We start from the raw sequence: 54,948 nt of genomic DNA, 5'->3' as shown, positions 1-54,948 counted from the left end.
GCGGGCGATCAGGCTTTGCGCGCGCGCCCGGTCGGCGGGCTCGCCGCGCAGCCGGCTGCCGAGCGTGACGTTGCCCATCACGTCGAGCCAGGGCGCCAGCAGATCGGTCTGCGCCATGAAGGCGACCCGGTTCGACACCGGCGCGCCATCGCTCGCCGTCATCTCCCCGTCGAAGGTGCCGCCCGTCTCAAGCCCCGCGAAGAGCCGCAGGATGGTCGACTTGCCGACGCCCGAAGGACCGAGCAGACACGTCCAGCGCGCGCCGTCGACGGGCAGGTCGAGCCCCGTGAAGAGCCGCCGGCCCGCATGGGCGAAGTCGCCGCAAAGCCGCAGCGACGGCGCCGGGGAGACTCTCACGCGCGTGTCCGTCACACATGCCCCCGCAAGCCCATCGACCAGAAGCCGACCTCCAGCCGCGTCGCGGCGCGGAAGCGCGCGCAGACCTTCGGCCAGCGCGGCGCGGCCTGCGGATCGGGGCCCAGCCGCGCGGCGGCCGCCGTTTCGATCAGCGTCCCCACCTTGGCGCACAGGTCCTGGTAGTCGTCGCCGGCATAGGTGTCGATCCAGGGCCGGTAGCGGGTGTCGGGCGCGGCCGTCCGCGCAAGACGCGCCCCGATCTCGCCGTAGCCGAGCACGCAAGGGGCAAGCGCCGCGATCAGATCGAGGAAATCGCCGGAGAGGCCCGCGTCGGTGACATAGCGGGTGTAGGCCATGTTCTCCGGCGCTTCCTCGGCGGCCAGAAGATCCGCTTCCGCAATGCCGGCCTTGCCGCAGATCTCCACATGCAGCGCCATTTCGGTGTTCATCAGCCCGTCGACGATGGCCGCCGCCAGCCGGGCTTCCTCGATGGTCTCCGATTTCACCACTCCGAGCGCCCAGGCCCGGGCGAAATGGAACAGGAAGATGTAGTCCTGCGTCAGATAATGCAGGAATGCCTTTTCCGGCAGCGTGCCGTCGCGCAATCCTTCGACGAAGGCATGATGCGTGTAGGCCGGCCACGCCTCGCCGGCGGCCGCGCGCCAGGCGGCGAAGACCGGCGAGCCGAAATCCGGGGCGGCGGGGGACGGCGTCGCGGCCGTCATGATATCCGTCACGGCCCCCGTCATGGCGCGGTCACGTCGATCGCGAGGTCGGACACCGGCACGATCTCCTCGATCAGCCCGTATTCCTTGAGGAAGGCCTGGTAGCGCACGTAGCGGCCGTGATCCAGCGCGGCCGGGCGCAACGCGAAGCGCGGGATCGTGTCGCCCCAGGCGCGCTCGTTGAGCTCGTCGCGCAGTTCCGGCGCGGTGTCCGCGTAGATCTCGTAGCTCGTGTCCGGGTGATTGACGATGTACTGCGTCGCCCGCTCCGTCGCCTCCAGGAAGCGGGCGATCTTGTCGGCGTCCATCGTGTCCGGGTTGGCGACATAGATCAGCTCGTCATAGGCCGGCATGCCCTCTTCCTCGATGAAGAAGCAGCGGCCCTTCACGCCCTCGATCTCCATCTGGTTCAGCTCGATGTTGCGATAGGCGCCGATCACCGCGTCGACCTGGCCGGACATGACGGAGGGCGCGAGCGACCAGTTGACGTTGACCATCTCGATGTCGTCGAGGGTCAGGTCGTGCTGGGCGAGCATCGCCTTGAGCAGCGCTTCCTCCACGCCGGCGACCGAATAGCCGACCGTGCGGCCCTTGAGATCGGCGACGCTTTTGATCGGCCCGTCGTCCTTGACCATCAGGCAGTTGAGCGGGGTGGCGATCAGCGTGCCGACGCGCTTCAGCGGCAGACCTTCGGCGACCTGGAGATGCAGCTGCGGCTGGTAGGAAATGGCGAGATCCGCCTTGCCGGCCGCGACGAGCTTCGGCGGCGCGGAAGGGTCGGCCGGCGCGACGATCTCGACGTCGAGCCCGGCCTCGGTGAAATAGCCGCGCTCCTGCGCCACGATGATCGGGCCGTGGTCCGGGTTGACGTACCAGTCGAGCAGCAGCGTCATCTTGTCGGCGGCGATCGCCGGGCGCGCGAGCGCCAGCGCCATCAGCGCGGCAAGGGCCAGAAGCGCGAAACGAAAGGAAGCGAAACGCATGGTCATGCCTTTCCTGTCTGGGAGTGCGGGGCGGCCGTGCGGGCCGGGTCGGTGGCCGCGATCCAGGCGCGGGTGCGCGCCTCAGGATCGGCGTTCAAGGTGATGTCGGTGACGACGGAAACGATGTCGGCGCCGGCTGCGAGCGCGCCGGGCGCGCGCTCCACGCTCATGCCACCGATGGCGACGAGCGGCAGATCGCCGACGCGCGCCTTCCACTCGGCGATCTTTTCAAGCCCCTGCGGCGCCCATTTCATGGCCTTGAGGATCGTCGGATAGACTGGGCCCAGCGCCACATAGTCGGGATCGGCGGCAAGGGCGGTGTCGAGTTCGGCGTCGTCATGGGTCGACAGCCCGAGGCCGAGACCGGCCTTGCGGATCGCCGCCACATCCGCCTCGGCCAGATCCTCCTGGCCGAGATGCACGAAGCGGCACTCCTCCTCGATCGCCAGGCGCCAATAGTCGTTGACGGCCAGCAGGCAGCCGTGCGCCCGCGTGATCGCCTCGGCGCGGGCGATCTCGGCGCGCAGTTCCGCCTCGGGCCGGTCCTTGATGCGCAGTTGGATCAGCTTCACGCCGAGCGGCACGAGGCGGGCGACCCAGTCGGCGCTGTCGACGATGGGGTAGAAGGGATCGAACCTCATTCGAGAAACGCCTTTCCGAGCACGGGAGTCGAGGGGGCCGCCATGTCGCGCGGCTCCAGCGGATCGGCGTCGAACGCCATGCGCCCGGCCTCCACGGCGCGGGCGAAGGCATCGGCCATCCTCGCCGGATCGCCGGCCTTGGCGACGGCGGTGTTGAGCAGCACCGCGTCGTAGCCGAGTTCCATCGCGGCCGCTGCATGCGACGGCACGCCGAGGCCCGCATCGACGATCAGCGGCAGATCGGGGAAATGCGCGCGCAAGGAGCGGAGGCCGTAGACGTTGTTGAGGCCGCGCGCCGAGCCGATGGGCGCGCCCCAAGGCATCAGCACCTCGCAGCCGGCCTCGACCAGCCGGCCGGCGACGCTCAGATCCTCCGTGCAATAGGGGAAGACCCGAAAGCCATCCTCAATAAGAATGCGCGCCGCCTCCACCAGCCCGAAGACATCCGGCTGCAGGGTCTCGGCATCGTTGATGACCTCGAGCTTGACCCAGGGCGTGGCGAAGACCTCGCGCGCCATATGCGCCGTGGTCACCGCCTCCTTCACCGTGTGGCACCCGGCGGTGTTGGGCAGCACGCGTACGCCGAGATCGCGGATCAGCCCCCAGAAATCCTGCCCCGCGCGTCCCGCACCCGATTCCCGGCGCAGCGACACGGTGACGATGTCGCAGCGCGCGGCGCGCACCGCCTCGGCCATCACCGCCGGCGAGGGATAGAGCGCGGTGCCGAGCAGCAGCCGGCTTTCGACCGTTTCGCCGTAGAGCGTCAGCATGGCTCAGCCTCCCTGCATGGGCGCGAGGATTTCGATGCGGTCGCCATCGGCGAGCCGCGTCTCGGCGCGCGCCTCGGCGGGCACGAAGTCGCCATTGACGGCGGTCGCGACGATGGCCTCGGCATAGCCGAGCAGATCGAGCGCCTCGGCGAGCGTGCCGGGCGCAATGTCATGCGGGGCACCGTTCACGATGAGGGACATGCAGAAACTCCGGTCGGGCATCGGGGGTGTCGAGAAGGCTCGCGGCCTGCGCGGCGAGCGCGGGCGCGAGCAGGAAGCCGTGGCGATAGGTGCCGTTGACGCGCAACACGCGGCCCTCGCGCAGCACGCGCGGCAGGTTGTCGGGAAAGGCGGGGCGCACGTCGACGCCGATCTCCAGCACCTCGGCTTCCGCGAAGGCGGGATGCAGCGCATAGGCCGCGCCCAGAAGCTCCAGCATGGCACGCGCGGTGATGCGCGTGCGCTCGTCGCTTTCCACCATGGTCGCGCCGACCATGAAGACGCCCTCCCCGCGCGGCACCACGTAAAGCGGGATGCGCGGATGCAGAAGCCGCACGGGCCGCGACAGCGCCACATCGGGGCTGCGGATCACAAGCATCTCGCCCTTCACGCCGCGCAGTTCCGCGATCTCGCCACGCGCGGCGAAACCGCGACAGTCGAGGACCGCATCGCCCGGCGCCTCGGCCGGATCGATTTCGGTCTCGGGCCGGATCGCGGCCCCCCGCTCGGTGAGCCGCGCGACCAGTCCGGCAAGTGCGGCGCGCGGGTCGACATGCCCTTCGCCGGCAAAGAACAGCCCCTGGCGGAAGCGCCCCGCGAGATCGGGTTCCAGTTCCGCGATGGCGTCCCCGTCGACCGGCGCATGCGCCTGCGTGCGCCTTGCGAAGCGGCGCAGATCCGCGCCGTCGCGCGGCTGCGCCAGCACGAGGCTCCCCTTGCGGGCGACCCCGTCGACCCGCGCCGCCCACCAGGCGAGCGCCTCGGCGCCGAGACGCACGACGGGTTCTTCCGCCGCCTCGCCCTCGCAAAAGGGGGCGAGCATGCCGCCGGCCCACCAGGAACAGGTCTGCGCTCCGCCGGGCGTGCCCCGGTCGAACAGCGTCACCTCGTGGCCGGCCTCCTGCAGCGCGGTGGCGCAGGCAAGCCCCGTGACGCCGCCGCCGATCACCGACACCTTCATGACACGGCCTCCCACAGACGATGGAAGTGGTGCACCGGCCCGTGGCCGGAGCCGACGTTCAGGCAATCCGCGCGGGCAATCGCCGCGTGCAGATAGGCATGGGCGCGCGTCACGGCCTCGGGCAGGTCTTGCCCCTTGGCGAGTTCGGCCGCGATCGCCGCCGACAGGGTGCACCCCGTTCCATGGGTGTTGCGGGTCTCGAGCCGCGCGGCGCTGAGGGCAAGCGGCTCGCCCTCGCCGGTCACCAGCAGATCGACGCAGGTCTCGCCGGCGCCATGGCCGCCCTTCATCAGGACAGCCGGGCCGAGGCGGGCGAGCGCGCGGCCCTGGCGTTCGGCGTCCTCAGCCGTTTCGGCCGGCGCTTCGCCGAGCAGGGCGGCGGCTTCCGGGAGGTTCGGCGTGATCAGCGTCGCGCGCGGCAGAAGCCGGTCGCGCAGCGCCGCGACGGCCGCCTCCTGAAGCAGGACCGCGCCCGATTTTGCGACGATCACCGGATCGACCACGACCGGCCCGCCATAGCCGTCGAGCGCCGCCACCACCGTGTCGACGATCTTCGGCGAGGACAGCATGCCGATCTTGATCGCGCCGACGTCGAGATCGTCGAGCACGGCCGCGATCTGCGCCGCGACGATTTCGTCGGGAATGTCATGGATGTGGGTGACGGCGCGCGTGTTCTGCGCCGTGATCGCGGTGAGCGCGCTGGCTCCATAGACGCCGAGCGCCGAAAACGCCTTGAGGTCGGCCTGAATCCCCGCGCCGCCGCCGCTGTCGGAGCCGGCGATGGTGAGCGCGATGGCCGGCACGGCCTTCGCGCGATCTCCCCCGGCGGTTCCCGCGCCGGTCTCCTGCGTCACACCGTGCATGCGTCCCTCGCTCGGCCGGCGGGAACGGGTTTCCCCGCGCCCGCGATACACTTCGGACGATCCGGGGGGAGCATGGCTTTCAGGAGAGCGACGACGGGAGGAGGCTCCCGCGCTGCGCGATCTGCGCGTCGATTCGTTCCCTACGCCGGCACGACCCGGATCAGGTTCAGTGGGTTGACGCGATTGCGCCTCTCAGCCCCGGGGGCACCCCAACGAATGTCTGTGCGAGGGAAGATAGGGACGCGGGCACGCCCCGTCAATCGGCGCAGATCACGCAAGCCGCGCGATCAACTCGGGAATGTGTTTCCTGAAGGCGAAGAAGCCCTTGGTCGCATGGGGCCAGGCGCGGGCATCGAAGGGCCGCAGATCCTGTGCGAGCGCGACACCCGCCGCTTCCAGCCGGGGCGCGAGCGCGATCAGGAAATCGCCCCCCGGCCCGACCGGCGCATGGCGGGTGACGAGGCGCGTCAGCCCCGACGCCCGCGCCCAGTCGACAACCGCGGCCACCGCGTCGTCGCCGGAAAGCCGGGGCGTCACCGCAGGGCCAGTCCCGGCGAGGCGGTCGAGCGTGTCGTCGACGGCGCCGGCCGCGAAGTCCCTCACCGCGTCGGCCACGGCTCCCGGCGACCTGTGGGCGGCCAGCGAGAGACCGGTGACCGCCTCGGGCCGCAGGCGCGCGGCGAGCTTGTCGGCGGCGACATCGTCGTCCAGCACCAGAAGGCCGGTTCCGGGCGCGGGATCGACCGGGCGCGGCATCGGCGGGGCGAGCGGCGGCGGATGGGGCGGCCCGTCAAGCGGCACGGCCGCCCCCGCCAGACCCGGCGTTCGCGGAAACCGCCCGTCGGTGTATGTCGCGATGTTGTCTTCCCGCGCCAGATAGGTCTTGCCGCGCGTCTGCAAGCCCGCCACCCAGCGCCAGGAGAGCGTGTTGGAGGCCGGGTCGCCGTCGAGCAGCCGACGCAGAAAGAGATCCGCGCCAAGCGCCCAGGGCAGTTCAAGCGTGAAGATCCAGATCGAGGCCGCCCACATGCGCGCATGATTGTGCAGATAGCCGGTGTCGGCGAGTTCGTGCATCCAGGCATCGAAACAGGCAATGCCGGTTTCGCCCGCTTGCGCGCGGGCGAGGTCGTCGGCAAGGGCGGAATCGTCGGCGGCGCGGGCCAGCGCCCGGTCGCGCTCCAGGCAGTAGTCCCGCCAGACGCTCGGGCGCAGTTCCAGCCAGCCCTTCCAGTAGGTGCGCCAGAACACTTCTTGCAGGAATTTCTCGGCCGCCTGGGCACCCTGCGCCCGCACGACCGCGCGCACCACCTCCTCTTCCGTGATCAGCCGGTGCCGCAGATAGGGCGACAGGCCGGAGACGTTTTCGTGTCTCCCGGGCCCCAGATCGACATTGCGGTCCCGGGCATAGGCCCGGCCGGCGCGCGGCAGGAAGGCGTCGAGCCGGGCGCGCGCCGCCTCGCGCGTCGCGGGCGGGAGCACTATGGCGTTGGCGGTCGTTTGCGTCATGAGGCGCGGGTGTCCCGGTTTGCGTGGCGGCGCGGGCGCGGCAGCATGTAGGGCGTCGCGCGGCGATAGCTCTCGAAGCGCGGGCCGAAGAGCCGGTCGAAGCGGCGTTCCTTGAACAGCGGCCCGGCAAGGCAGTAGGCGGTGAGCGTCCCACTCACCGCGAGTTGATCCGGCGTCCAGGTCGGCACGGTCCACAGCGTCAACGCGAAAGCCAGATAGATCGGCTGGCGGATGCGGGCGAAGAGGCCGCGCACCGGCATGTCGGGATAGACCGGCACACGGTTCAGGAGCAGCGACCACCAGCCGAGAACGCCGCTTTGCACCTCGGCGCCGGCATCGAAGGACGCCTTCATCAACAACAGCCAGCTTGCCGCGAAGAGCCCGATCATGACCGCATAGGCGAGCCCGTCCGCGCGCCACCAGACGATACCCGACGGCGTCCACAGCAGAAACAGCAGGGCAAGCTGCACCGAGGCGACAATCGCGAACGTCGTCGTGGAGAGCGTGCGGCCATGGCCCGCCGGCGCGAGGCGCGCGAGCAGGCGCTGCCCGGGGCGCGTGAGCAGGGCCGAATGCGCCAGCGGAAACTGCAGCAGAAGCACCGCGTTCGCGACAATCGCCCAGGCCCCCTCGAGCCGGCCGAAGCTGCCACTCATGCCCTCGTGCAGCGCCCAGATCATCGCCAGCACCGCAAGAGCGAAGATGAGATGGCAAACCACGCCATAGGCGAGCGCCGTCGCGACGCGGATCATGGTGCCGCCCCCCGGCTGCATCAGATGCGGATCAACATATGCGGATCGGTGCGCCGCTCAGCGCGGATCGGCTTCGGCGCGACGATCCGCCAGACGCACGACCGTGGCCGATGCCATGGGAATGGCCGCCGCCTCGTCGCGGATCGGCGCACTGCGCAGGGCCCGCATGGTCGCGGCGAAGCCGTCGAACACCTCGGCGCGGGCGCAGAGCGCTTCCGCCTCGCGGAGCAATCCGGCCTCGCGCAGATAGGCGGCCTGCAGGGTCATCATGCGCGACAGGGTCTGCGGGTCGAGCGTCCGGTCGAGATCGAGCATCGTTTCCTCCCGTATTGGATGCCCGGTTTACGCCGGCCGATGCGAGACGGTTTCGGCCTGCGACATTCTGGCATCCGTCACGGGGACGTGACGCCGCGAACGGCGGAACACCGTCCCGCTCCGCGCCTGTCTCTCGGCAGGATGCGATGTCCCGGGACATCGTCATTCTTTCCATCCCTGTTCAACAGGCTCGCCGCTTGTGCTTCCGCCCGGGGAAATCGAGCTAAAGAGAACAAATGAGTCGAGATCGGCGACGTAGTACGAATATGGCCACCGCAGCGCGGCCCACAGACGTGCTCCATCAAGGCGCACGATAGAGGCATCGTTCGGGGCAACGCCCCGAAGACTATTGGCCTTGACCCAGACTACATGGCGGCTTTCCGGATGAAGAGCGCCATAATTACACTCCGCCAGGCCGGAGCGCTTCAGATCGACATAGAGCCCCTCGGGGGTGTGGACGACCGGGTGGACGGTGTCGAAAAACGCGAACCGTCCGACGTCTTCCCGGTCCCGGTCAGAGACATAACCGATCGGAACAAGGCTCTGTCCGCTGCGTCCATGAACGGCCGGCAAGATCTCGTCAAAGGTCTCGGCAAGATCGAACGACAGTCGATAGGCCGTATCTTCCTCCGGCCTAAGGGACGCAACCCACTGTTCGACCCCCGGTACCTTCTGCCATTCGTCGCGTGAAATAACCCAAGCCGCATAACAAACAGGTCTGATACCCGGCCCCTCATGGCGCCCCTCCCATGGGCCAAAGCGATCGCGGTAGATCTTCGTACTCTCGATAGCCTTGCCGTCTTCGGGAAAGAAAAACGGCGTGAGATCCGGGCTTTCGAGGCGCGCCCGGCGCTCCGAGGCCTCGAACGCCGCCTCGTCCACCTTTTCCGGCGGATGAGCACGGACGAACTCTATCCGTCCGTTCTCGCCCGACAGGGCGCGTTCGCTGATGTGATACTCGATGTTGGCGAAACGCTCGGCATCCTCCACCCACAGGATCGGCAGCCTGGAGCCGGGCTTGAGCGTGCGGTGAGCCTCGGTGAAGGGCGTCGCCGCTTCCCAGGCATCGACCGTCTTGCCCTCCCAGGTGCGCCCCTCATCATCCAGCGCAGCCCAGAAACAGGCGGATATCACAGGGACATAGACAGCCGCTGTGCTGCCCGGCACCTTCGCGCCGATGACCGGCGGACTGATGTATGTTCTGCTGAAAGTCGCACTTGGCGCGACGGTCGAGCCGGTCACGAACTCTCCAGTGCATTTGATCACCCGCTCGATGGTGACCGGCTTGCCGTCGACCTTCACATCCACCGCATAGCGATAATAGGCGGGATAGGCCGGATTCTCCGAAACGCACGCGGCAAGGCCGAGCGCCGGAAGGGCGACGGCCAGCGCCAGACGACGCAGCCCTCGAAACCGACAGGAAAGACGCACCACCACACCACCCGCAAAACGCGAAACCCGGAAACGTCTCGCTTTTACGGCGTCTCGCGCGCGGCGTCGAGCGCGGGTCCGGCTTTGCCTTAAGCCGCCGTTACGACGCCGCTGTCGCGGAGCGCGCGCCGACGTCCCACCAAAGGCCCGTCATCAGCCGCAAGGCATCGCGGCAGGTCGCGGCGACCACATGCTCGTTCGGCGCGTGTTGCGAGCAGCCGCGATAGGAATGCGGCACCCAGACGGTCGGCAGGCCCAGCACCTCGGCGAAGGTGTCGTTGGGCAGCGAGCCGCCGAGATTGGGCAGCACATGCGGCCGCCTGCCGGCGGTATCCGCCACCGAACCCGCCACGAAGCGCACCCAGGGATGATCCGGGTCGAGGCGGGTGGCGCGGAAGAACGCGCGGTCCGCCGGTCGGATCTCCACGCCCGCGAAGCCCCGCGCGTCGAGATGGCGGCGCAGGGCGGGCAGGATGTCGTCCGGGTCCGTGCCGACCACATAGCGCAGCTGGCAGTGGGCGCGTGCGGTGCCGGAAATCGCGTTGACCGGCGCGTCCGGCACGCCGCTCGTCATGGCGAGCACGGCAAAGGAATTCCAGCCGAACACGCGCTCGGCCGGCGTCAGTCCCGGCTCGCCCCAGTCCGGATCGATTTCAGGCGCCCCATCGAGCACCACGGGAAGATCCTTCAGCGCCGCGCGGATCTCGTCGGTGAGGCTCGCCGGCCGCCATTCCGGCACCAGGATCGCCCCGCGCGCGTCGACGATGGAGGCCAGCGCATGGGCGAGGATCGTCGCCGGATCGGCCAGCAGCCCGCCCCAGTTGCCGGAGTGATGCGCGCCCGCGCGCTTCTCCACGATCAGGTCGAAGTTCACCCCGCCGCGCGCGCCCATGAAGAGCGTCGGCGTGTCGGGCTGCAGGCGCGGCCCGTCGGAGGCGATCAGCACGTCGGCGGCGAGCCGGTCGCGCTTGCTCCGGCACAGGGCGGCAAGCCCCGGCGAGCCGGTTTCCTCCGACATTTCCAGCAGGACCTTGACGTTGAAGCCGAGCGATCCGCGCTCCGCCAGAACGGCGGCGAGCGCCTGAAGGTTGATCAGATGCTGGCCCTTGTTGTCGGCCGTGCCGCGCCCGTAAAGCCGGCCGTCCTCCTCCACCAGACGAAAGGGATGCAACCCGTCGCGCCACTGGTCGGTCTGGGCGCGGATGACGTCGCCATGGCCGTAGGTGAGCACGGTCTCGAAGGCCGGATCCTCGATCCGTTCGCCGAAGAGCAGCGGCCCGCCGCGCGGATCGGGATTGTCCCAGACCTCGCAGGAAAAGCCGAGCCCCTCCAGCAACGGGCGCGCCGCCTCGTCCAGATAGCGACCGAGTTCAGCGCGCTGATCGGGCGTCTGGCTCTCGGTCTCGAAGGCAACGAGCCGCGCCAGATCGCGCTTGAAATCGCCCGCGTCGAAATAGCTCTCCGCCCGCGCGATTGCCTGCTCCCGTGTCACCATGCCCGCTCCTCCCCGTTGGATCCTGCTCCTCGGAGTAGGCGCAGACGGCACGACAGACAAGCCTTGCCGGCACCGGGCGGCAGCGCCCGGACGCGTGAGCCTTCAGCGGGGAAGCGTGTCAGGGGAAAAGTGGCGACCCTCGAAGCAGGTTTTGCGCACCTGCCAAACGCACGACCGTGCGTCGGCCGGTCAGGCCGCGCCCTTGCAGGCGTGAGGGAAGCGAACTGCCGAAATGGAAGACGTGGCGCACGGCACCGGGCGACCGTGAGAGCGATGTGGACGCGGCAGCCCTCCAAGGTCCTCCTTTTGCAGCTCGCCGGAGGTTCGCCGCTTCGTCGTCGCATTCCTTGAAATTTCTACAAGATCGAAAGGCCGGAATGCGGCTGGCGCGACGATACGCAGGTCCCTCACGTATGGAGTTCCTCCACGCGATGCGGCTTCATGGCCGGCGCACTGAAAGCGGCGGCGATTGTTTCGATCAGAAGTCTGACGCGCCGGGGCTGGACGGCGCTGTGCGGATAGACGATCTGGAGCGCCGTGGTGCCCGCGGAATAGGTGCCGAGAAGCTCGACCAGCGCGCCGGAGGCGAGATCCTGCTCGACGTCGCGAATCGACTTCAGCGCGATGCCAAGACCGTCTTTGCACCATTGGCGCACCAAGCCGCCGTCATTGGCGACGCGTCGGCCCCGGACCCGCACCCTGTGCGGCTTTCCACCCACGAGGAATGTCCAATCGCGATCGATGTTCTGCCCGAAGCGCATGACGATACAGTCGTGCCGCGACAGGTCGTCGGGATGCGCCGGAGTGCCGGCGGCCGCCAGATACGAAGGCGCGGCACAGACGATACGCCTGTTCTCGCCCAGCGATTTCGCCCGCAGGGTGCTGTCGGCCAGGAGCCCGTGTCTAACGGCGAAATCCATGCCCTGTCCGACCAGATCGACATAGCCGTCCGTCAGATTGAGGTCGATCGTGACAGCGGGATGCTCGGCCAGAAAGGCATCGACGATCGGCAGAATGCAGCGGCGGCCCAGGTCTTCCGGCGCGCTCAAGCGTATGTGGCCCGCAATCGTCTCCGAGCCCAGCCGGACACGGCTTTCAAGTTCCTCGGCCTCGGCCAACAGGCGACGCGCCCCTTCGACCAGCAATCGACCCTCGTCGGTCAGACTTATTGCCCGCGTCGTGCGCGTGAGAAGCGTGACGCCGTAGTACTTCTCGAGGGCGGCCAGACGTTCCGACACCGAAGCCGGCGACAAACCGACCTCCCGTCCGGCAGCGGCCAGCCCTCCCTTCTCGACGATGCGCAGGAACAGGTTGAGGTTGTCGAGGAGCATTATTCGTAGTTTCCGAATACCAATTTCGTTTCATAGCAAATTATCAAGACATGCCGCAAGGTGTATCTCCAGCGCTGAAACGAGGCGCATGCGCCTCGGCCATTCGGGTCTTCGACCGGAGGGGCACGGCGGGTTTCGCGCCAGGCCCGATCGGCCGGGCGTCCGGAATTCGACGACGGACCTCTCTGGCACCCCCCCCCGCGGCGGGCGATCTTCCGCGCCTCCGGAGATCCGCTGCTCGAAGCCGTCATTTCGCGAAACCGTTCCCGAGGAGGACGTCGATGCGCTTTACCGATCAAACCGTTTCCGTGGTCATTGGCGGCACGAGCGGCATCGGCAAGGCGGTCGCCGATGCGTTGTCGCAGCGGCCCGGCCGCGTCGAGATCGCCAGCCGCAAGACCGGGCTCGACATCGCCGATGACGCCATCGTCGAGGCCTGGTTCGAACGGTTCGGCACAATCGACCATGTGATTGTAACCGCCGGGTCTCAAGCGCCGGGCGGCAAGGTGACCGATGTTTCGCTCGAGGCGGCACGGGCTGCCTTCGACGTCAAGTTCTGGGGCGCGATCGCCGCCGTTCGGGCGGCCGCTCCGCATGTCCGCAAGGGTGGAACGATCACCTTGACCTCGGGCTTTCTGGCCCGCCGCGCGGTTCCCGGAGCCTATGTGAAGACCGCCATGAACGCGGCGCTGGAAGCCGTGGCGAAAGTCCTGGCGCGCGAGCTTTCGCCGATCCGGGTCAACGTCATAAGCCCGGGCCTGACCGACACCGAAGCCTATGCCGGCATGGCCGATGACGCACGCAAGGCCATGCTCGCGCGCGCCGCCGCAACCCTGCCGGCCGGCGCCCATGGCCAGCCGCAAGATCTTGCCGCCGCTTATCTTTTCGCCATCGACAACCCCTTCGTCACCGGCAGCGTCATCGACGTCGAGGGTGGCGCGCTCATCACCTGATTCCGGTACGGAGAGAACGACAATGTCCGATAGTCCGCTGTTCACCCCTCTCTCGCTCGGCGATATCGCGCTGCCGCATCGCATTGCCATGGCGCCGATGACACGCTCGCGCTCGGCCCAGCCCGGCAACGTGCCCACTGCCATGATGGCGACCTACTACGCGCAGCGCGCATCGGCGGCGATGATCGTCACCGAGGCCACCCAGGTTTCGCAGCAAGGCCAGGGTTATTCCTTCACACCCGGCATCCACGCGCCAGAGCAGGTCGAGGGCTGGAAGAAGGTCACCGACGCGGTCCACGCGGCAGGCGGCCGCATCGTCTCGCAACTCTGGCATGTCGGCCGGATGAGTCATCCGAGCTTTCATGTCGACGGTCTGCCTGTCGCGCCGTCGGCGCTGGCGCCCGACGCCAGCGTGTGGGTTGTCGATCCGGCGACCGGTCAGGGCGGGATGGTCCCCTGTCCCGTGCCGCGCGCCCTGATGACGTCCGAGATATCCGGCGTGGTCGATCAGTTTGGCAAGGCCGCCGGCAATGCGAAATCAGCCGGCTTCGACGGCGCGGAAATCCACGGCGCCAACGGCTACCTGATCGATGCGTTCCTGCGGCGTTCATCGAACCATCGCGCCGACCGATATGGCGGCAACCGCAATAACCGCATCCGCTTCGCCGTCGAGGTGGCCGAGGCGGTGGCCGGCCAGATCGGCGCACAGCGCACCGGCATCCGCTTCTCGCCCTTCATCACCCAGCGCAACATGAACGACGACGAAGCGCCCGCCACGATCCTCGCCCTGGCCCGCGAACTCGATCGCATGGGTCTCGCCTACATTCACCTGGCCGAAGCCGACTGGGACGACGCGCCGGTGACGCCGGAGAGCTTTCGCCGGGAGCTGCGCAACGCCTTCTCCGGCAAGATCGTCGTCGCCGGCAAATACACCAAGGAACGTGGCGAGAAGATCATCGCCGACGGCTACGCCGATCTCGTCTGCTTTGCACGCCCGTTCATCGCCAACCCGGACCTGCCCCGCCGCTTCCGCGAGAATCTGCCGCTTGCGAGCTTCGATCCGGAAACGTTGTTCGGCGGCACGGAGGACGGCTACACCACCTATCCGGCGCTGGAGCAGGCAACATGAGCGCGCCGCTTGACGCCGGCGAAATCGCCGCGGGCCGCGACAACGACCGCATCGGCACAAGGGTGGTGCTGGCCGAGGCCGGCATGCGCGTCTGGCACCTGATCCTGCGACCAGGCGAGACGATCCCGGCGCACCGGCACGACCGTCCGTATCTCTGGACCGTGCTGACTGATGGCAAAGGCCTTGCACGTTATGGCGACGGCCGGATCGTCGAACACGACTACAAGGCAGGCGAGACGAAATGCTTTCCCGACCTCTCGCCCGATACAGCGTTCGTCCACGATCTCACCAATATCGGCACAACCCAGCTCACTTTTGTCACGGTCGAGTTCGCCCACTGATCCGCGCACAATCGCAAGTGGAGTATTCCGATGAGAGCCGTTGGCCTGACCCGCTATCTGCCCGTCTCCAATCCGAATGCTTTCCTCGATCTCGATCCGGAAAACCGAGACCTCAAGGCCGCGACCTCCTCGTCGCGGTCAAGGCCGTCGCCATCAATCCGGTCGACGTCAAGGTCCGCTCGCCCAAGGACAAGGTCGAACACGAGCCGCGCGTCATCGGCTATGACGCGGCCGGCGTCGTCGAGGCGGTCGGCCCGGATGCGACGCTCTTCAAGGTCGGCGACGAGGTCTACTACGCCGGCGACATCACGCGACCGGGCACGAACCAGGAATTCCATCCGGTCGACGAACGCATCGTCGGCCGGAAGCCGGGATCGCTCGACTTCGCGGAAGCGGCGGCATTGCCGCTGACGACGATTACTGCGTATGACGCGTGCTTCGACCGGCTGAAGATCGATCGCGACGGCGCCGACAAGGGCAGATCGATCCTGATCATCGCAGGCGCCGGCGGTGTCGGCTCCATCGGAATTCAGTTGGCCAAACACGCCGGCCTCACCGTCGTCGTCGCGGCGTCGCGCCCCGAGACGGCCGCCTGGGTCACGGATCTCGGCGCCGATCATGTCGTCAACCACCGCGAGCCGCTTCCCCCCGCAGGTTTACGCTGCCGGGTTCGGGTTTGTCGACCATGTCGCGATCTTCAAGGACATCCGTCACTGGAACGCTGCCGTCGAACTCATCAAGCCGCGGGGCGCCATCGTCTCGATCGAAGACACCGACCAGCCGATGCCGATGGCCGGAATGAAGACGAAGGCGGCAAGCGTCCATTGGGAGTTCATGTTCGCCACGTCCACCCACCAGACGTCGGACATGATCGAGCGGTACAAACTCTTGTCATGGGTGGCCGGTGAGATTGACGCTGGGTGCCTGTGCACAACGATTGCCGACGTCCTTTCGCCGATCAATGCCGCCAACATTCGCGAGGCGCATCGCCGTGTCGAAACCGGCGCCGCAAAGGGCAAGATCGTCGTGGAGCGCTTCTAGACCGCGCGCAATCAGGTCTTTCACGACGCACACCAGATAACCGGCCGCAGCCAGGACAGCGCGGCGGCCCGGGTGGTCTCTGGTGGCTGGTGCAAGCGGTGCAGCCACCCCGCTTCGAAGGCGGAGGGGATCGAAACGGGTCTCGATCGCAGCATCACATCGATGCGGAAATCGGCCGCGTTTCGCGTTCTTCAACCGGATGGATTTCTTCAACCGGGTGGCTTCGGGGGAAATGGCGCACCGGGGAAGATTCGAACTCCCGACCCCCAGATTCGTAGTCTGGTGCTCTATCCAGCTGAGCTACCGGTGCTTGCCAAGACCGCTCGCATCCTTGAAAGGCCCGGTTGGGCTGGACGCTTGCGGCGGTGTGTCCGGCCGGCGGTGACCGCCCCCGAACAGGGCGCTACCTCTACTCCGGTCCCACATGGATTGCAAGCGACCGCGAACGGTTTTTGTCATTTTTCGCACACAGGCCCCATGCCTGTTGATAAGCCGCTGTCGGCAAGGTTCTGTCGACGGGGCGCGGGCGGTCATCCATGCCCGCCTTGCCCCCCGGCCCGCCCGCCGGCGTCCCTGCCGGCCCGGTCGCGCGCCGGTGCGCGCAGAACCTGAAGCCGGGCCGTCGCCGTCTCGTCGGCCGGCGCTGCGGCAGCGGGGGGTGTGCCCTGCCGCGCCCCGCGCGCCAGGAGTCGGATCTCGAAGGTCGCGCCCGGCGTCTCCGCGTCGACGAGCCGGATCGTTCCGCCGTGGCCGCGCACGAGTTCCGCCGCGATGGCGAGACCCAGTCCCGTGCCGCCGCGCTTGGCCGCCGACTGGAAGGGATGGAACAGCCGGTCGCGGATCGCCGCCGGGATCCCCGGCCCCGTGTCGCTCACGAGGATCGTCGCACCTTGCGGGGTGCAGGTTGCCGCGATCCGCAGCCGCCGGACGACGGCCGCGTCGCCCCCGGTCTCCAGAACCTGCACGGCGTTGCGGCCCAGATTCATCAGGATGCGGAAGAGATGTTCGGGATCGGCGTCGATTTCGGTATCGGGGGGCACGTCGATCTCGAAGTCGATGTCGGCGCGCGTCGACAGCGACAGGACGTCGACCACGTCGCGCACGATCACATCGAGGCGGACGAGCCGGCGTTCCAGCGGCGCCTCGCGCGCGCTGCCGTAGTCCAGCACCGACTGGGTGTAGCCCACCGCACGGTCGAGCGTCGCGACGATCTTCGGCGCCAGACGCTGCACCGTGGGGTCGGCGACCTGTTCGAGACGTTCGGAAAAGAGCTGCGCGGAGGCGAGCAGATTGCGCAGGTCGTGGTTGATCTTGGACACGGCGAGCCCGAGATCGGCCAGACGCTTGCGCTGATGCAGCGTGGCCGACAGCGCCGTCTGCATGTCCGCCAGCCGGTTTTCCGCGTCGCCCACCTCGTCGGCCCGGTTCGAGGGGGCGATCACACGGCCGGGATCGTCAGGGCTGTCCTGGAAGCGGGCCATCGCCTCGGTCAGCCGCTGCATGGGGCGCACGAAGAGCCAGCGCAGCGACAGATAGACGAGCGCCGCCGTGATCGCGGAAATCACCGCCGACAGCGCCAGGATGCGCCCGGAAAAGGCCAGCATCGCATCGCGCAGCAAGGCTTCGGGCATGACGATGTCGACGCGTCCGCCGAGCCCCATCTGCGAGGGGCCGGTCACGCGCAGGGTGCCCGTGCCGGGGCCGAGCAGGATCTGGAAGCTCTCCACGATCGACGACAGGGCATCGGCCTCGCCCATGTCGATGGCGCGGGTGATGGCGCCCGGCGCCCCCTCCATGGCGATCAGGCGGCGGCGCTGGCCGTCGTCGAGCGCAATGGCGCTCGCGCCGGTCGCGCGCAGCAGTTCGGCCTGCACCACCGGCGACACCATGTCGCTCTCCACCAGAATGCTCGCCGCGACGCCGGAGATGGTCAGCTTGTCGTTCAGCCAGGTGTTGCGGAAGTTGGCGATCGAGGGCACGAAGATCAGCACTTCGCTGAGCATCACGAAGAGCACGGTCAGCAACAGGAGCTTGCCCGACAGGCCGCCCCAGCGCTTGCGCCGGGCCCGCGTGCCGTGCTCCGCCGGGGCGCCCGCGCCGCCGGCCGCCGCGCGCGACGTCCCTCCAGACGCCTCTGGGGACGTTTGGGGGGACGCCTTGTAAGCCGTCCCGGCGTCGTCCGATGGCGGGTCAGCCCCAGCGCCTCGCGTCACTCGTTCCGCCTCCCGTGGGCGCGCCCCGGTTCGGGCGCGCTGGACCGGGTCAGCCGAAACGCGCCAGCAGCCGCACGAGACGCCGGACCCAGGGATTCTTCGCCCCGTCAGCATAATAGGAAATCGCCGCCCGTCGAACCGCTTCCGACAGCGAGGGATAGGGCGAGACGAATCCGGCGAGATCGCGGGCCGTCAGCTTGCGCGAAACGGCGAGCGACAGCAGGTTGACGATCTCTCCGGCCGACGGCCCGACGACATCCGCGCCGACGATCCGCCCGCGCTTCGCCACCACCAGACGCACCAGCCCCGCGGTCCGGCGCTCGGCCTGCGCCCGGTCGTTGCCGGAAAACGGGGCCTCCAGCACCTTGACGTGATGTTTGCCGAAGCGGGTGCGGGCCTGCGCCTCGGTGAGGCCGACATGGCCGATCTCGGGATCGGTGAAGGTCACCCAGGGCAGGATCGCGCGGTCTTCCTTCGCCGGCAGGCGGAACAGCAGCGCGCGGATCACGATGCCGGCGTGATAGCCCGCGACATGGGTGAACTGCAGGCCGCCGGCGACATCGCCGATGGCATAGACACGGCGGTTGGAGGTGCGCAGGTCCGCGCCGACCTTGATCCCGGCCCTGGTGACGCGAATGCCGGCCGCCTCCAGCCCCAGACCGTCGAGATTGGGTGTGCGCCCGGCCGCCACCAGCAGGTCCGAGCCCGCGATCTCCCGCGTGCCAGCAGCATCCTCCACCGTCACGCAGAGTGCGCCGGCGGTGCCGGACACGCCCGTGACCTTGGTCTCCTGAAGGATCTCGATGCCCTCCCCGCGCAACCGCTCGAGCACGATGGCCGCCAGATCCTCCGGCTCCTTCGCGAGCGCGCGCAGCGCCTCGATCACCGTCACCTTCGCGCCGAGGCGGCGGTGGGCCTGGGCGAGCTCGAGCCCGATCGGCCCGCCGCCGACGACGACGAGGTGCTCCGGGCAGGTCGTGCGCTCGAAGATCGTCTCGTTGGTGAAATACGGCACGGCGTCGAGCCCGGGGATCGGCGGCACGGCCGGCGACGACCCGGTCGCCACGACAAAGCGCCGGGCGCGGATCTCCGTGTCGCCGGCGACCACCGTGTCGGGATCGGTGAACCGCCCCGCGTCCTGGATGACCGTGACGCCCAGCCCCTCGAAGCGCTCGACCGAATCATGCGGCGCGATGGCCGCGATCACCGAATGCACGTGATCGTGCACGGTCTGAAAGTCGACATCGACGCGCGGGACCGACACGCCGAAGGTGGTCGCATGCCCGGCCGTATGCGCGGCCTTGCCGGCGGCAATCAGCGCCTTGGAGGGCACGCAGCCGTAGTTGAGGCAGTCGCCGCCCATCCGGCCCTTCTCCACGAGGACGACCTCGACGCCGAAGGCGGCGGCGGCGGCGGCGACCGAGAGGCCGCCCGAGCCGGCGCCGATCACGCAGATGTCGGGGGTCAGGACACGGGGCATGGACATCTCCTCGAGGCGGGACGCGGACGGGGCGAGAGCGATGGACGGGGCGCGGCCCCGCTGCCTTCAGGCGCGGGGCGTGTGGCGGCGCGCGCGCCACTTGCGCACCAGCACGGGGATCAGCGCGGCGAGGCCGAGAGCGGCAAAGGCCAGCACGAGTTCGGTGGTGACGAGCGCGGAGAGGTCGATCCGGCAGGTGCCGGCGGCGGCGCAGCCCGGATTGGCGATCTCCTGCGCCGCGATCACGCTGTCGAGCCCGGCGCCGATGAAGGCATAGGCGAAGGTGCCGGGCAGGATGCCGACGAAGGTCGCGACCAGATAGGGCCGCAGCGGCATGTGAAAGATCGCCGGCGCGATGTTCACGAGCCAGAAGGGGAAGATCGGCGCCAGCCGCAGGAACAGCAGGTAGTGGAAGGCATCCTCGCGAAAGCCGGCGGACAGGCGCGTCAGGAACGGCCCGGCGCGCACCTTCAGCGTCGTACCGAGCGAGGAACGGGCGGCGAGGAAGATCGCACCGGCGCCGAGCGTCGCCCCGATCGCCGTCAGCCCGCCGCCGAGCGCCCAGCCGAACAGGAAGCCGCCGAGGATGGTGATGAAGGAGGCGCCGGGAAAGGACAGGGCGACGGCGACAATGTAGATCGCCACATAGGCGAATGCCGCGAGGATCAGATTGTCGGCGACGAAGGCGGAGAGCGCCGCGCGCTCGCGGATCAGGTTCGACAGGCTGAGCGCCTCGTGCCAGCCGAGCGCATAGCCGAGCCCCATCACGCAGACGATGACGCCGAGCGGCAGCCAGCGCCGCCAGACGGCTTTTGCCGGCGCGTCCTGCGGCGTGCGGTCGGTCATCTCACCCTCTTCCCGTTCGACCCGTTCGGCCCGTTCGACGCCCGGCGCGCCGGCGGACGGACAGTCGCGGTCAGTTCGCATCGTTCAGCCCCCAGTCGTAGTCATAGCCCGCGATGCCGCGCGCGTCGGCGAGATCGGCGCGCAACTGCGGCGCGGCATGGCGAGACCAGTGGCGGAGCAACTGCCGTTCGGTCCCGAAATCCTCCGAGAACCAGCTGTAGATGCGCGAGGCGCGAATGCCCCGGCGCTCCACGCGCACCCCGCGCGGATGATTGACGAAGGCGCGGGCGCCGTCGTCCAGCATGCGCTCCAGGTCGGCGCCGGTGTAGGCCCGCGTCGCCAGATTCGGACAGCCGATGGAGGCGCAGTTGACCGCGTAATGCACGCGCGGGTCCGAATAGTGCTTGCGCAGGATGCCGTGCTCGATGTCGTCGAGCGACAGCCCCTGCCCGCCCACGGAGACGAGGTCCTTCTTCCACGGCCCGCGGGAAAAGAACCCGCCGCCGAGGTCGATGTCGCGGATCGAGGCGACGGGATAATGCGCAAGAACCACCTGCAGCGTCACCGCATTGTAGAGGTTGACCCAGAAGGCATAGGCGTCGGCCGGCGGCAGGGCATCGACGCGCGTTTGCGAAAGATCGGCGATGTAGCGGTCGAGCGCGGGCCGGCTCGACGCCTGAAAGGCGGCGTAGCGCACCCGGTTCAGCCCGTCGCGCCCGGGCACCACGTAGCGCTGCAGGAGATCGGTGAAGGCGGCGTGCGACGGCGCCTGCGCCCGCGCCGGACGGGGCCGCGCCAGAAGGAGCGCGCCGGCGCCGAGGATCAGCGCGCGCCGGCTCGGCCGCACCGCCCCGCCCCGGTCGTCTTGCAGTCTCTGCGCTTTGCGTGTCCGCATGGTCCGTGCCCGCTCCCGTACCCGGTTTCCTGCGTCGCCGATGCCGGGAGCCCCCGACCGTCCGCGACATTGCGTTCCAGACGCTGGACCCTATGCGTCCTGTCCGGCATCCGAAACGGGGATTCGCCCCCTCTCACCGGGAAGTGATACGCCGGTGCAAGGGCGTCACCCGGACGTGATGGCGGCTCACCCGCGCGTGTGGCGCAGCCCGGGGGCAAAGGCGCGCCGTGCCGCACCGCTTGTCGTTGACTTCGCTGGGGCACACCCGTATAAGCCTGCGAAATCCGGTCGTGCCGGTATTGCGGCGTCCGATGGCGTTTGCGGTTACGGCGTTTGTGGTTGCGCAAGAACCGCGATACGGATCACCAGACAATTCGACAATCAGGGCCGCGCGCCCCTCGCGCGCGGGAAGGTACAATGAAGCGCACATTTCAGCCGAGCCGTCTCGTCCGCAAGCGCCGTCACGGCTTCCGGGCCCGCATGGCGACCAAGAACGGCCGCCAGCTCATCGCCCGCCGCCGGGCCAAGGGGCGCAAGCGGCTGAGCGCCTGAGCGGGCGACTGATCGGGCTGGGGCGAAGGAGACCGTCGTGTTCCAGGCACCGCAGCCCGCGACCCTGCCGACGTTGAAGAAACGCGCCGAGTTCCTGGCCGTCGCCAAAGGCGGACGGTGCGCTCGGCGCGCTTTCGTGTTGCAGGCGGCCGAACGCGACGGCCCGGCCCGGATCGGCTACACGGTCACCAAGAAGGTCGGCAATGCGGTGGAACGCAACCGCATCCGCCGCCGCTTGCGCGCGGCCGTGCGCGCGACGCGCCGCAAGGCGCGCGCCGACGTTGATTATGTCCTGATCGGTCGACGGGCCGCGCTCAGCCAGGACTTCGAGGCGCTCGTGCGCGACCTCGCCCACTGCCTGGCCACGACGCCGACCGCCCCGTCGGACGAGCCGCGCAGGCGCCACGACCGGCGCGGCAAGGACCGCCGGGACCAACCATTCTCCGCTGCGAAAAACCGAGGGTGACCGCCGAAAATGGCCGATAACCGCAACACGATCCTGGCTATCGTTCTGTCCCTGATCGTTCTTCTGGGATGGCAGTATTTCTACGCGCAGCCGCAGATCGAGCGCCAACGGCAACAGGCGGAGCAGCAGACCAGCGAGATGGCGGCGGACGGCTCCTCCGCCCCCGTGCCGGAGGCCGAAGGTGGCGCCCCGAGCGCGGGCGGACCCGCCGGATCGGTGCCGGGCGCCGGCGACGCGGCCGTGCCGGGCGCGCCGGTCGAGCGCGACACGGCGCTCGCCGAGAACGCCCGCTTGCCGATCGACACGCCGCGCGTCGACGGGTCGATCAATCTCACCGGCGCGCGGCTCGACGACCTGCATCTGAAGGACTACCGCGAGACGGTCGACCCCGACAGCCCGACCATCGTGCTGTTCTCGCCGCGCGGCAGCGCCAAGCCCTATTACGCCGAGTTCGGCCTGACCGCGGATCCGGGCGCGGACATCGCGCTGCCGGATGCGACCACCCGCTGGCAGGCCCCGGCCGACGCGCGCCTGACGCCGGAAACGCCGGTCACGCTGACCTGGGACAATGGCGCCGGCCTCGTCTTCGAGCGCGAGATCGCGATCGACGAGAACTACATGTTCACCGTCGAACAGCGCGTGCGCAACACCACCGACGCGGCGGTGCAGCTCTACCCTTATGGTTTGATCGCGCGCACCGGAACGCCGGAGACGACCGGCTTCTACATTCTCCACGAGGGCCTGATCGGGGTCTTCGGCGAGGAAGGCCTGAGCGAGGTCGACTACGACGATCTTCAGGAAGAGGGGCGCATCCGCCCGCCGAAGGTCTCCGACGGCTGGATCGGCATCACCGACAAGTATTGGGCCGCCGCCCTCGTCCCGACGCCGGGCACCGGGTTTCAGCCGCAGTTCTCCTACGCGCCGCGCAGCGACAACTTCCAGGCCGACTTCCTCGGCGATCCGATGGTCGTCGAGCCGGGCGCCACGGCGTCCGCGACCTCGCGGCTTTTCGCCGGCGCCAAGGAGACCAACCGGATCGACGCCTATGAGGCGGAGCTCGGCATCAAGCAGTTCGAGCTCCTGATCGACTGGGGCTGGTTCTACTTCCTGACCAAGCCGCTGTTCCACGCCATCGACTGGCTGTTCCATCTGGTCGGCAACTTCGGCGTCGCGATCCTGCTCGTCACGGTCGGCATCAAGGCGGTGTTCTTCCCGCTCGCCAACAAGTCCTACGTCTCCATGAGCAAGATGAAGCTCGTGCAGCCGCAGATGACGGAGATCCGCGACCGCTACAAGGACGACAAGCAGAAGCAGCAACAGGCGCTGATGGAGCTGTACAAGAAGGAGAAGATCAATCCGCTGGCGGGCTGTCTGCCGGTGCTGATCCAGATCCCGGTGTTCTTCGCGCTCTACAAGGTGCTGTTCGTCACCATCGAGATGCGGCACGCGCCCTTCTTCGGCTGGATCCAGGATCTTTCCGCGCCCGATCCGACCTCGCTGTTCAACCTGTTCGGGCTGATCCCCTGGGACCCGCCGCAGCTTCTGATGCTCGGCATCTGGCCGATCATCATGGGCATCACGATGTTCGTGCAGATGAAGATGAACCCGGCCCCGCCGGACCCGACCCAGCAGATGATCTTCACCTGGATGCCGGTGCTGTTCACCTTCATGCTGGCGTCCTTCCCGGCCGGTCTCGTGATCTACTGGGCCTGGAACAACTTCCTGTCGATCCTGCAGCAGTATGTGATCATGCGCCGGCAGGGCGTGAAGATCGAATTGTGGGACAATCTCAAGGGGATGTTCAGCCGCAAGAAGGCCGAAAAGAGCTGAGCCGCGTCGGGCCTCCATGCCCGACGGCGCACCGCTTCCACGCAATCATCGAACCCCGGGGCCGGCCCCCGGGGTTTTGCGTTGGCCCCGCCCGCGTGAAGGTTCCGGGCGCGAAGGAGGAGACAGACATGCACGGCCCCGATCCCGACACGCGTCACCCCTTCGCCGGCGCGCAGCACACGGTGTTTCTCAAGACGGTCATCACCCGCGCGACCATCGAGGTGGGCGACTACACCTACTATCACGACCCGGAGCACGCGGCGGAGTTCGAGGACCGCAACGTCCTCTATCACTTCGACTTCGTCGGCGACCGTCTGGTGATCGGCCGGTTCTGCGCGCTGGCGAGCGGCGCGACCTTCATCATGAACGGCGCGAACCACGACATGAGCGGCTTCACCACCTACCCGTTCAACATCTTCGGCGCGGGATGGGAGACGGGGGCCGACCTGTCGGGGCTCGAGGCGGGTCTGCGTGGCGACACGACGGTCGGCAACGACGTGTGGATCGGCCGCAACGCGACGTTCCTGCCCGGCGTGACCATCGGCGACGGCGCCATCGTCGGCGCCCACGCGGTGGTCGGCTCTGACGTCCCGGCCTACGCCGTGGTCGCTGGCAACCCGGCGCGGGTTGTGCGATACCGCTTCGACGATGCCACGATCGCGGCGCTGCTGGAGATCGCCTGGTGGAACTGGCCGGTCGAGCGCATCACCCGCAATCTCGACGCCATTCGCGGCACCGATCTCGCCCGGCTGAGGGCCTGCGCAGGCTGAGCGCATCTCCCGGCCGGCCGTATCTGCCGCCTGTCTTTGCCGCCTGTCTTTACCGCCTGCATCCATCTACCGACTGCATTCACATGAGCGCTTCAGGAACGAACCCGAAATGACCAACACCGAGGATCGCGACGGCGCCAAGGCCCCGAGCGAAGAAGAGATCGAGGCCGGACGGCTGCTCTTCCGCAAGCCCTGGGGCTTCGTCACCAGCGTCGCAAGGCTCGATCAGCTGCCGGAGGAAGGCCTCGTCGAGGTCGCCTTCGCCGGGCGCTCGAACGTCGGCAAGTCCAGCCTGATCAACGCGCTCACCGGGGTGAAGGGGCTGGCGCGCACCTCCAACACCCCGGGCCGCACGCAGATGCTCAACTACTTCGGCGCGCCCGAGGCGCCGCTCGCGCTGGTCGACATGCCGGGCTACGGCTACGCCCAGGCGCCCAAGGCCCTGGTCGAGGCCTGGACCGATCTGGTCTACACCTATCTGCAGGGTCGGGCGCGGCTGCGCCGCGTCTTCGTACTGATCGACAGCCGGCACGGGTTGAAGGCGAACGATCTGGAGGTGCTGAGCCTGCTCGACCGTGCGGCGGTGAGCTATCAGCTCGTGCTGACCAAGGCGGACAAGATCAAGCCCGGCCAGCTGCAACGCGTCATGCAGGACACCGCGAAAGCCATCGCCAAGCGACCGGCCGCCTATCCGGAGATCATCGCGACCTCCTCGGAAAAGGGCGAGGGCCTTGCGCATTTGCGCGCCGAGATTCATAAACTGACACTCATGTGACACGACGCCCGCCACACGGCGCGAAAGCGCAAGTTCCGCGTGGTCGGGACGCGCGAATCATATTGTAAATTGCATCGACAGGCGTCGCGACTCCCGGCATTGTTAACGCAGCGTCAATGAAAGCCTGAATAGATTGCGGCAAAAGGGGTGGATACCGCATGCAGGATGACGGCGGCACACGCACCGGCGAAGAGCCCGTGGTCGAGGCCGTTGGCTTCGCACCGCAAGGGCTCGCGACTGCCGCATTCGACCCGACCCTCGCCGGGTTCGGGCTCGTCACCGACACGCCCGACCCCGCCTTCGACGAACTCGTCCGGATCGCGGCCCGCGTCACGTCTTGCGAAAAGGCGTTTCTGACCTTTCTTCAGAAAGACACGCTTCATGTGGTCGCCTCCGTCGGCAGCACCACACGTCAGGCGGAGGTGTCGCAGACCGTGTGCCGGGAGACCCTGCGCCGGCGCGATCCGCTGATCGTCACCGATCTCGGCGCCGATCCCAGGTTTCAGGATGTTCCCTATGTGGCGCCGGCGGACGGCGCGCGGTTTTATGCCGGTTTTCCCCTGCGTCTCGACAACGGCGTGTGTGTGGGAACGTTCTGCGTGATCGATCCGCACCCCCGCCCGCGCGGGTTGACGGAGCATGAGTTCGCGACCCTGTCGTCCTTGAGCCGGCTCGCCATCCGTGCTCTGGAAGGCCGCCGCCGCGACGCCCGTCTGCGCGACTATCTCGACATCGCCTCCGACTGGATCTGGGAGCAGGACAGCGCCTTTCGCTTCACCTATCTCTCCGAAGCCGCCGCCGACGTCGGCATCCGGATCGAGGAGTTCATCGGCAAGACCCGATGGGACGCCACCTGCGCGAACGGCGAGGCCGACGACGTCTGGGCCGAGCATCGCCGGATCGTGGAGCGCCATGAACCGTTCCGCGATTTCCGCTTTCGCTGGTTCGACGGGAGCGATGAACGCATCTTCTCCATCAGCGGCCGGCCGGTGTTTGCGCAGGACGGCACCTTCCTGGGCTATCGCGGCTCGGCGCGTGACGTCACCCTCGAGGAACGCGCACGGCGCGAGGTGGAGCACATGGCCCGCCACGACGCGCTGACCAATGTCGCCAATCGCGCCACCTTCGAGGAGCGCGTCGGCGACGCCTTCCGCGACTGGCAGGAATCGGGGGACGGCGCCACGCTGTTCCTGCTCGATCTCGATCATTTCAAACTCGTCAACGACACCCTGGGTCACACGGTGGGCGACGCCCTGCTCAAGGAGGTCGCCCGGCGCCTGACGAGCTGCGTCAGTTCCCAGGCGACGGTCGCCCGGCTCGGAGGCGACGAGTTCGCGGTGCTGGAACCGAGCCTCACGGCGGACGGCGCGGTGGCGGAATATGCCGCCACGATCTGCCAGGCCCTCGCCGAGCCCTACAAGATCGGTCACGACGAGGTCGATTGCGGATGCAGCCTCGGCATCGCGTCGCTGCCCGAGCACGGCGGCAGCTACAGCCAGCTGATGGGCAATGCCGACCTGGCGCTCTACGAGGCCAAGGCGAGCGGGCGCGGCCGCTTCGCGCGGTTCAACATGACGATGCGCCGGGAGGCGGATTGCCGCAACACGCTGGCGCGCGAGCTCTGCGAAGCCTTCGACGCGGGGCAGTTCGATCTCGTGTTCCAGCCCATCGTGCGCCTCGACGACGCCGGCATCATCGGCGCGGAGGCCCTGCTGCGCTGGGACCACCCGGAACGCGGCCGGCTGTCCCCGGGTGTCTTCATCGCCGCGCTCGATTCCACCCGCTACGCCGCGGACGTGGGATATTGGGTTCTGGAGGAGGCCTGCCGCGCGGCGCTGCCCTGGGCGCAGGCGTTGCCCGAGGGGTTCCGCCTGTCGGTCAATCTGTTCGCCGGGCAGCTGCGCGACCCCCGCCTGGTCAATCGCGTCCGCTCGATCCTGGAGCGCACCGGATACGACGGCCGCTGCCTCGACCTCGAGATCACCGAGAACATTCTGCTGACGCCGTCGCCGGATCTCATGCAGACCCTGAAGGCCCTGAAGCGGCTCGGGATCTCCATCGTGCTCGACGATTTCGGCACGGGCTTCGGCTCCCTGACCCATCTGCTGCAATTCTCGGTGGATCGCATCAAGGTCGACCGCGAGTTCGTGCGCGGCCTCGACGTCAACATCGACTACAACAAGGTCACCCACGCGCTGGTCAAACTCGCCGTCGATCTCGGTCTCAAGGTGACGGCCGAGGGCATCGAGACCGAGGAACAGAAACGCTTTCTCGCCAGGATCGGCTGCACCGACATGCAGGGCTATCATTTCTGCAAGCCGGTTCCCGCCGGCGACATCCCGCAGCTCATCGCCCGCGCGCTGGAGGCGGGGCACATGCACCCCGCGCAACGGCCCGAGCAGTTGCGGGTCGGTGTCGCCTGATCCCCGCACGCGATCGAGCCCCCGCGATTGAGCACGATGGGCAAACCGGATATAGACGGACCGTGACCGTCGGACGGGTGCTGTCGACAGCCGGCCGTCGTCGTCATCGTGTCGCCGCGATCCTCCGTTCCCTTCGGGTCCGAACGCGCATCCCTGCCTCGGATCCCCACGCCCAGCCGCCCGCGAAAGTTCGAAACGCCCATGTCCGACTCCGTTCCGGCCAGTCCCGCCCCCTCCTCCCAGGCGCCCGCCAATCCGGCGCAGGTCATCGCCAAGGCGCTGCCCTATATGCTGCGCTACGACGACCAGGTGGTGGTGGTGAAATACGGCGGTCACGCCATGGGCGACGCCGACCTCGGCCAGGCCTTCGCCCGCGACATCACGCTGCTGCGTCAGGCGGGGGTGCAGCCGGTCGTGGTGCATGGCGGCGGACCGCAGATCGGCGCCATGCTCGACCGGCTCGGCATCCGCAGCGAGTTCAAGAACGGCCTGCGCGTGACCGACAAAGCAACCGTGGACGTGGTCGAAATGGTGCTCGCCGGCGCGATCAACAAGGAAGTGGTCCATCTGATCAATGCCGCCGGCGGCAAGGCCATCGGCCTGTGCGGCAAGGACGGCAATCTGGTCACGGCGGAGAAGCTGCACCGGCGGGTGCGCGACCCGAATTCCGCCATCGAGCAGATCCTCGATCTCGGCTTCGTCGGCGAGCCGCATGAGGTCAATCCGACCGTGCTGCGTCTCGTCATGAAGGAAGAGCTGATCCCGGTCGTCGCCCCGGTCGCGCCGGGCCGCGACGGGGAAACCTACAACATCAACGCCGACACTTTCGCCGGCGCCATCGCCGGCGCGCTCGACGCCAAGCGGCTCCTGTTCCTCACCGACGTTCCGGGCGTGCTCGATGCCGACGGCAAGCTCATCAAGGAGCTCTCCGTCGCCCAGGCCCGCGCGCTGATCGAGGACGGCACGATCTCCGGCGGGATGATCCCCAAGGTGGAGACCTGCATCGAGGCGATCGAACAGGGCGTGGAGGGCGTCGTCATCCTGAACGGAAAGGTGCCGCACGCCGTGCTGCTCGAGCTCTTCACCGACCAGGGCGCCGGGACCCTGCTGCGCCCATGACCGACCGCGCCAACGCCGCCGGCACCCCGGGTGCCGTTTCGGGCGACCCCGCGACGCGCGAGGGACGCCACGCGCACGGGCAGGATCTCAGGGTCTTCAAGGGCGTCGAGGCCTGGGTCTTCGATCTCGACAACACGCTTTATCCGGCGAGCAGCGATCTGTTTTCCCAGATCAACACGCGCATCTCGGACTATGTCGCCCGGGCGCTCGATCTGCCGCGCGATCAGGCCTATCTGAAGCAGAAGCAATACTACAAGGATTACGGCACCACCCTGCGCGGGCTGATGATCGAGCACGACATCGATCCGGACGCGTTTCTGGAATACGTGCACGATATCGACTATTCGCCGGTCGATCCCAACCCGGCGCTCGGCCGGGCCATCGCGCGGCTGCCGGGCAAGAAGTACATCTTCACCAATGGCGACCGTCCGCATGCGGAACGCACCGCCGCGCGGCTCGGCATCTCCGAGCACTTCGAGGACATTTTCGACATCGTCGCCGCCGGGCTGCTGCCCAAGCCCAATCTGGACACCTACCGGATGTTTCTGGACAAGACCGGCGTGTCGCCGGTGCGCGCGGCGATGTTCGAGGATCTCGCCCGCAATCTGGAAGTCCCGCACCGGCTCGGCATGCGCTCGGTGCTGCTGGTGCCGGAAGGCACGCGCGCGGTCTTTCGAGAGGAATGGGAACTGGAGGGCGACAGCGCCCCGCATGTGGATTTCGTCACCGAGGATCTCACCGGCTTCCTGACCGCCGTGCTCGGCGCGATCGACGCGCCGCAGGCCTGATCCACGGGCCAGGGCGGAGATCCGGGGGCATGCGGCTCAACCTCGTCCAGCGTCTCGGCCGCCCGGCCACCGCCGCCTCGCGCACCGAACGGGCGCTGCATCTGGCGCTGCCGTGGGTCTATCGCCGGCTCGGCAAGGGCGTCTTCGCCCGCGCCACGGTCGAGTTCCTCGCCTTCGGCATCAAGCAGGCCTATGCCTGCCTCTACGGGGCGCTGCTGCTCGCGCTCATTCTCGGCACGCGGTTTTTCTATCCCGCCGATGCGCCGCTGGCGCGCTACGACTTTCTGTTCCTGGCGGCGGTCGCGATCCAGATCTGGCTGCTGTGGGCGAAGTTCGAAACGCTGGACGAGGCGAAGGTGATCCTGATCTTCCACGTCGTCGGCACGGCGATGGAAGTGTTCAAGACGGCGGCCGGCTCCTGGATCTATCCGGAGGAGAGTTTTTTCCGCATCGGCGGCGTGCCGCTCTTTTCCGGCTTCATGTATGCCGCCGTCGGCAGTTATCTGGCGCGCGTCTCGCGGATCTTCGATTTCGCCTACACGCAGTATCCGCCGATGTGGACCACCTACCTGTTCGCCGCCGCGATCTACATCAATTTCTTCTCGCACCACTTCGTGATCGACATCCGGCTCGGGCTCTTCGCCGTGTTGATCCTGCTCTACGGACGCTGCTGGGTGCATTACTCCGTCTATCGCTACCGCCACCGGATGCCGCTGGTGCTCGGCTTTTTTCTGGTCGCGCTGTTCATCTGGATCGCGGAGAACATCGGCACCTTCGCGCAGGCCTGGCGCTATCCCGACCAGGCGGACGGCTGGCGGCTCGTCTCGCTTGCCAAGCTCAACGCCTGGGTGCTCTTGATGATCATCTCCTTCGTGCTGGTGACGCTCGTCAACCGGCCGAACCGGGAATCGGAGCGGACCCGACCCGCCCCGCTCACGCGCGATACGGGATGACGATCCCACGCTCATCGGTGAGCGGCACGCCGAGGAATTCTGCGATCTCGCGCGCCGCCGCGCTCTGGCCGGGCAGGAGAAAGCCCGGTGGCCCGAGGTCCACCGGCCCGTCGTGCGTGCACAGACGAATTCGCGAAACGACAAGGGTCGGCCGCCGCCGGATCTCCACGCGAATCGCCGTGGCCAGCGGGCGCTGAACATAGTGCGTCCCGAAGAGGGTGGCGTCGCTCGTGACCAGGGTCCCCTCGCGCAGATCGACATCCGTGCGCCACGTGTGAAAAAACGCCGTCCAGGCCAGCACCAGGGACAGGAGCCCGAAGGTGGTCATCTCCGCCGCAAGCAGAGATTCAAGAAACGTCTTGCTCATGTATCTGTTGAAGAAAACAACATGCAAGGTGGGTGCCACCACCAGCATCAGCAAAGCTATCCCGATCGCCATCTGCGCGAGGTTGGAGGTCACCAGCAGGCGATGCGCGTTGATGCGATGAACCGAGAACATGGCGCCTGCGACCCGGTGCGACTGTCCGTGCGATCGCCCCGACGACATGACGGACATGGCCGACATGGCCAGAGCGCGAAGACTGGGCCGCAGACCCGAGACGGACGCCCGCACAGACCGGGTTCCCAAGTCCTCTCAAGGGTCTCTGGACCGCAATCCAATGCGACTATAGATTGCATATCGATCTTGCAATCGCAAGTCCGCACCCGGCTCCGGGCAGCGGCCGCACACCCGACGACCGGACGACCGGACGATGACACGCGCCACGCTTCGATACGCGTTTGCGATCCTGGTCGCCCTTCTGGTCGGCCAGTTCCTTCCATTCGTCGAGGCGCGCCTGAAAGAAGTTCCCGCCGGGCGGTTCGACGTGATCCCGGCGGATCGGACATGTCCGCACGGGTGGATGACGGTCGATGCATCGAACGATCGGGTGTTTCAGGACCTCTGGACAACGCCGGAGATCGCCTTGCCGGAGACCTTGAGCACACTCCAATATCGCCTCCGAAGCCGGAACTGGACCTTTGACGGCGCACCGCTCACGGACTGGACACCGCCCGACCCGACACGCGCGGATGGTTACTTCGCGACGGGCGTGCCGCATCGTGGCGCGTTCTTTCTGTCCCTGTTGAGGCTTTGCGCGCCCCGTGACCATGTAACGTCTGCTGCGTCCTGACGCCCGCCCCTGTTGCCCTGCCCGCCGCGCTCAGGGCGGGCTGGACAGGACCGCGCCGCGCGGCGTCGAGACACCGATCAGGATAGGGGATGTGCCCATAGGTGCCTGAGCAGGGTGGGCTTTCCCTCGCGCCCCCGTTTCTTCGGGTCACCGCAAGCCCGGCAAGCATCGAGCGGCCGCGACACCGCTCCCGCGTTCACGCGTCCGCCGCTCACGCCCGATACGGGATGATGTGCCCGCGCTCGTCGGTGAGCGGCACGCCGAGGAATTCTGCGATCTCGCGCGCCGCCGCGCGCTGGCCGGGCAGGAGAAAGCCGGGCGGACTGAGATCCACTTCGAAAGCAGCGGCACGCAGACAGATTCGGCCGAGGATGAGGGTGGGCCTTCGCCGGATGACGACCGCGGTTACCTCCGACAGAGCAAGCTCCCGCTGATAGGTGAAATAAACGCCCTTCATCAGCTGCACGATGCGGTCGTCCGCGCGATCCAGATGAATCATCCAGAATCGCGCGAGCGCCGAAAATACGGCGGTCGCCATCAACAAGATGCCTGGAAAAGCCGGACCATGCACTGTCAGAAAATCTTCAAGGCCGATGCCTCGCGTTTTATATGCATAAGCATAAACAACGTATATAAGAGAGTTGAAAAATACAAAATACGCCACAAAACCGAAAGAATTCAACTTTATTATTATCCTTCTATCCGCCCCCGTGTTTTTCACAACATACATTTCCTACCCCTTGAACAAAATCACAGTACGAGAACATGTTTCCTGCATTACTGGCAGGTGACCGACTTCACCCTGCGGGTTAAGATATCCTGTCGGGAATCCCGAGGCTCGGCGAACAGCGCTAGGACGTCTCGTCGTTGCAGCCATAGGCAACCGCATGGCTTTCCAGCACGCGAAGGTCCCGTTGAACGCCCCGTGCCTTCGCTTCAACGGTCGCGATCGTCCGCAGGACAGCCTGGATGTTCGGTCCACTCCGCTCCGCCGCGTCGAGCATGTTCAGGGCCTGTTTGACGTCCGCAACACCCGTCAGGATAGTCCCTATTGCCGCCGCACCCCCGAACAGGATCGGGGCACCAAACCGCACAAAGGCAAGCAATCCGGCAACAAGTATCGACGCCGGCATTAACAGGCTCCCGAGGATGGAGATGCCCACCAGGACCGCGTTTTCCTGCCCTCCACTGCGGGCCGCCCGATAGTTTTCAAGCTCGCGCTTCAGCGACCCGAGCTCGCGTTTGAGATCCTCGGCACGCTCCTTCAGGGCACGGGCCCGGGACCGCAACTGCGCGCAGCGCGCCGTGTTGTCACGCCTGGTCGCCTGTTCGATCGCATCCCGCAGATCGGTCCCGGTAAAGGAAGGGCACATGCTGTCACTCCTGCTTGAGAGATCCTGCATCGAGTATCGGCCCCTTTCCGTGCCCGAGGATTTCTTTTCGACCGGCGGGCTTTGCACCGGTCCCGTGTGCCCGCGCGGTTGGGCGCCGTCGCGCCGAGGAGCGCGGATCCGCGCCCGCCGCACGGCCCGCGCAACCGCATTCTATCATGGGTTGCTGTTTTGGATTACCCAATCGCGAATGCTTCGGCGTGTTGTGTCGAGATGCTGAGCTCACGAAGCAGATGATATCCCGCGCTTGAGGTCGCTGGACGTCAGGCCCGGTCCGGGCGCGAGGCGCGCGGGTCGACAAGCGGCACGCCGAGAAACTCGGCAAGCGCGCGCAACTCCCGCATGTGACGCCGCCTGAGAAGAAGATGACCCTGCCTAACGAGGTCGAGCGTTCCCTGCGATGTTCGAAGCACGATCCGGGACGAAAACATCGCGGGCCAGCGCCGGATCACCACGGCCTCGACGTCGGAGAACCGAACGGTCGTTTCCTCCAATCCGGCAAGGGTCAGGGACGTTCGAATGACGAGACCCTTGGATCTGTCGACATAGACCTTTTGCAATCGGATCAGCGCCGGCCACACGCTCGCCATCACGAAAAGGACCGCAACGGTCAGAACCGGCTGAACGACGAGGTCCAGAGGTCCCATGCTGAGATCGAAGCGATCCTGAGCAACAAAGACAAGGCCAACCAGCAAAGCAAACGTGAAAAAGAACTGAAAATACACAGACCCGGCTGTCGACGATGCCATCATCGCAACATCGTCATTCAGGATTTTCAATTCCATCACGATCCACCGGAATGTCTACATCATAACATTTTCGCATCGATTTGCCTGGTAGTGACCAGGCAGGATACGCAGATCGTTCTGGATGCACCGGGCCTCCGACCTGGCCGCCTCGAGAGAAGATTGCACATCCCGGATCGCACGATTGGTGACGCCCACGCCAGCGACACCGGCCAGGGCGACAACCGCCCCGCCCCCCCAGACCGCTCCCAGACCGCTCCCAGACCGCTCACGATCGGGACCATCGCGATCACATCACCGATGTTCGAGCGCCCTCCCCTTCAAACACCCTTCCATTGCGACTGTTCCGAGCCCGCGCCGTCGGGCTCTCGCAACCCAATGCGATCATGCGTTGTACTTACGGAACAACTCGCCGTAAACTGTGGGTCCGTCCCGCAACAAGGCCATGCGACCGTATGAACCACCGCCCCGTGCTGCTTCTTGCCATCGCCAGCGGCGTCCTTGGCGGGATTGTCGGGCTTTGGTTTTCTTCGCCCTCACCTCAGGCCTGGCCCTCACGCGCCCTTGCCCTTTTGCCGGCGGACACGCCTTGCCCGACCGGATGGGTGCCGGTCGAGGCGGCGGCCGGGCGCATCTTCGTCGGGGCGGGCGTCGATACGAAAAGCACGGGAGAGCCGACCCTTGGACAGCGCATCGATCCCGCGACCGGCGCCCCGGGCGTGATCCCACCCGAAGCCGTCGATCCGTCTCTTTTTCCGAGATCTCGGGGATCGCCGGCCTATGCCCTGCGCCTTTGCGCAAGGCGGTCAGGTTGAGACCTCAGGCCGTTCGGCCCCTGGCGCTCACGTGCCCAGCAGCAACACCACGATGGCCGCGACGATCAGCGCCGCGCCCAGCGCCTCGCTCGGGTGGACCTTCTCCCGAAAGACGAGCCAGGAGGCGAGGAAGGTGAAGACCAGCTCGATCTGGCCGAGCGCGCGCACATAGGCGACCTGTTGCAGGGTCATCGCCGTGAACCAGCCGGCCGAGCCCGCCACGCCGGCAAGCCCCACCCAGATCCCGGCCCGCCAGTTCGCGACACTCGCCGCCAGTTGCTCCGGCTCGCGCCAGCGCATCCAGGCGGCCATCAGCACCGTTTGGAACACGGTCACATAGGCGAGCGTCGCGGCCGCCTGCATGACGAAATTCGGCCCCTCAAGCGACAGCGAGGCGGCGCGGTAACACACCGCCGACAGACCGAAGAGCGCGGCGGAGGCCAGCCCGATCAGCGCCGGCCGGCCGACGAGCGCGGTGGCGACCGACCGGAAGCGCAGGCTTTGCCCGGCGAGCGAGATCATCACCACCCCGACGACGCCGATGGCGATGGCAAGGCTCGCCAGCGGCGTCACCGCCTCGCCCAGAAACACCAGGGCGAAGAGCGCCGCCTGCACCGGCTCGGTCTTGGAGTAGGCCGTGCCGACCACGAAGTTCCGGTAGGCGAAGAGATGAACGAGCAGGAAGGTCGCGGCGATCTGCGCCACGCCGCCCAGTGCGCCGACCGCCCAGAACACCGCGCCCGGCTCGGGCAACGGATTGCCAAGCCCCCAATGCAGCGCCGCCAGATAGACAAGCGCGACAGGAAAGCCGTAGCCGAAGCGCACGAAGGTGGCGCCCGTCGTCCCGAGCCGTCCCTTCAGGTGCTTCTGAAGGGCGGAGCGGGCGTTCTGGCAAAAGGCCGCGAAGAGGGTGATGGGGATCCACAACTCCATCCCTCTCGCTTAGAACCGGAGCCGTCCGCTGTCCATCGCCCTTCTTGTCTTCCCCTTGGCCTGCGCTCATCTTCCGCAACGGAAACATCGCTTGGCGGGATCTCCCTCCGCATGCGATGCTCGATGCCGGCACGACGCGGACCGGCCACGGGATCGCCCCGGTTTCCGTCGCCCGACGGCACTCAGGGGGAGAGCGACCCGAACGGGCGCACCGACAGAAGGGGGAGCCGCAACATGGCGCATCTCGACATGACAGGCGGGCATCCGTCACCCGTGGTCGCGGCCGCCGCGCGCCGCACTGCGGTGGCGCTGGCGCTTTGCGGGGCGTTTCTGCTGCTTCCCGCGCTTCCGGCCCAGGCGGAAACGATGAGCTGGCTATTTCGCAGCAACCACCCCAACATCGTGGATGTCGAGCTCTATTCGCAGTCGCGCGACCACGTCTGGCCGGGCGGCGACAAGGTTTTCGTGCTCGACGACGGCCAGACCACCGAATTCGCGATCGACTGCAGCGCCGGCGAGGACATCTGCTACGGCGCCTGGGTACGCGGCGATGCGAACGCCTACTGGGGCGTCGGCCTTGACGACGAAGAGGCCTGCGAGAGCTGCTGCTACGTCTGCGAAGCCGGCGAGACCGAGGTGATCGTCCTCGATCCCTGATGCGCCGGTGCATACGCCCCGGCGGCACCCGGAGACGCGCGCGAGCCCGGCGGCCCGGGTGCGCGCCCGCGCCGCCGCGTGCGATCCCGCGCGGCCTTGACTTCCCCCGCCCTCCCGGCTTTTCTCCCGCGCGACAATCCCGCCGTTTTTCTCACGCCGACGGAGACGCCCGCGCATGAATCCCGCCCAGATCGACCAGACCAAGCTCGCCGCCACCATCGACGCGGCCTTCGAGGACCACGCCAACATCGACAGCCACACCACCGGCGACGTGCGCGACGCCGTCAATGCCGCCCTCGACCTGCTCGACCGCGGCCATGCCCGCGTCGCGGAAAAGGGCGCGGACGGCGACTGGACGGTCAATCAGTGGCTGAAGAAGGCGGTGCTGCTGTCCTTCCGGCTCAACCCGATGGAGATCATCAAGGGCGGCCCGGGCGATGCCACCTGGTGGGACAAGGTGCCGTCCAAGTTCGACGGCTGGCGCGGTCTCGACTTCGAGGAAGCCGGCTTTCGCGCCGTTCCGGGCGCGATCGTGCGCCGCTCCGCCTTCATCGGCAAGAGCGTGGTGCTGATGCCCTCCTTCGTCAATCTCGGCGCCTTCGTGGACGAGGGAACGATGGTCGACACCTGGGCGACCGTCGGCTCCTGCGCGCAGATCGGCAAGGGCGTGCATCTGTCGGGCGGCGTCGGCATCGGCGGCGTGCTGGAGCCGCTTCAGGCTGGCCCGGTCATCATCGAGGACAATTGCTTCATCGGCGCGCGCTCGGAAGTGGTCGAGGGCTGCATCGTGCGCGAGGGCTCGGTGCTCGGCATGGGCGTCTACATCGGCCAGTCGACGAAGATCGTCGATCGCACCACCGGCGAGGTCTTCTACGGCGAGGTGCCGCCCTACTCGGTCGTGGTCGCCGGCACCATGCCGGGCAAGCCGCTGCCCGACGGCGCGCCGGGGCCGAACCTCTACTGCGCGGTCATCGTCAAGCGTGTCGACGAGAAGACCCGTTCCAAGACCTCGGTGAACGAGCTGCTGCGCGACTGACGCCGCGCACGCGGGCCCGGCGACACGGATCGCCGGGCCGCGGGTTTTCCGAAACGCTCACTTTGCGTCAGGCGGCCTCGGCGATGCGGGCGCTTTCGGCCGGCTTGTGGCGGATCGCCATCAGCGATTTCGCCAGGCCGAAGAAACGCTCCGATTCCACCGTCGCGTCGGGGAAGAGATGGCGCATCTGCCGGCGGTCCAGCATGATCGCGTCCTCGGCTGCGAACATCGCGTCGTCGAGCGTCGCCGCCTTGGGGTAGAAGCCGGTGCGCATCAGCATGTGGATGCGATAGGCCATCGGGCGCGGCAGCCAGTGCAGCATGGGAAAGCGCGCGTGCGGCTCGATGGGAAAGCCGTAATTCGGCGTCTGGATGAAGTAGCTCGGCGCCAGACGGCGCGCCTCGCGGGCGAAGGCGACCTTGTTCGGCCACAGCCCGACGTGTTCGATCACCGAGTTGGAAAACACCAGATCGAAGGCATTGTCCGCATATTGGGGCAGGTCGCAGGCGCTGCCCTCGATCACCTCGATCGGCAGATCGACCTCGGCCGGCGGCTGCGCCGCCACATCGATGTTGACGCAGGTGATCGACACGGTGTCGAAGTCGATCATGTCGCGCCAGACCTCCCAGAAGCCGCGCGTGCCGCCAAGGTCGATGATCCGGCAATGACCGTGGCGCGCCACGTGATCCGCGATCATCTTGCAAACCCGTTCGATCCGCTTCTTGCGAAACGTATTGTCGGGCGAGACGGGCGATAAGCTGAACACGGTGCCTGGCTCCTGTCTGGGGTCTGATCCGCCGGCCGACCCGCCAGGCGGATCGACGCATGCCGGGCCGCCCTTCGCGCGTCCTCGGCACCTTCGGCATACCACCCTTCCCATAATCCTCCCTTAACGCGGGCAGTTGACCGGGCAGAAGGTGTGACGGCGGCTTGATTGTCGTCGCCAGTCCGCCTAAGTGCGGTGCAGTCGTTATCCGGACAGGATCTCCATGGCCTCGCCCGTTCCCCATCCCGGCCCGCTCGGACCGCTCTGGCTGTTCTTCAACCCGATCGGGCGCGTCTCGCGCGAGCCCTATTGGCTCGCCTTCGCGCTGGTCTGGGCGATCTTCGCGATCCTCATCACGGTGGGACTGCGCGACATGGACCTGTCCGGCGTGAATCTCGACGAACCGCAGTCGCTGGAGATGGCCGTCGCGGCCTTCGTGGAATCCAATCCGCTCGTTCCCTATGCGCTGATGCTGTTCCAATGGGTGGAACTCGCCCTCGTCATCAAGCGGCTGCAGGATCGCGGGCTCACCGGCTTCCTGGCCATCGCCGTGTTCATTCCCGGCATCAATATCGCCTTCATCGTCGGCCTCGGCCTGATACCCGGCACGCCGGGTCCGAACGCCTACGGCCCCGGGCCCAACAGCCGCTGGAAGCGCCCGACCTGACCGCCCGTTCTCACGTCGCCCCGTCTCCCGCGCGAACCGGAATTGTCCCATGACCGATGCCCTGTCCCCCGCCGTGGCCCTTGCGCGCGACCTTCTGCGCTGCCCGTCCGTCACGCCGGCCGAGGGCGGAGCGCTGGCGCTGCTGGAAGAACGCCTTTCGGCGGCGGGCTTCGCCGTCACCCGCATGACCTTCTCGCAGCCCGGCACGGCGGACGTGGAAAATCTCTTCGCCACCATCGGCTCGGGGCGGCCGCATGTCGTCTTCGCCGGCCACACCGACGTGGTGCCGCCCGGCGACGAGACCGCCTGGACCCACCCGCCGTTTCAGGGCGACATCGCCGACGGCGTGCTTTTCGGGCGCGGCGCGGTCGACATGAAGGGCGGGATCGCGGCCTTCGCGGCCGCCGCGCTCGATCTCGTCGGCGCAAGGGGCGGCGCGCTGTCCGGCACGCTGTCCTTCCTCATCACCGGCGACGAGGAGGGCCCGGCGGTCAACGGCACGGCGAAGCTGCTCGACTGGGCGAAGGCGCAGGGCCATGTCTTCGACGCCTGCATCCTGGGCGAGCCGACCAACCCGGCCGCCCTCGGCGACGCGATCAAGGTCGGACGGCGCGGCTCGGTGTCGGGCACGCTGACGGTCACCGGCGTGCAGGGCCACGTCGCCTATCCGCATCTGGCAAAGAACCCGGTGCCGGATCTGCTGGCGCTGGTCGGCGCCTTGACCGGGCTGACGCTCGATGCCGGCAACGACCGCTTCCAGCCGTCCAATCTGGAAATCACCTCGCTCGATGTCGGCAATCCGGCCTTCAACGTGATCCCGCGCCAGGCGCGCGCGCGCTTCAACGTGCGCTTCAACGACACATGGTCGGTGGAGAGCCTGCGCGCCCACCTCAGGGCCACGCTCGAGGCGGTCGGCCCGCTGACCTGCGACTGGGATCTCGCCTTCACCGAGGACGCCTCCGACAGCTTTCTCACCCATGACGAGACCCTGATCGCCGCGCTTGCCGACGCCATCGAGGCGGAGACGGGCAAACGCCCGGAGCTGTCGACGGGCGGCGGCACCTCGGACGCGCGCTTCATCAAGAACCACTGCCCCGTGGTCGAGTTCGGCCTCGTCGGCCAGACCATGCACCAGGTCGACGAGCGCGTCGCCACCGCCGACCTCGACCGGCTGGCGGCGATCTACCGCCGGTTCCTCGACGCCTATTTCCCGGCACACTGAAAGCCCGCGCCATGCCGAGCCTTGCGGAGATCCAGCGCTCCACCGCCGCCGCCTGGAACCTGCTGCTGAACCGGCCCGGCGCGCTGGCCGGCTTCGACACGAGTTTTGCCGGCTTCTGGCGCTCCTTCTCGGTGATCCTTCTGCTGCTGCCGCTCGTTGCGCTGGCCTCGCTCTCCGAAGCACGCGTGCTCGTGAGCGGCGAGGCCGCCGACGTCGCGCCCCTGTCGCTGGAGCTCTTCCTGACCGCGCGGGCCGTGGCGCTCGGCCTCGACTGGGTGTTCGTGCCGCTGGTGCTCGCGCTGATCGCCGGCCCGCTCGGCGTCGGCGCGGGCTATGTCGCCTATGTGGTGGTGCGCAACTGGTCGGCGCTCGTCATGGCGCTGGTGACCGCGCCCCTGTTCGCGCTGCACCTCATCGGGTTCCTGCCCGGCGGGCTGCTGATGCTGTTCCTGCTGGTCGCGACACTGGTCTTCGTGCGCTACCGCTACATCGCGACGCGGGTGACGCTCGGCTGCCCGCCCGTCGTCGCCGGCGGGGTGGTGGTGCTTGAGTATCTCTCCGGCATCGTCCTGAGCGAGGCGACGGCCCGGCTTTTCGGTCTATAGGGGTCCGCCCAACGTCGCATGGCGGGCACGCGCGGTTCGGCTTTGCGACACGGCGTCGCAGTGGCATTCTGTCTCCAAACGACAATCCATCCGGAGGAGACAAGAATGACATCCAGCGACACGACCACCGCGCCCGTGCACGCTCCCGCCCGCCCGGACCCGACCCGGGTCAACGCGATCACCTTTCAGACGATCGTCGACGCGCTCGGCGCCGGCATGCGGGATTTTCGCACAGCTCCGGTCTTCGGGCTGTTCTTCGGCGGGGTCTACGCCATCGGCGGCATCGTCGTGCTGATGACCGCGTCCGCGCTCGGCATGCCCTATCTCAGCTATCCGCTGGCCGTCGCCTTCGGTCTCGTCGGCCCGTTCATCGCGGTCGGACTGTATGAGGTCAGCCGGCGACTGGAGAGCGGACAGCCGCTGACCTGGGGCGGCGTGCTCGGCGTGATCTGGGCACAGCGCCGCCGGGAACTCGCCTGGATGGCCTTCGTCGTGCTCTTCGTCCAGGTCATGTGGATGTATCAGGTGCGCCTGCTGCTGGCGCTGTTCCTCGGTTTCCAGTCCTTCGCCAGCTTCGCCGAATTCGTCGACGTGGTGGTGACCACGCCCGAAGGCCTGATGTTCCTGCTGATCGGCAATCTGGTCGGCGCCGCCCTGTCGATCATCCTGTTCTCGCTGACGGTGGTGTCCTTCCCGATGCTGCTCGACCGGGACGTCGACTTCATCACAGCGATGATCACCAGCGTGCGCTCGGTGGTCACCAGCCCCGTCCCGATGATCGGCTGGGCGATCATCGTCACGGTCACGCTGCTGGTGTCGATGCTGCCGATCTTCATCGGCCTGCTGGTCAGCCTGCCGATCCTCGGTCACACCACCTGGCACCTCTACCGGCGTCTGGTTCCCCCGGCCCCGGCCGAGGGGAGCGACGGGACGACGGCCGCTCAGCCCTCCGAGGCCGCGTCCGGCCCGGCCTGAGCGCCCTCACCGGCCAGCCAGGCGGCGCGGGCCTCGCGGTCCGCGTCCGCACCGCGATAATCGACGCGTGTCAGATAGAGCCCGTCCGGCGGGGCGACGGGCCCGCAGGCCTCGCGGTCGCGCGCGGCAAGCGCGGCGGCGACCTCCGCCGGACCCCAGCGCCCCTCGCCCACCAGCCGCAGCGTGCCCACCATGGAGCGCACCTGATTGTGCAGGAAGGAGCGCGAGCTGCACTCCGCGATCACGGCGTCACCCTCGCGCCATACGCGGAAGGCTTCCAGCGTCTTCCAGGGGCTCTTCGCCTGACAGCGCGAGTGACGGAAGGTCGTGAAATCGTGATGGCCGACGAAGACCTGCGCGGCATCGTTCATCGCATCGGCGTCGAGCGGCTTCTTCACGTGCCAGGCAAGCCCCCGGTCATGGGTCAGCGGCGGCAACCGGTTGGCGATGCGGTAGCGATAGTGCCGGCGGATCGCGGAAAAGCGGGCGTCGAAGCCCTCATGCATCGCCTCGACCGCGAGGATCGCCACCGGGTCGGGCTGACAATGGAAGTTGAGCGCGCCGAAGACCGTGCCCGTCGGCCAGTCCTTGTCCAGATCCACATGCACCACCTGCCCGAGCGCATGCACGCCGGCATCCGTGCGCCCGGCCGCGCCGATGGTGACCGTCTGCCCGCAAAAGGCGGCGATGGCGCGCTCGATCACGGCCTGCACGGAGGGGCCGTTGGCCTGACGCTGCCAGCCGACGAAGGGCCGGCCGTCGTATTCGACGGTGAGCTTGTAGCGGGGCATGTGCGGGGTGCCTGACGGACGGGAGTGCGGAACGGCGTCTAGTCGAACGCCTGGAAGGGCGTTGCGAAACTGACCTCGATGGGCAGCGCGGCGCGCGCCGCGTCGGTCAAGGCCAGCGCCTGAAAGAAGGCGCCCGCGTAAGGCGCGCGCACCTTCTTCGCCAGTTCCGCGTCGAAGCCGAAGCGCGGGAAGAAGGCCGGCGGGCCGAGCACCAGCACGAGATCCTCATCCCGGTCGGCAAGCTCGCGCAGGCTCGCCTCCAGAAGCATCGTCGCGATGCCCGTGCGCTGACGGTCGGGGCGCACGGCGACCGGCGCGAGGCAGGAGATCGCCAGCCGATGCGCGGGACCGGCGCCGGTGACCCGCGAGAAGGCGACATAGCCGTCGATCGTTCCGTCGGGATCGACCGCCACCCGCTCCATCACCAGCGCGCCGCAGCCGCGCAGCTCCGCGACGAGGCGCGCCTCCGTGTCCTGGCCGAAAGCGGCGGCGAGCAGCAGCGCGATCGCGCCCGCGTCGCCCTCGGCGACGGGACGGATGACGGGTTCGGGCAAGGGATGGGTCATGAGGTGCATCCGCGGTGATGGGTGGGCCACATCTTACGCAATCGTCGCGCCGACGCGAAGCTGCGCGCCGCGCTGAAACTCGTCGACGCCCATCGGCTTGCGCCCGGCGCGCTGAACCTGCACGAGCCGCACCGCGCCCGCGCCACAGGCAATGCGCAGCCCGCCCTCGCCCCCAGGCGACAGAACGGTTCCCGGCGCGGCGGCGTCTTGCTCCGTTTCCGTCTCCAGCGCGCTGCGCAGGATCTTCACCCGTTCGCGCTTGCCGCCGATCTCCATCTCGCACCAGGCGCCGGGGAACGGCGACAGGCCGCGAATGTGATCGTGCACCGCGCGCGCGGGCCGGGTCCAGTCGATGCGGGTCTCGGCCTTGTCGATCTTCTTTGCGTAGGTCACGCCGTCCTCGGCCTGCGGCGTCGCGCTCAGCCCGCCGCGCGGCAGCGCCGCCAGCGCGCGCACCATCAGATCGCCGCCGAGCGCCGCGAGCCGGTCGTGCAGATCGCCGGCGGTCATCGTCTCGTCGATGCGCACCCGCTCGGCCATGTAGACGGGGCCGGTGTCGAGGCCGGCCTCCATCTTCATCACCTCGACGCCGGTTTCGGCGTCGCCCGCCATGATGGCGCGGTTGATCGGCGCCGCGCCGCGCCAGCGCGGCAGCAGCGAGGCATGCAGGTTCAGACAGCCGTGCACGGGCGCGTCGAGGATCGGCTGCGGCAGCAGCAGCCCGTAGGCGACCACCACGGCGACGTCAGGGGCAAGGTCGGCAAAGCGCGCCTGTTCGTCCGCGTCCTTGAGCGAAAGCGGCGTGCGCACCTCGATGCCGAGCGTTTCGGCGGCCCGGTGCACGGCCGACTTGCGCTCCTCCATGCCCCGGCCCGCCTTGCGCGGCGGCTGGGTGTAGCAGGCGACGACATCATGCCCCTGCCCGACGATCTCCATCAGGGTCGGCACGGCGAAATCGGGCGTGCCCATGAAGACGATGCGCAAGGTCATGCGGGAGCCCTTGTCCTGTCGGGTGTGTCCTGTCGGATGTGTCGAGGCGGCGTGACGCGGGCCGGCTCAGGCCTTTTGCGTGAGCCGCGCCTGTTTCTGGAACTTCTTGACCACCCGGTCGCGCTTCAGCTTCGACAGGTGATCGATGAACAGCACGCCGTTGAGATGGTCGATCTCGTGCTGCAGGCAGGTGGCGAGCAGGCCGTCGGCCTCGATCTCGCGCGCCGCGCCCTCGCGGTCGAGGAACTTCACCCCGATCCGGGCCGGGCGTTCGACATCCTCGTAGTACTCCGGGATCGACAGGCAACCCTCCTGATAGGTGGAGCGCTCCGGCGATTCCCACACGACCTGCGGGTTGATCACCACCATCGGATCGGGCTCCTCGCCCTCGCGCGCCACGTCGAGAACCAGCATGCGGGTCGGCACGCCGATCTGGATCGCGGCGAGCCCGATGCCGGGCGCGTCGTACATGGTCTCCAGCATGTCGTCGGCGAGCTGGCGCACGCCGTCGTCGACCGTTGCCACGGGCTCGCTGACCAGACGCAGCTTAGAGTCCGGAATGATGAGGATGTCGCGTTTCGTCATGGCGGTGAAATATGCAATCCGGCGGGCAAGGTCAACGCGTGCGAACCACGGGAGCCGCCATGAGCGGCGTTTCCGGCGGGGGCACGATGTTCTATATTTGTTTCCATGGATGCGATTCTCTTCTCCATCGCCGGGCGCCCGGTCGCGCTCGGCGAGGCCCTGCTGGCCGGCGGCGCGACGCTGGGCGCGGCCCTGATCCTCTGCCTGGGGTTGCTCGTGCGCCTGTCGCGGGGGCGCCGGCGGGCCGAGCGGATCGCCCGCGCCCAGGCGCAGGCGCTGGAGGCCCGGATCGCCGATCTGCTGAAGCTGCAATCGGAAATGACCGGCCGCATGCAGACCATGGCCGAGGTTTTCGGCAGCCGTCAGGGCGATCTGGTGCGCGCGGTGAACGAGCGGCTCGACGGCATGAGCCACAAGCTCGGCCAGTCGATGGCGGAGAGCACGCGGCGCACCCACGACGGATTGCGCCACCTGCACGAACGCCTCGCCGTGATCGACCGGGCGCAGACGACGATCCGCGACCTGACGGGGCAGGTCGGCGACCTGCGCGCCGTGCTCGCCGACAAGCAGACGCGCGGCGCCTTCGGTCAGGGGCGGATGGAGGCGCTCATTCGCGATGCGCTTCCCGCCGACGGCTACACCTTCCAGGCCACGCTTTCGAGCGGCGTGCGGCCGGACTGCCTGATCCATCTTCCGAACGACGCACCGCCGCTCGTCATCGACGCCAAGTTTCCGCTGGAGGCGCACACGCAGTTGCGCGCGGCGCGCGAGCCCCAGGCGCTGAAGGCCGCGCGCGCCCGTTTCCGGCGCGACATCGGCAAGCATCTCGCCGACATTCACGCGCGCTATCTCATCCCCGGCGAGACGCAGGACACCGCCTTCCTCTTCGTGCCGTCGGAAAGCGTCTTCGCCGAAATCCACGAGCAGTTCGACGATCTAGTCCAGCGCGCCCATCGGCTGCGGATCGTCATCGTCTCGCCGACGCTGCTGCTGCTGTCGATCCAGGTGGTGCAGTCGGTGCTGAAGGACGCGCGCATGCGCGAGGAGGCGCATCTGATCCAGGCGGAGGTCGCGCATCTGGTGGAGGACGTCGACCGGCTCGACCAGCGCGTGCGCAAGCTGCAGAGCCATTTCGGGCAGGCCGGGCGCGACATCGACCAGATCCTGATCTCCACCGACAAGATCTCCCGGCGCGGGCGCGGCATCGGCGCGCTGGATCTCGACCCGCCCGAGGACGCGGAGGACGCGCCGGCCGCCGGCGACCACGACGAAGCGACATCTGCCGCACCGGGCCCGCGTCTCGCCCAAGCCGGGGATTGAGGGCCGGCGATTGGGGTCCGAGCCCGAAAAAACAAGGACTTCGCCCTTCCCTGCCCCCGTCCCGGCGCGCTATCAGCACATGACGACGACACACAATGACGACACATGGCGCGGGAGGACACGACGCATGGCGATCCTGATTGCAGTCACGGGATGGGACGCGGGCCCCTGGGCGGAGCGGCTGCGGGCGCGTCTTCCGGATCGCGACATCCGAATCTGGCCGGACGCCATGGGCGATCCCGCCGACATCCGCTATGCCCTTACCTGGAAGGCACCGGCGTCGGCGCTCACCGCCTGCCCGAACCTTCAGGCCGTCTTTTCGCTCGGCGCGGGCGTCGACCATCTGCTCGGCCAGCAGGGCCTTCCGGACGTGCCGATCGTACGCGTGGTCGATCCGGATCTCACCGGACGCATGAGCGAATGGATCACCCTTCAGGTGCTGCTGCACCATCGCCAGCATCTGCGCTATGCCGCCCAGCAGCGCCGGCACGAGTGGACGCCGCATGCGCAGGCAGCCGCACGCGACGTGCGGGTCGGCATCCTCGGTCTCGGGGTGCTCGGGGCGGATGCGGCCGAGGTTCTCGTGCGTCTCGGCTACCGGGTCGCAGGTTGGGCGCGCACGCCGAAGGATCTCGCCGGCGTGGAATGCTTTGCCGGCGAAGAGGCCTTCGACGCCTTTCTGGCGCGCACCGACATTCTGGTGAACCTGCTGCCGCTCACCCCGCAGACGCATGGCCTGATCGACCGCGGCGTGCTGGACAAGCTGCCGCGCGACGGCGCGCTCGGCGGTCCGGTCTTCATCAATGCCGGGCGCGGCGGCAGCCACGTCGAGGCCGACATCGCGCAAGCCCTGCGCGACGGGACGCTGATCGCGGCGAGCCTCGACGTCTTCGAGACCGAACCGCTGCCGGCGGACAGTCCGCTGTGGGATCTGGAAACCGCCGTCGTCACGCCGCATATCGCGGCCGACAGCGACCCGGATGCGATCATCGACTATGTCGCCGCGCAGATCCGCGCCTTCGAGGCGGGCGCGGACCTGGAAAACCGCGTCGACCCGGCGCGCGGCTACTGAGGATCGGCTTGAGCCCGGGCGCGTCAGCAGTGGAAGCGGCGCGCCTGGGAAAACCACAGGTCGACGATGGCATGGGCGACGGGTTCCATCGCCCGCACGCTCGCGGCCTTCTGATACACCGCGTCGAAGGGCGTTTCGGCGGCGGCCGGAACGTCATGCGTGACCGCCACCAGCGGCAGGGTGGCGGCGTCGTAGCGCTGGCGCAGCGCGCGCGCCAGATCCTGACCGCTGCGCCCGGGCAGGCGCAGGCGCGACACCACGCAGTCGAAGGGAGGGCCGGCATCGCCCGGCCGCGGCACCGGCATCAAGCCGAGCGCCGTCTCCGCCGAACTCACCCGGCGAATGCGGATGTTCGCGGTCACCCGCGCCAGCGCATCGCGGAAGAGGCGCGCTTCGTCGGGGTTGTCCTCCACATGGAGGAAAACCGCATGGGGTATCACGTGCAACATGGTCGTCGGTCTGGTCCGTCCGGGCGCACGCCAGCCGCCGTCAGGGCCTGACGGCGCGCGCTCCTCATCACTCTCTTGCAAGATTCACGCGCAAGATCCTTGCGCGAACGACCGGGCCCCCGCCGCCGTGCCGCGAACGCATCATCGTCCCGGCGCATCGTCCTGTCCCGATCCCGCCTTGCCGCTGCCCTCCCCCGGCGCGCAAGGCGTCACAGCCCTATTGCTTTTCGTCCGACTCTGCAAATGCTTTCCGCACCAAACGATCACCTGTTCAAAAGAAATACAATCATGAAATAATTAGAAAAATTCTTGGAACGGAATTGCCCGAACGGCGTCACTTCCGGAAGTTTCTTCTCCATCCGTGGACCCGCCCCATCGGCGGTCTTGCAGCCACCTGGTCAGATCGGGCCGCGCGCGGCGTCAGGACCGGATCGTCAGGCGGCGCAGCGCGGTCACCGCGCCCCATTCGCTGGCCGCGATGCGCGCCACGGCGACATCGAGGGATTCGCTCGCCACGGTCATCGTGAAGCCGTTGGCGTGCAGCAGGGTGCGCGCGTCCTGCAACACGCCGACGTGCCCTTTCCAGAACACCAGATCGCCACGCCGCGCGCCCTCGAAGCCGGCTGCCAGGTCGAGCGGCGTTCCGGCCGCGCGCTCCTGCATGTCGGTGTCGCGCGGGATCGCGATGCCGGCCTCGGCCGCTGCAAGCTGGATCAGCGCCGAGCAGTCGAGCCCGAGCGAGGTCCGCCCGCCCCACAGATAGGGCGTGCCGAGAAACGCCTCGGCCACCGCCACCCAGTCGGACACCGTGCGATCCAGCGGCACGAGATGGCGGGCGACCATCGCCGAGCCGTCGTCGAGAAGCGCATAGTCGAGCCCGCGCGTCGTGGTCCGGTCGACCACCCGCACCCGCGCGCCGAGCGAGATGCAGCCAAGCGGGGGAAATTTCAGATCCGCCCGCGGATAGCGGAAGCTGCGCAGCGCCGCGACCCGATGCGTCGGCGGCGGACCGGCGGGCACGAGTGCTGCCTGCGGCAGGTAGCCGACATAGCCGTCGGTCGAAAGCTGACCCCAGGCCCAGCCGTCCTCGCGGGTCTCCAAGACGGTGACGGTCTCGCCGTGCAGCGCCTCGGTGTCGATGGAACGCGCGGCATCGGGAGCGGGACGCAGGGCGACGCTGTCGGCGGCAACCTGCATCGCCGTGCCCTCGACGAAACGGGCCGACGTCGCGCGCCCGCGATAGGCGGCGGCCGCGAGATCGCTCCGCACCGGATGCAGCCGCCGGTCGAAGTCGGCCGGGTCGAAATCATCGAGATCGAAGGCGTCGAGATCGCGGGTCATGCGCGCCCTCCCTGTGGTGTCATGCAAGCCTCACCGACGAATTTCCGCCGCCTTGGCGACGATCGTGTCGGCGATTTCCTCCAGATAGAGCGCCCCGGCCACCGTCCGCGTGACGACCACGTTGCGCCGGTCCGCCTCGTCGCGCCGGCGCGACAGCAGGCGCATGTTGCCCAGCGTGTCGAGCGCGCGCGTGATCACCGGCTTGGTGACATTGAGGCGTGCCGCCAGCCCGCGCACCGTATGCGGCGGCGGTTCCAGATACACGGTCAGGAGGATCGCCATCTGGCGCGCCGTCAGATCCTTGTCGCCATCGGTCACGAGCGCCATGGTGACGTCGTGCCACAGGCGCAAGGCCTGACCGGGCCGCATTTCGACACCCATCTGCACCCTTTCGCGTTCCCACCGCGGTTCCCCGCGTCCCAACGGCCGGCCCCGGGCGCCTGCGCCCGGCACCGTCCGGATTGGCGGCAGTGTCGCGCAAAACCGTTTCGGCTCCGTTATACGAAGGCCGGGCGCGCGGCGAAACCGGGGTCAGGCCTCGCCGTAGCGGTCGCGCAGCAACGCGAAGAGGGCACGGATCGCCTGCGCCTCGCCGCCGGTCGGGTGGCCGGGGCGGTCCGAAGGCGTCCAGCCGTAGATGTCGAGATGGGCCCAGGTGCCGGCGTTTTCCACGAAACGGGCGAGAAACAGCGCGGCGGTGATCGACCCGGCAAAGCCCGCGCCGCTGGTGTTGATGTGGTTGATGTCGGCGACCCGGCTTTCGAGATAGCGCTCGTAGGGACGCCACAGCGGCAGCCGCCACACGGGATCGTCCACCGTCTCGGCGCAGGAGGCGAGATGGGCGGCAAAGGTCTCGTCGTCGGTGAAGAGGGGCGGCAGCTCGGGGCCGAGCGCGACGCGCGCCGCGCCGGTCAGCGTCGCCATGTCGATGAGCAATTCGGGGCTTTCCGCGTCGGCCAGCGCCAGCGCGTCGGCGAGCACGAGTCGGCCTTCCGCGTCGGTGTTGCCGATTTCCACGCTGAGCCCCTTGCGGCTCGGCAGCACGTCGCCGGGGCGGAAGGCTGCGCCGGAAATCGCGTTTTCCACCGCCGGAACGATCACCCGCAGGCGCACAGGCAGATGCGCCGCCATGATCATCGCGGCGAGACCCAGCACATTGGCCGCCCCGCCCATGTCCTTCTTCATGAGGGTCATGGCGCTGGCCGGCTTGATGTCGAGGCCGCCGGTGTCGAAGACGACGCCCTTGCCGACCAGCGTCACCTTGGGGTGCTCCTCGTCGCCCCATTGCGCATCGACGAGACGCGGCGCGCGGTCGCTCGCACGCCCGACCGCATGCACCATGGGAAAGCCCTCGGCGAGCAGGGCCTCGCCCTCGATCACCCGGGTGGTCCCGCCGTGCAGCGCGAAGAGATCGCGCGCCGTCTCGGCAAGCTCGGCCGGGCCGAGATCGTTGGCGGGCGTGTTGATGAGGTCGCGCGCCAGCCCCACCCCGTCGAGCACGATGCCGAGCGCGTCGAGGTCGACGCCGGCGTCGACCATCAGCCTCGGGCCGGGCCGCTCGTCGTCCCGCAGATAGCGGGTGAAGCGGTAGCTGCCGAGCGCGAAGGCAAGCGCGGCGTCGGTCTGCGCCGTCTCTTCCAGTTCGAAGCGGTAGATCCCGGCCGGCAGCTTGCGGGCGAGCTCGCCGGCGGCGAACCCCGGACGGGCCGGCTCCCGGACCCCGAAGAGCACGGCGCGCGCGGTCAGCCCCTCGCCGGGCACGATCAGCAGGCGTCCGGCCGCGCCGTCGAAGCCGTTGGCGGCGGCCCAGGCCTCAGCCTCGGCACCGAGGTCAGCAAGCCGGGCGGACGTGCTGGCCGTATCGACGAAATGAACGGGTATCGCGGTCTGGTCGGGAGCGGGGGCAAGCAGAGCGGAACGCACCGGCGGGTCACCTTGTGTCTGAAAAACGGGAGAACTCGGACCGTTAAAGCACGAAGCCGGCGGGGCGGCAATCGCGGGGCCGGCGGCACTGTCGCGCGGGACGGGGCACGACACGGGGCACGGCAGCAGGTGCCGAACCGCACGCCCGCTTAACGAAGCATTAGGGTTAACGGCCTATTGATGGGGCAGGCAATTTGCAATCCTTTCGCCGCGTCGAGGAGCCCGGCCCATGCCATCCAAGCGCACCCATCCGGGACGCTCCGTCCCCTTTCGCCTGACCGTCGCCGTGTCGCTCGCCGCGGCGCTCGCCCTGACCGGCTGCGCGTCCAACAAACGCGCGGTCGGCACCCATGCGGGCGCGCAGAGCTACGCCGCCCCGGGGTCCGGCCCCGCGCGCCAGGCGGTCGACTACTGGGGCCGCGCCTACGAACGCGCGCCCACCGACCGGGAAAACATCCTGAACTATGCCGCGGCGCTGCGCCGCAACGGCCAGATCCCGCAGGCCGAAGCGGTGCTGCGCAAGGCCGTCATCGGCAACCAGAGCGACCGCGATATCGCCGCCGCCTATGGCAAGGTGCTGGCAATGGGCGGCAAGCTCCAGGAAGCCCTGCGCGTCATCAAGGGCGCGCAGACGCCGACCCGGCCCGACTGGCGTCTGCTCTCGGCCGAAGCGGCCATCGAGGATCAGCTGGGCAACACCAACAAGGCCCGCTCGCTCTACGGGCAGGCGCTGAAGATCGCGCCGGACGAGCCGAGCCTGCTCAACAATCTCGCCATGTCGCATCTTCTGTCCGGCGAGGTGGAGGAAGCGGAACGAATCCTGCGCCGGGCCGCGGCAAGTCCCAAGGCCGACAGCCGCATCCGCCAGAACCTCGCGCTCGCCATCGGCCTGCAGGGCCGCTTCGAGGAAGCCGAGCAGGTCGCCCGCTCCGAACTCGATCCGCGCCAGGCGAACCAGAACATCGCCTATCTGAAATCGATGCTGGCCCAGCGCAATTCCTGGGCGGAGATCTCCGAGTCCGACAAGCGCAAACGGCGCGGCGGCTGAGCCGCGCAAACCGCCCGCCTGCCGTGCCGATCCGGCCCGCGCCGCCGCGCGTGGCGCGCGGGCGCCGGCCCCCGTCGCCCCCTCGCCGCAGCTTCCGTCCGTCGCCCGACCGCGAGACAGCACCTTCCCGCACGTCCTCCTTGCCAGCGAACGGGCCAGACCGGCCCCGGCGGGGGATTTGCCTGCGTGCGCGGCGCCCCGGCGCGCAAGCCGGAGATCCGGGCGCGGCGGGCGGGTATGTGTTCGGGAAGGGTGCCGCGCGGAATGACCCGGCTGTACGCTTCAGAAGGTCTTCATGGCCTGGATGACGACCGGGCCGATGATCACCGCCAGCAGCACCGGCAGAAAGAAGACGATCATCGGCACCGTCAGCTTGGGCGGCAGGGCCGCCGCCTTCTTCTCGGCCATCTGCATGCGTTGCGAGCGGTTTTCGTCCGCCATCACCCGCAAGGCCTGCGAGATCGGCGTGCCGTAGCGCTCCGCCTGGACCAGCGCCAGAGAGACGTTCTTCACGCCTTCCAGCCCCGTGCGCTTGGCGAGATTCTCATAGGCGACCTTGCGGTCGCCCAGATAGGAGAGTTCCGCGTTACTCAGCGTGAGTTCCTCGGCGAGCGGGATCGACTGCACGCCGATTTCCTCGGACACCTTGCGAAAGGCGACCTCGATCGACATGCCCGATTCCACGCAGATCAGCATCAGGTCGAGGGCGTCCGGCCAGGCCCGGTTGATCGAGGTCTGGCGGTTCTGGATCTTGTTCTTGAGAAAGAGATCCGGCGCATAGTAACCGATGAAGGCAATCAAGGCGGCGATGAACACATTGACCATCGGCGGCACGTCCATCTGCACCAGCACGAACAGATAGAACAGCGCGACGAGAAACAGCAGCACCGGCATGACCAGACGCGCGAACAGATAGGTGTACAGCGGCTTGGTGCCCCGAAATCCCGCCTGCACGAGCCGCATCCGCGTTGTCTCGTCCGACATCAGCGCCTTGAGGTTGAGCCGGTCGACCAGACGCTGCATGTGCTGCTTGGGCTGGTTGCGCAGCGCGGCACGCGGCGCCTTCTTCTCCTCCGCGAGCCGGGCGCGCTCGCGCGCGCGCATCTGGTCGCGCTCCAGGGCGACGGACTTCATCCGGCCCTTGAGCCTGTCGCCCTCCAGCAACGGCATGACCAGCGAAAACACCGTGCCCGCCACCGCGACGGTGGTCAGCAGCGCGATCAGGGTTTGCTGACTGGCGAGGTCGGCGAAAGAGAGCCCGAACATGGCGGTGGCCTTCCCCTCAGAAGTCGAAGTTGATCATTTTCTTCATGATGAAGATACCGGTGAGCATCCAGCCGCCGCTCACGACGAGGATGATCTGGCCGGCGGGATCGGTGAACAGCACCTCGATGAAGGACGGGCTGATCAGCGACAGGACCCCGACCAGCAGAAAGGGAAGCGAGCCGATGATCGCCGCGGAGGACTTGGCCTCCTGGCTCATCGCCCTGATCTTGCCCTTCATCGACTTGCGCTCGCGCAAAACCTTGGAGAGATTGCCCAGCGCCTCCGACAGGGAGCCGCCGGCCTGCGACTGGATCGCCACGACGATCGCCAGGAAGTTGGCTTCCGCGACCGGCATGCGCTGCGGCAGTTTCGCGATGGCCTCCGACAGCGTCACGCCCATCTGCTGCGTTTCGATGATGCGCCGGAATTCGGTCTTGATCGGATCGCGGGCCTCCGCGGCCACGATCTGCATGCACTCGGCGAGCGGCAGGCCGGCCTTGGTGCCGCGCACGATCACGTCGACCGCGTTGGGCAACTCATTCAGGAAGGCCTCGATCCGCTTCTTGCGCCGGCGCGCCAGATAGAAGCGCGGCACGCCGAAGAAGCCGACGAAGGCGAGCCCGACGTTCAGGATCAGCGACGACGTGACGGTGAAGCCGAGGATCAGGAAGGTGAACCCGCTCGCGAGGGAAAACAGGTAGAAGGTGCGCTTGCTCCAGTTCAGGCCCGCCTGATCGAAGCGCTCCTCGAGACTGAGCTTTGCGGCGTCCTTGTGCTTGCGCTTCTCGCGCTCCTCGAACTCGCGGAGCTGGTCGTGCATCGACTTGCGCCGGCGCTCGTTGTCGCGGGTGCGGCGGACCGCGTCGATGGTGTTCGCCCGGCTGGCGACCGACTTGAGCCGCTTCTCGCGTTCCTTCTCGCCCGACAGGCGCGGCTGCAACAGCGCGTAGAGAATGCCGCCGATGGAAAAGGTCGCAAGCAGCGCCATGGCGAGCCAGGTCAGTTCCGGCGTGAGCACGGCGCGCAGCTCAGACATGTTCGCCCTCGCGCATTTCGGAGGCGTCGAGGGCGGCGGCCAGGCGCTGTTCCTCGCCGAAGTAGCGGGCCTTGTCCCAGAACTTCGGACGGCCGATGCCGGTGGAGCGGTGACGGCCCATCAGACGGCCGTTCGCGTCCTCGCCGAGGATGTCGTAGAGGAACACGTCCTGGGTGATGATCACGTCGCCTTCCATGCCCATCACCTCCGACACATGGGTGATGCGGCGCGAGCCGTCGCGCAGACGCTGCGCCTGCACGATGACGTCGATGGAGGAGACGATCATCTCCCGCAGCGTCTTGGAGGGCAGCGAGAAGCCGCCCATGGTGATCATCGATTCCAGACGCGACAGGGCCTCGCGCGGCGAGTTGGCGTGCAGCGTGCCCATCGAGCCGTCGTGGCCGGTGTTCATCGCCTGCAGAAGGTCGAAGGCCTCGGGTCCGCGCACCTCGCCGACGATGATCCGCTCGGGCCGCATGCGCAGGCAGTTCTTCACCAGATCGCGCATGGTCACCTCGCCCTCGCCTTCCAGGTTGGGCGGGCGGGTCTCGAGACGCACCACATGCGGCTGCTGGAGCTGCAGTTCGGCGGCGTCCTCGCAGGTGATGATGCGTTCGGTGGAATCGATATAGGCGGTCAGGCAGTTCAGCAGT

The 54,948-nt window shown here is 68.0% G+C and carries 57 protein-coding genes, 1 tRNA gene, 1 pseudogene and 1 riboswitch (2 of these 60 running past the window's edge); of the genes and pseudogenes, 23 read left to right on the top strand and 36 right to left on the bottom strand.

Going from position 1 to position 54,948, the window contains the following annotated elements:
- The 14 genes from ABL312_RS00545 to ABL312_RS00480 form a co-directional block, all read right to left on the bottom strand.
- Positions 1–357, bottom strand: partial view of an ATP-binding cassette domain-containing protein gene (locus ABL312_RS00545; protein ID WP_349359422.1) — the 5' end (the start) only. Its footprint begins 378 nt before the window's first position; 357 of the gene's 735 nt are visible here — the first part of the coding sequence; its start codon is at positions 355–357; its stop codon lies off the left edge, out of view.
- 11 nt (positions 358–368) lie between these two features.
- Positions 369–1,082 carry a thiaminase II gene (gene tenA / locus ABL312_RS00540; RefSeq protein WP_374730193.1) on the bottom strand — a complete coding sequence of 238 codons (714 nt, stop codon included), beginning with the start codon at positions 1,080–1,082 and terminating at the stop codon, positions 369–371.
- 20 nt (positions 1,083–1,102) lie between these two features.
- Positions 1,103–2,065: an ABC transporter substrate-binding protein gene (locus ABL312_RS00535; RefSeq protein WP_349359420.1), complete on the bottom strand. Its 963-nt coding sequence runs from the start codon at positions 2,063–2,065 to the stop codon at positions 1,103–1,105.
- A 2-nt stretch (positions 2,066–2,067) separates the two neighbouring features.
- The gene (locus ABL312_RS00530; protein ID WP_349359419.1) at positions 2,068–2,706 is read right to left on the bottom strand and encodes a thiamine phosphate synthase; all 639 of its coding nucleotides are present in this window, start codon (positions 2,704–2,706) and stop codon (positions 2,068–2,070) included.
- The gene (locus tag ABL312_RS00525; protein WP_349359418.1) at positions 2,703–3,476 is read right to left on the bottom strand and encodes a thiazole synthase; all 774 of its coding nucleotides are present in this window, start codon (positions 3,474–3,476) and stop codon (positions 2,703–2,705) included. The genes ABL312_RS00530 and ABL312_RS00525 overlap by 4 nt, the downstream gene beginning before the upstream one ends.
- A 3-nt stretch (positions 3,477–3,479) precedes the next feature.
- Entirely contained in the window at positions 3,480–3,677 is a 198-nt protein-coding gene (gene thiS, locus ABL312_RS00520; protein ID WP_349359417.1) for a sulfur carrier protein ThiS, read from the bottom strand.
- Positions 3,646–4,656, bottom strand: coding sequence for a glycine oxidase ThiO (thiO, locus tag ABL312_RS00515; RefSeq protein ID WP_349359416.1), 1,011 nt, complete (start codon positions 4,654–4,656; stop codon positions 3,646–3,648). Before thiO ends, thiS begins: the two co-directional genes overlap by 32 nt.
- A complete protein-coding gene (thiD, locus tag ABL312_RS00510) occupies positions 4,653–5,519 on the bottom strand; it encodes a bifunctional hydroxymethylpyrimidine kinase/phosphomethylpyrimidine kinase (protein ID WP_349359415.1) in 867 nt (288 codons plus the stop codon). The genes thiO and thiD overlap by 4 nt, the downstream gene beginning before the upstream one ends.
- Positions 5,520–5,639: 120 nt before the next feature.
- Positions 5,640–5,741: riboswitch (TPP riboswitch) on the bottom strand.
- A 48-nt stretch (positions 5,742–5,789) separates the two neighbouring features.
- Positions 5,790–7,025, bottom strand: coding sequence for an FAD-binding domain-containing protein (locus ABL312_RS00505; RefSeq protein ID WP_349359414.1), 1,236 nt, complete (start codon positions 7,023–7,025; stop codon positions 5,790–5,792).
- Positions 7,022–7,777: an isoprenylcysteine carboxylmethyltransferase family protein gene (locus ABL312_RS00500; RefSeq protein ID WP_349359413.1), complete on the bottom strand. Its 756-nt coding sequence runs from the start codon at positions 7,775–7,777 to the stop codon at positions 7,022–7,024. Before ABL312_RS00500 ends, ABL312_RS00505 begins: the two co-directional genes overlap by 4 nt.
- A gap of 57 nt (positions 7,778–7,834) precedes the next feature.
- Entirely contained in the window at positions 7,835–8,092 is a 258-nt protein-coding gene (locus ABL312_RS00495; RefSeq protein WP_349359412.1) for a hypothetical protein, read from the bottom strand.
- Positions 8,093–8,254: 162 nt separating this feature from the next.
- Positions 8,255–9,526, bottom strand: coding sequence for a hypothetical protein (locus ABL312_RS00490; protein WP_349359411.1), 1,272 nt, complete (start codon positions 9,524–9,526; stop codon positions 8,255–8,257).
- Positions 9,527–9,623: 97 nt separating this feature from the next.
- Positions 9,624–11,018 carry a M20 family metallopeptidase gene (locus ABL312_RS00485; RefSeq protein ID WP_349359410.1) on the bottom strand — a complete coding sequence of 465 codons (1,395 nt, stop codon included), beginning with the start codon at positions 11,016–11,018 and terminating at the stop codon, positions 9,624–9,626.
- A gap of 407 nt (positions 11,019–11,425) precedes the next feature.
- The gene (locus ABL312_RS00480) at positions 11,426–12,349 is read right to left on the bottom strand and encodes a LysR substrate-binding domain-containing protein (RefSeq protein WP_349359409.1); all 924 of its coding nucleotides are present in this window, start codon (positions 12,347–12,349) and stop codon (positions 11,426–11,428) included.
- Positions 12,350–12,630: 281 nt separating this feature from the next.
- Here ABL312_RS00480 and ABL312_RS00475 point away from each other — a divergent pair, with 281 nt between their 5' ends.
- From ABL312_RS00475 to ABL312_RS20890, 4 genes and pseudogenes are all read left to right on the top strand, one after another.
- Entirely contained in the window at positions 12,631–13,302 is a 672-nt protein-coding gene (locus ABL312_RS00475) for an SDR family oxidoreductase (RefSeq protein WP_349359408.1), read from the top strand.
- On the top strand, positions 13,283–14,431 hold the full coding sequence (locus ABL312_RS00470; RefSeq protein ID WP_349359407.1) for an alkene reductase: 1,149 nt from the start codon (positions 13,283–13,285) through the stop codon (positions 14,429–14,431). Before ABL312_RS00475 ends, ABL312_RS00470 begins: the two co-directional genes overlap by 20 nt.
- Positions 14,428–14,772 (top strand): hypothetical protein, encoded by a 345-nt coding sequence (locus ABL312_RS00465; RefSeq protein WP_349359406.1) that lies wholly within the window; start codon positions 14,428–14,430, stop codon positions 14,770–14,772. The genes ABL312_RS00470 and ABL312_RS00465 overlap by 4 nt, the downstream gene beginning before the upstream one ends.
- A gap of 30 nt (positions 14,773–14,802) precedes the next feature.
- A pseudogene (locus ABL312_RS20890) lies at positions 14,803–15,813 on the top strand (zinc-binding alcohol dehydrogenase family protein).
- A gap of 233 nt (positions 15,814–16,046) precedes the next feature.
- Here ABL312_RS20890 and ABL312_RS00450 read toward each other — a convergent pair.
- The 5 genes from ABL312_RS00450 to ABL312_RS00430 all read right to left on the bottom strand — a co-directional run bounded on the left by ABL312_RS00450 (position 16,047) and on the right by ABL312_RS00430 (position 21,247).
- Positions 16,047–16,123 (bottom strand) — tRNA-Arg (locus tag ABL312_RS00450).
- A 220-nt stretch (positions 16,124–16,343) separates the two neighbouring features.
- Positions 16,344–18,026, bottom strand: a complete 1,683-nt coding sequence (locus ABL312_RS00445) for a HAMP domain-containing sensor histidine kinase (RefSeq protein WP_349359404.1) — start codon at positions 18,024–18,026, stop codon at positions 16,344–16,346.
- A 49-nt stretch (positions 18,027–18,075) separates the two neighbouring features.
- Complete coding sequence (locus ABL312_RS00440) at positions 18,076–19,506, bottom strand: FAD-dependent oxidoreductase (RefSeq protein ID WP_349359403.1); 1,431 nt, start codon at positions 19,504–19,506, stop codon at positions 18,076–18,078.
- A 66-nt stretch (positions 19,507–19,572) separates the two neighbouring features.
- The gene (locus ABL312_RS00435; RefSeq protein ID WP_349359402.1) at positions 19,573–20,352 is read right to left on the bottom strand and encodes a TVP38/TMEM64 family protein; all 780 of its coding nucleotides are present in this window, start codon (positions 20,350–20,352) and stop codon (positions 19,573–19,575) included.
- A 70-nt stretch (positions 20,353–20,422) separates the two neighbouring features.
- Positions 20,423–21,247 (bottom strand): DUF547 domain-containing protein, encoded by an 825-nt coding sequence (locus tag ABL312_RS00430; RefSeq protein ID WP_349359401.1) that lies wholly within the window; start codon positions 21,245–21,247, stop codon positions 20,423–20,425.
- A gap of 417 nt (positions 21,248–21,664) precedes the next feature.
- On the opposite strand from ABL312_RS00430, the gene rpmH reads away from it, so the two are divergent.
- From rpmH to ABL312_RS00385, 9 genes are all read left to right on the top strand, one after another.
- Positions 21,665–21,799 (top strand): 50S ribosomal protein L34, encoded by a 135-nt coding sequence (gene rpmH / locus ABL312_RS00425; protein ID WP_349359400.1) that lies wholly within the window; start codon positions 21,665–21,667, stop codon positions 21,797–21,799.
- Between the two features lie 37 nt (positions 21,800–21,836).
- Positions 21,837–22,265, top strand: coding sequence for a ribonuclease P protein component (gene rnpA, locus ABL312_RS00420; RefSeq protein ID WP_349359399.1), 429 nt, complete (start codon positions 21,837–21,839; stop codon positions 22,263–22,265).
- A 9-nt stretch (positions 22,266–22,274) separates the two neighbouring features.
- Entirely contained in the window at positions 22,275–24,095 is a 1,821-nt protein-coding gene (gene yidC / locus ABL312_RS00415) for a membrane protein insertase YidC (protein WP_349359398.1), read from the top strand.
- A 128-nt stretch (positions 24,096–24,223) separates the two neighbouring features.
- Positions 24,224–24,865, top strand: a complete 642-nt coding sequence (locus tag ABL312_RS00410) for a CatB-related O-acetyltransferase (RefSeq protein ID WP_349359397.1) — start codon at positions 24,224–24,226, stop codon at positions 24,863–24,865.
- 109 nt (positions 24,866–24,974) lie between these two features.
- Positions 24,975–25,640 carry a ribosome biogenesis GTP-binding protein YihA/YsxC gene (gene yihA / locus ABL312_RS00405; protein WP_349359396.1) on the top strand — a complete coding sequence of 222 codons (666 nt, stop codon included), beginning with the start codon at positions 24,975–24,977 and terminating at the stop codon, positions 25,638–25,640.
- A 158-nt stretch (positions 25,641–25,798) separates the two neighbouring features.
- The gene (locus tag ABL312_RS00400; RefSeq protein WP_349359395.1) at positions 25,799–28,063 is read left to right on the top strand and encodes an EAL domain-containing protein; all 2,265 of its coding nucleotides are present in this window, start codon (positions 25,799–25,801) and stop codon (positions 28,061–28,063) included.
- A 288-nt stretch (positions 28,064–28,351) separates the two neighbouring features.
- Positions 28,352–29,182, top strand: coding sequence for an acetylglutamate kinase (argB, locus tag ABL312_RS00395; RefSeq protein WP_349361486.1), 831 nt, complete (start codon positions 28,352–28,354; stop codon positions 29,180–29,182).
- Positions 29,179–29,970, top strand: coding sequence for a pyrimidine 5'-nucleotidase (locus ABL312_RS00390; protein ID WP_349359394.1), 792 nt, complete (start codon positions 29,179–29,181; stop codon positions 29,968–29,970). The genes argB and ABL312_RS00390 overlap by 4 nt, the downstream gene beginning before the upstream one ends.
- 29 nt (positions 29,971–29,999) lie before the next feature.
- Entirely contained in the window at positions 30,000–30,923 is a 924-nt protein-coding gene (locus tag ABL312_RS00385; protein WP_349359393.1) for a DUF817 domain-containing protein, read from the top strand.
- Here the strand turns inward: ABL312_RS00385 and ABL312_RS00380 are convergent.
- Positions 30,904–31,422, bottom strand: a complete 519-nt coding sequence (locus ABL312_RS00380) for a hypothetical protein (RefSeq protein WP_349359392.1) — start codon at positions 31,420–31,422, stop codon at positions 30,904–30,906. The two genes, ABL312_RS00385 and ABL312_RS00380, sit on opposite strands and share 20 nt — an antisense overlap.
- Positions 31,423–31,675: 253 nt before the next feature.
- On the opposite strand from ABL312_RS00380, the gene ABL312_RS00375 reads away from it, so the two are divergent.
- On the top strand, positions 31,676–32,095 hold the full coding sequence (locus tag ABL312_RS00375) for a hypothetical protein (protein WP_349359391.1): 420 nt from the start codon (positions 31,676–31,678) through the stop codon (positions 32,093–32,095).
- Positions 32,096–32,306: 211 nt separating this feature from the next.
- On the opposite strand, the gene ABL312_RS00370 is transcribed toward ABL312_RS00375, so the two are convergent.
- The 4 genes from ABL312_RS00370 to ABL312_RS00355 all read right to left on the bottom strand — a co-directional run bounded on the left by ABL312_RS00370 (position 32,307) and on the right by ABL312_RS00355 (position 35,980).
- Positions 32,307–32,777 carry a hypothetical protein gene (locus tag ABL312_RS00370; RefSeq protein WP_349359390.1) on the bottom strand — a complete coding sequence of 157 codons (471 nt, stop codon included), beginning with the start codon at positions 32,775–32,777 and terminating at the stop codon, positions 32,307–32,309.
- A gap of 169 nt (positions 32,778–32,946) precedes the next feature.
- Complete coding sequence (locus ABL312_RS00365) at positions 32,947–33,468, bottom strand: hypothetical protein (RefSeq protein ID WP_349359389.1); 522 nt, start codon at positions 33,466–33,468, stop codon at positions 32,947–32,949.
- Between the two features lie 281 nt (positions 33,469–33,749).
- Complete coding sequence (locus tag ABL312_RS00360; RefSeq protein ID WP_349359388.1) at positions 33,750–34,271, bottom strand: hypothetical protein; 522 nt, start codon at positions 34,269–34,271, stop codon at positions 33,750–33,752.
- A gap of 803 nt (positions 34,272–35,074) precedes the next feature.
- Positions 35,075–35,980 carry a DMT family transporter gene (locus ABL312_RS00355; RefSeq protein WP_349359387.1) on the bottom strand — a complete coding sequence of 302 codons (906 nt, stop codon included), beginning with the start codon at positions 35,978–35,980 and terminating at the stop codon, positions 35,075–35,077.
- Between the two features lie 234 nt (positions 35,981–36,214).
- Here ABL312_RS00355 and ABL312_RS00350 point away from each other — a divergent pair, with 234 nt between their 5' ends.
- Together ABL312_RS00350 and dapD are read left to right on the top strand one after the other, a co-directional pair.
- Positions 36,215–36,637: a hypothetical protein gene (locus ABL312_RS00350; RefSeq protein WP_349359386.1), complete on the top strand. Its 423-nt coding sequence runs from the start codon at positions 36,215–36,217 to the stop codon at positions 36,635–36,637.
- A gap of 175 nt (positions 36,638–36,812) precedes the next feature.
- Positions 36,813–37,673, top strand: a complete 861-nt coding sequence (gene dapD / locus ABL312_RS00345; RefSeq protein WP_349359385.1) for a 2,3,4,5-tetrahydropyridine-2,6-dicarboxylate N-succinyltransferase — start codon at positions 36,813–36,815, stop codon at positions 37,671–37,673.
- Positions 37,674–37,740: 67 nt separating this feature from the next.
- Here dapD and ABL312_RS00340 read toward each other — a convergent pair whose 3' ends face one another.
- Entirely contained in the window at positions 37,741–38,439 is a 699-nt protein-coding gene (locus ABL312_RS00340) for a class I SAM-dependent methyltransferase (RefSeq protein ID WP_349359384.1), read from the bottom strand.
- A 223-nt stretch (positions 38,440–38,662) separates the two neighbouring features.
- On the opposite strand from ABL312_RS00340, the gene ABL312_RS00335 reads away from it, so the two are divergent.
- From ABL312_RS00335 to ABL312_RS00320, 4 genes are all read left to right on the top strand, one after another.
- Positions 38,663–39,106: a DUF805 domain-containing protein gene (locus ABL312_RS00335; RefSeq protein WP_349359383.1), complete on the top strand. Its 444-nt coding sequence runs from the start codon at positions 38,663–38,665 to the stop codon at positions 39,104–39,106.
- A 49-nt stretch (positions 39,107–39,155) separates the two neighbouring features.
- Positions 39,156–40,328 carry a succinyl-diaminopimelate desuccinylase gene (gene dapE / locus ABL312_RS00330; protein WP_349359382.1) on the top strand — a complete coding sequence of 391 codons (1,173 nt, stop codon included), beginning with the start codon at positions 39,156–39,158 and terminating at the stop codon, positions 40,326–40,328.
- An 11-nt stretch (positions 40,329–40,339) separates the two neighbouring features.
- Positions 40,340–40,933 carry a hypothetical protein gene (locus ABL312_RS00325; RefSeq protein ID WP_349359381.1) on the top strand — a complete coding sequence of 198 codons (594 nt, stop codon included), beginning with the start codon at positions 40,340–40,342 and terminating at the stop codon, positions 40,931–40,933.
- Between the two features lie 105 nt (positions 40,934–41,038).
- Positions 41,039–41,908, top strand: coding sequence for a DUF2189 domain-containing protein (locus ABL312_RS00320; RefSeq protein ID WP_349359380.1), 870 nt, complete (start codon positions 41,039–41,041; stop codon positions 41,906–41,908).
- On the opposite strand, the gene truA is transcribed toward ABL312_RS00320, so the two are convergent.
- From truA to def, 4 genes are all read right to left on the bottom strand, one after another.
- Entirely contained in the window at positions 41,875–42,699 is an 825-nt protein-coding gene (truA, locus tag ABL312_RS00315; protein ID WP_349359379.1) for a tRNA pseudouridine(38-40) synthase TruA, read from the bottom strand. The genes ABL312_RS00320 and truA overlap by 34 nt on opposite strands.
- Positions 42,700–42,737: 38 nt before the next feature.
- A complete protein-coding gene (locus ABL312_RS00310) occupies positions 42,738–43,265 on the bottom strand; it encodes an N-acetyltransferase (protein ID WP_349359378.1) in 528 nt (175 codons plus the stop codon).
- A 33-nt stretch (positions 43,266–43,298) separates the two neighbouring features.
- The gene (fmt, locus tag ABL312_RS00305; RefSeq protein WP_349361485.1) at positions 43,299–44,249 is read right to left on the bottom strand and encodes a methionyl-tRNA formyltransferase; all 951 of its coding nucleotides are present in this window, start codon (positions 44,247–44,249) and stop codon (positions 43,299–43,301) included.
- A 72-nt stretch (positions 44,250–44,321) separates the two neighbouring features.
- The gene (gene def, locus ABL312_RS00300) at positions 44,322–44,840 is read right to left on the bottom strand and encodes a peptide deformylase (protein WP_349359377.1); all 519 of its coding nucleotides are present in this window, start codon (positions 44,838–44,840) and stop codon (positions 44,322–44,324) included.
- Between the two features lie 105 nt (positions 44,841–44,945).
- Between def and ABL312_RS00295 the strand changes: the two genes are divergently transcribed.
- Positions 44,946–46,160: a DNA recombination protein RmuC gene (locus tag ABL312_RS00295; RefSeq protein WP_349359376.1), complete on the top strand. Its 1,215-nt coding sequence runs from the start codon at positions 44,946–44,948 to the stop codon at positions 46,158–46,160.
- 127 nt (positions 46,161–46,287) lie between these two features.
- Entirely contained in the window at positions 46,288–47,232 is a 945-nt protein-coding gene (locus ABL312_RS00290; protein WP_349359374.1) for a glyoxylate/hydroxypyruvate reductase A, read from the top strand.
- 23 nt (positions 47,233–47,255) lie between these two features.
- Here the strand turns inward: ABL312_RS00290 and ABL312_RS00285 are convergent, their stop codons facing one another.
- The 4 genes from ABL312_RS00285 to ABL312_RS00270 form a co-directional block, all read right to left on the bottom strand.
- The gene (locus ABL312_RS00285; RefSeq protein WP_349359373.1) at positions 47,256–47,681 is read right to left on the bottom strand and encodes a hypothetical protein; all 426 of its coding nucleotides are present in this window, start codon (positions 47,679–47,681) and stop codon (positions 47,256–47,258) included.
- A gap of 420 nt (positions 47,682–48,101) precedes the next feature.
- Positions 48,102–49,022 (bottom strand): NlpC/P60 family protein, encoded by a 921-nt coding sequence (locus ABL312_RS00280; protein ID WP_349359372.1) that lies wholly within the window; start codon positions 49,020–49,022, stop codon positions 48,102–48,104.
- Between the two features lie 30 nt (positions 49,023–49,052).
- Positions 49,053–49,403 (bottom strand): MarR family transcriptional regulator, encoded by a 351-nt coding sequence (locus ABL312_RS00275; protein ID WP_349359371.1) that lies wholly within the window; start codon positions 49,401–49,403, stop codon positions 49,053–49,055.
- A gap of 150 nt (positions 49,404–49,553) precedes the next feature.
- A complete protein-coding gene (locus ABL312_RS00270) occupies positions 49,554–50,945 on the bottom strand; it encodes a leucyl aminopeptidase family protein (RefSeq protein ID WP_349359370.1) in 1,392 nt (463 codons plus the stop codon).
- Between the two features lie 229 nt (positions 50,946–51,174).
- On the opposite strand from ABL312_RS00270, the gene ABL312_RS00265 reads away from it, so the two are divergent.
- Positions 51,175–51,993 (top strand): tetratricopeptide repeat protein, encoded by an 819-nt coding sequence (locus tag ABL312_RS00265; protein ID WP_349359369.1) that lies wholly within the window; start codon positions 51,175–51,177, stop codon positions 51,991–51,993.
- A 282-nt stretch (positions 51,994–52,275) separates the two neighbouring features.
- On the opposite strand, the gene ABL312_RS00260 is transcribed toward ABL312_RS00265, so the two are convergent.
- The 3 genes in view from ABL312_RS00260 to ABL312_RS00250 are tightly spaced (at most 16 nt apart) and all read right to left on the bottom strand, a layout consistent with a single transcriptional unit that may run on beyond the window.
- On the bottom strand, positions 52,276–53,259 hold the full coding sequence (locus ABL312_RS00260) for a type II secretion system F family protein (RefSeq protein WP_349359368.1): 984 nt from the start codon (positions 53,257–53,259) through the stop codon (positions 52,276–52,278).
- A gap of 16 nt (positions 53,260–53,275) precedes the next feature.
- Positions 53,276–54,295: a type II secretion system F family protein gene (locus ABL312_RS00255; RefSeq protein WP_349359367.1), complete on the bottom strand. Its 1,020-nt coding sequence runs from the start codon at positions 54,293–54,295 to the stop codon at positions 53,276–53,278.
- Positions 54,288–54,948: the end of an ATPase, T2SS/T4P/T4SS family gene (locus ABL312_RS00250; RefSeq protein ID WP_349359366.1), read on the bottom strand. Its footprint extends 920 nt past the window's final position; 661 of the gene's 1,581 nt are visible here — the last part of the coding sequence; its start codon lies off the right edge, out of view; the stop codon is at positions 54,288–54,290. The genes ABL312_RS00255 and ABL312_RS00250 overlap by 8 nt, the downstream gene beginning before the upstream one ends.

Source organism: Stappia sp. (genome assembly GCF_040110915.1).
In the GTDB taxonomy this organism is placed as follows: Bacteria; Pseudomonadota; Alphaproteobacteria; order Rhizobiales; family Stappiaceae; genus Stappia.
The sequence above is the reverse complement of the archived record's forward strand: the minus strand, read 5'-3'. Positions and strand labels throughout refer to the sequence as shown.

Bases quoted from the DNA above. Each gene is read 5' to 3' on its own strand.
- ABL312_RS00410 (WP_349359397.1), top strand. From the start codon at position 24,224: ATGCACGGCCCCGATCCCGACACGCGTCACCCCTTCGCCGGCGCGCAG.
- tenA (WP_374730193.1), bottom strand. From the start codon at position 1,082: ATGACGGCCGCGACGCCGTCCCCCGCCGCCCCGGATTTCGGCTCGCCG.
- ABL312_RS00285 (WP_349359373.1), bottom strand. From the start codon at position 47,681: ATGTTGCACGTGATACCCCATGCGGTTTTCCTCCATGTGGAGGACAAC.
- ABL312_RS00375 (WP_349359391.1), top strand. From the start codon at position 31,676: ATGACACGCGCCACGCTTCGATACGCGTTTGCGATCCTGGTCGCCCTT.
- ABL312_RS00325 (WP_349359381.1), top strand. From the start codon at position 40,340: ATGCCGAGCCTTGCGGAGATCCAGCGCTCCACCGCCGCCGCCTGGAAC.
- ABL312_RS00440 (WP_349359403.1), bottom strand. From the start codon at position 19,506: ATGCCCCGTGTCCTGACCCCCGACATCTGCGTGATCGGCGCCGGCTCG.
- thiS (WP_349359417.1), bottom strand. From the start codon at position 3,677: ATGTCCCTCATCGTGAACGGTGCCCCGCATGACATTGCGCCCGGCACG.
- argB (WP_349361486.1), top strand. From the start codon at position 28,352: ATGCTGCGCTACGACGACCAGGTGGTGGTGGTGAAATACGGCGGTCAC.
- ABL312_RS00400 (WP_349359395.1), top strand. From the start codon at position 25,799: ATGCAGGATGACGGCGGCACACGCACCGGCGAAGAGCCCGTGGTCGAG.
- ABL312_RS00365 (WP_349359389.1), bottom strand. From the start codon at position 33,468: ATGTGCCCTTCCTTTACCGGGACCGATCTGCGGGATGCGATCGAACAG.
- ABL312_RS00465 (WP_349359406.1), top strand. From the start codon at position 14,428: ATGAGCGCGCCGCTTGACGCCGGCGAAATCGCCGCGGGCCGCGACAAC.
- ABL312_RS00355 (WP_349359387.1), bottom strand. From the start codon at position 35,980: ATGGAGTTGTGGATCCCCATCACCCTCTTCGCGGCCTTTTGCCAGAAC.
- ABL312_RS00310 (WP_349359378.1), bottom strand. From the start codon at position 43,265: ATGACCCATCCCTTGCCCGAACCCGTCATCCGTCCCGTCGCCGAGGGC.
- ABL312_RS00255 (WP_349359367.1), bottom strand. From the start codon at position 54,295: ATGTCTGAGCTGCGCGCCGTGCTCACGCCGGAACTGACCTGGCTCGCC.
- ABL312_RS00475 (WP_349359408.1), top strand. From the start codon at position 12,631: ATGCGCTTTACCGATCAAACCGTTTCCGTGGTCATTGGCGGCACGAGC.
- ABL312_RS00290 (WP_349359374.1), top strand. From the start codon at position 46,288: ATGGCGATCCTGATTGCAGTCACGGGATGGGACGCGGGCCCCTGGGCG.
- ABL312_RS00385 (WP_349359393.1), top strand. From the start codon at position 30,000: ATGCGGCTCAACCTCGTCCAGCGTCTCGGCCGCCCGGCCACCGCCGCC.
- ABL312_RS00350 (WP_349359386.1), top strand. From the start codon at position 36,215: ATGGCGCATCTCGACATGACAGGCGGGCATCCGTCACCCGTGGTCGCG.
- ABL312_RS00435 (WP_349359402.1), bottom strand. From the start codon at position 20,352: ATGACCGACCGCACGCCGCAGGACGCGCCGGCAAAAGCCGTCTGGCGG.
- ABL312_RS00360 (WP_349359388.1), bottom strand. From the start codon at position 34,271: ATGGAATTGAAAATCCTGAATGACGATGTTGCGATGATGGCATCGTCG.
- dapD (WP_349359385.1), top strand. From the start codon at position 36,813: ATGAATCCCGCCCAGATCGACCAGACCAAGCTCGCCGCCACCATCGAC.
- ABL312_RS00485 (WP_349359410.1), bottom strand. From the start codon at position 11,018: ATGGTGACACGGGAGCAGGCAATCGCGCGGGCGGAGAGCTATTTCGAC.
- ABL312_RS00390 (WP_349359394.1), top strand. From the start codon at position 29,179: ATGACCGACCGCGCCAACGCCGCCGGCACCCCGGGTGCCGTTTCGGGC.
- yihA (WP_349359396.1), top strand. From the start codon at position 24,975: ATGACCAACACCGAGGATCGCGACGGCGCCAAGGCCCCGAGCGAAGAA.
- ABL312_RS00525 (WP_349359418.1), bottom strand. From the start codon at position 3,476: ATGCTGACGCTCTACGGCGAAACGGTCGAAAGCCGGCTGCTGCTCGGC.
- ABL312_RS00280 (WP_349359372.1), bottom strand. From the start codon at position 49,022: ATGACCCGCGATCTCGACGCCTTCGATCTCGATGATTTCGACCCGGCC.
- thiO (WP_349359416.1), bottom strand. From the start codon at position 4,656: ATGAAGGTGTCGGTGATCGGCGGCGGCGTCACGGGGCTTGCCTGCGCC.
- ABL312_RS00480 (WP_349359409.1), bottom strand. From the start codon at position 12,349: ATGCTCCTCGACAACCTCAACCTGTTCCTGCGCATCGTCGAGAAGGGA.
- ABL312_RS00260 (WP_349359368.1), bottom strand. From the start codon at position 53,259: ATGTTCGGGCTCTCTTTCGCCGACCTCGCCAGTCAGCAAACCCTGATC.
- dapE (WP_349359382.1), top strand. From the start codon at position 39,156: ATGACCGATGCCCTGTCCCCCGCCGTGGCCCTTGCGCGCGACCTTCTG.
- thiD (WP_349359415.1), bottom strand. From the start codon at position 5,519: ATGCACGGTGTGACGCAGGAGACCGGCGCGGGAACCGCCGGGGGAGAT.
- ABL312_RS00335 (WP_349359383.1), top strand. From the start codon at position 38,663: ATGGCCTCGCCCGTTCCCCATCCCGGCCCGCTCGGACCGCTCTGGCTG.
- truA (WP_349359379.1), bottom strand. From the start codon at position 42,699: ATGCCCCGCTACAAGCTCACCGTCGAATACGACGGCCGGCCCTTCGTC.
- yidC (WP_349359398.1), top strand. From the start codon at position 22,275: ATGGCCGATAACCGCAACACGATCCTGGCTATCGTTCTGTCCCTGATC.
- ABL312_RS00530 (WP_349359419.1), bottom strand. From the start codon at position 2,706: ATGAGGTTCGATCCCTTCTACCCCATCGTCGACAGCGCCGACTGGGTC.
- rpmH (WP_349359400.1), top strand. From the start codon at position 21,665: ATGAAGCGCACATTTCAGCCGAGCCGTCTCGTCCGCAAGCGCCGTCAC.
- ABL312_RS00295 (WP_349359376.1), top strand. From the start codon at position 44,946: ATGGATGCGATTCTCTTCTCCATCGCCGGGCGCCCGGTCGCGCTCGGC.
- ABL312_RS00320 (WP_349359380.1), top strand. From the start codon at position 41,039: ATGACATCCAGCGACACGACCACCGCGCCCGTGCACGCTCCCGCCCGC.
- ABL312_RS00275 (WP_349359371.1), bottom strand. From the start codon at position 49,403: ATGGGTGTCGAAATGCGGCCCGGTCAGGCCTTGCGCCTGTGGCACGAC.
- ABL312_RS00500 (WP_349359413.1), bottom strand. From the start codon at position 7,777: ATGATCCGCGTCGCGACGGCGCTCGCCTATGGCGTGGTTTGCCATCTC.
- ABL312_RS00535 (WP_349359420.1), bottom strand. From the start codon at position 2,065: ATGCGTTTCGCTTCCTTTCGTTTCGCGCTTCTGGCCCTTGCCGCGCTG.
- ABL312_RS00505 (WP_349359414.1), bottom strand. From the start codon at position 7,025: ATGACGCAAACGACCGCCAACGCCATAGTGCTCCCGCCCGCGACGCGC.
- def (WP_349359377.1), bottom strand. From the start codon at position 44,840: ATGACGAAACGCGACATCCTCATCATTCCGGACTCTAAGCTGCGTCTG.
- ABL312_RS00495 (WP_349359412.1), bottom strand. From the start codon at position 8,092: ATGCTCGATCTCGACCGGACGCTCGACCCGCAGACCCTGTCGCGCATG.
- ABL312_RS00265 (WP_349359369.1), top strand. From the start codon at position 51,175: ATGCCATCCAAGCGCACCCATCCGGGACGCTCCGTCCCCTTTCGCCTG.
- ABL312_RS00430 (WP_349359401.1), bottom strand. From the start codon at position 21,247: ATGCGGACACGCAAAGCGCAGAGACTGCAAGACGACCGGGGCGGGGCG.
- ABL312_RS00380 (WP_349359392.1), bottom strand. From the start codon at position 31,422: ATGTTCTCGGTTCATCGCATCAACGCGCATCGCCTGCTGGTGACCTCC.